General features: G+C 74.8%; 43 protein-coding genes and 1 other RNA gene. 27 read left to right on the top strand and 17 right to left on the bottom strand.

Annotated features, from left to right (window positions below):
- Positions 1-188 (top strand): hypothetical protein (locus tag ACWD4P_RS26260; protein ID WP_449781267.1); only part of this gene is annotated, 188 nt, incomplete at its 5' end.
- A gap of 4 nt (positions 189-192) precedes the next feature.
- Here the strand turns inward: ACWD4P_RS26260 and ACWD4P_RS26255 are convergent.
- Positions 193-915 carry a GntR family transcriptional regulator gene (locus ACWD4P_RS26255; protein WP_359827927.1) on the bottom strand — a complete coding sequence of 241 codons (723 nt, stop codon included), beginning with the start codon at positions 913-915 and terminating at the stop codon, positions 193-195.
- Positions 916-1,043: 128 nt separating this feature from the next.
- Between ACWD4P_RS26255 and ACWD4P_RS26250 the strand changes: the two genes are divergently transcribed.
- Genes ACWD4P_RS26250 through cyaB form a run of 4 tightly spaced genes read left to right on the top strand, consistent with a single transcriptional unit; the run spans position 1,044 to position 3,503 of the window.
- Positions 1,044-1,301: a hypothetical protein gene (locus ACWD4P_RS26250; protein WP_449781264.1), complete on the top strand. Its 258-nt coding sequence runs from the start codon at positions 1,044-1,046 to the stop codon at positions 1,299-1,301.
- On the top strand, positions 1,298-1,501 hold the full coding sequence (locus ACWD4P_RS26245; protein ID WP_359827923.1) for a hypothetical protein: 204 nt from the start codon (positions 1,298-1,300) through the stop codon (positions 1,499-1,501). The genes ACWD4P_RS26250 and ACWD4P_RS26245 overlap by 4 nt, the downstream gene beginning before the upstream one ends.
- Positions 1,502-1,539: 38 nt before the next feature.
- On the top strand, positions 1,540-2,922 hold the full coding sequence (locus ACWD4P_RS26240; protein WP_449781263.1) for a hypothetical protein: 1,383 nt from the start codon (positions 1,540-1,542) through the stop codon (positions 2,920-2,922).
- Between the two features lie 5 nt (positions 2,923-2,927).
- Positions 2,928-3,503, top strand: coding sequence for a class IV adenylate cyclase (gene cyaB, locus ACWD4P_RS26235; protein WP_449781262.1), 576 nt, complete (start codon positions 2,928-2,930; stop codon positions 3,501-3,503).
- A gap of 159 nt (positions 3,504-3,662) precedes the next feature.
- Here cyaB and rnpB read toward each other — a convergent pair.
- An RNA gene (gene rnpB, locus ACWD4P_RS26230) (RNase P RNA component class A) lies at positions 3,663-4,060 on the bottom strand.
- Positions 4,061-4,073: 13 nt separating this feature from the next.
- A complete protein-coding gene (locus ACWD4P_RS26225; RefSeq protein ID WP_449781266.1) occupies positions 4,074-5,543 on the bottom strand; it encodes an MFS transporter in 1,470 nt (489 codons plus the stop codon).
- A 207-nt stretch (positions 5,544-5,750) separates the two neighbouring features.
- Between ACWD4P_RS26225 and ACWD4P_RS26220 the strand changes: the two genes are divergently transcribed.
- Positions 5,751-6,200, top strand: a complete 450-nt coding sequence (locus tag ACWD4P_RS26220; RefSeq protein ID WP_449781261.1) for a DUF3995 domain-containing protein — start codon at positions 5,751-5,753, stop codon at positions 6,198-6,200.
- A gap of 10 nt (positions 6,201-6,210) precedes the next feature.
- Positions 6,211-6,996 (top strand): peroxide stress protein YaaA, encoded by a 786-nt coding sequence (gene yaaA / locus ACWD4P_RS26215; RefSeq protein ID WP_449781260.1) that lies wholly within the window; start codon positions 6,211-6,213, stop codon positions 6,994-6,996.
- Between the two features lie 18 nt (positions 6,997-7,014).
- Here the strand turns inward: yaaA and ACWD4P_RS26210 are convergent, their stop codons facing one another.
- The 3 genes from ACWD4P_RS26210 to ACWD4P_RS26200 are packed head-to-tail and all read right to left on the bottom strand — an operon-like array spanning position 7,015 to position 9,774.
- Complete coding sequence (locus ACWD4P_RS26210; RefSeq protein ID WP_449781259.1) at positions 7,015-8,166, bottom strand: bifunctional RNase H/acid phosphatase; 1,152 nt, start codon at positions 8,164-8,166, stop codon at positions 7,015-7,017.
- A 4-nt stretch (positions 8,167-8,170) separates the two neighbouring features.
- Positions 8,171-8,914, bottom strand: a complete 744-nt coding sequence (locus ACWD4P_RS26205) for a zinc ribbon domain-containing protein (RefSeq protein ID WP_359831392.1) — start codon at positions 8,912-8,914, stop codon at positions 8,171-8,173.
- A 23-nt stretch (positions 8,915-8,937) separates the two neighbouring features.
- A complete protein-coding gene (locus ACWD4P_RS26200) occupies positions 8,938-9,774 on the bottom strand; it encodes a Nif3-like dinuclear metal center hexameric protein (protein ID WP_359831394.1) in 837 nt (278 codons plus the stop codon).
- Between the two features lie 557 nt (positions 9,775-10,331).
- Between ACWD4P_RS26200 and ACWD4P_RS26195 the strand changes: the two genes are divergently transcribed.
- The 3 genes from ACWD4P_RS26195 (at position 10,332) to ACWD4P_RS26185 (ending at position 14,769) form a co-directional block, all read left to right on the top strand.
- Positions 10,332-12,125: a class III lanthionine synthetase LanKC N-terminal domain-containing protein gene (locus ACWD4P_RS26195; protein ID WP_449781265.1), complete on the top strand. Its 1,794-nt coding sequence runs from the start codon at positions 10,332-10,334 to the stop codon at positions 12,123-12,125.
- Complete coding sequence (locus tag ACWD4P_RS26190) at positions 12,122-14,113, top strand: alpha/beta hydrolase family protein (protein ID WP_449781258.1); 1,992 nt, start codon at positions 12,122-12,124, stop codon at positions 14,111-14,113. Before ACWD4P_RS26195 ends, ACWD4P_RS26190 begins: the two co-directional genes overlap by 4 nt.
- Positions 14,114-14,595: 482 nt before the next feature.
- Positions 14,596-14,769 carry a hypothetical protein gene (locus tag ACWD4P_RS26185; RefSeq protein ID WP_359830663.1) on the top strand — a complete coding sequence of 58 codons (174 nt, stop codon included), beginning with the start codon at positions 14,596-14,598 and terminating at the stop codon, positions 14,767-14,769.
- Between the two features lie 91 nt (positions 14,770-14,860).
- Here ACWD4P_RS26185 and ACWD4P_RS26180 read toward each other — a convergent pair whose 3' ends face one another.
- Positions 14,861-15,943 carry an alcohol dehydrogenase catalytic domain-containing protein gene (locus ACWD4P_RS26180; protein WP_449781257.1) on the bottom strand — a complete coding sequence of 361 codons (1,083 nt, stop codon included), beginning with the start codon at positions 15,941-15,943 and terminating at the stop codon, positions 14,861-14,863.
- 272 nt (positions 15,944-16,215) lie between these two features.
- Here ACWD4P_RS26180 and ACWD4P_RS26175 point away from each other — a divergent pair, with 272 nt between their 5' ends.
- The 4 genes from ACWD4P_RS26175 to ACWD4P_RS26160 all read left to right on the top strand — a co-directional run bounded on the left by ACWD4P_RS26175 (position 16,216) and on the right by ACWD4P_RS26160 (position 20,402).
- Entirely contained in the window at positions 16,216-16,869 is a 654-nt protein-coding gene (locus tag ACWD4P_RS26175; protein WP_359830658.1) for a class I SAM-dependent methyltransferase, read from the top strand.
- A gap of 201 nt (positions 16,870-17,070) precedes the next feature.
- On the top strand, positions 17,071-18,285 hold the full coding sequence (locus tag ACWD4P_RS26170; protein ID WP_449781256.1) for a hypothetical protein: 1,215 nt from the start codon (positions 17,071-17,073) through the stop codon (positions 18,283-18,285).
- A gap of 7 nt (positions 18,286-18,292) precedes the next feature.
- Entirely contained in the window at positions 18,293-19,300 is a 1,008-nt protein-coding gene (locus ACWD4P_RS26165; RefSeq protein ID WP_449781255.1) for an N-acetylmuramoyl-L-alanine amidase, read from the top strand.
- A 196-nt stretch (positions 19,301-19,496) separates the two neighbouring features.
- Positions 19,497-20,402, top strand: a complete 906-nt coding sequence (locus tag ACWD4P_RS26160; RefSeq protein ID WP_359830160.1) for a hypothetical protein — start codon at positions 19,497-19,499, stop codon at positions 20,400-20,402.
- Positions 20,403-20,519: 117 nt separating this feature from the next.
- Here ACWD4P_RS26160 and ACWD4P_RS26155 read toward each other — a convergent pair whose 3' ends face one another.
- The 3 genes from ACWD4P_RS26155 to ACWD4P_RS26145 all read right to left on the bottom strand — a co-directional run bounded on the left by ACWD4P_RS26155 (position 20,520) and on the right by ACWD4P_RS26145 (position 23,894).
- Positions 20,520-21,581, bottom strand: coding sequence for a prenyltransferase/squalene oxidase repeat-containing protein (locus tag ACWD4P_RS26155; RefSeq protein ID WP_359830158.1), 1,062 nt, complete (start codon positions 21,579-21,581; stop codon positions 20,520-20,522).
- A complete protein-coding gene (locus ACWD4P_RS26150; RefSeq protein ID WP_449781254.1) occupies positions 21,578-22,405 on the bottom strand; it encodes a class I SAM-dependent methyltransferase in 828 nt (275 codons plus the stop codon). Before ACWD4P_RS26150 ends, ACWD4P_RS26155 begins: the two co-directional genes overlap by 4 nt.
- A gap of 178 nt (positions 22,406-22,583) precedes the next feature.
- A complete protein-coding gene (locus ACWD4P_RS26145) occupies positions 22,584-23,894 on the bottom strand; it encodes a glycosyltransferase family 4 protein (RefSeq protein ID WP_449781253.1) in 1,311 nt (436 codons plus the stop codon).
- 277 nt (positions 23,895-24,171) lie between these two features.
- Between ACWD4P_RS26145 and ACWD4P_RS26140 the strand changes: the two genes are divergently transcribed.
- From ACWD4P_RS26140 to ACWD4P_RS26095, 10 genes are all read left to right on the top strand, one after another.
- A complete protein-coding gene (locus ACWD4P_RS26140) occupies positions 24,172-24,774 on the top strand; it encodes a TetR family transcriptional regulator (RefSeq protein WP_449781252.1) in 603 nt (200 codons plus the stop codon).
- 351 nt (positions 24,775-25,125) lie between these two features.
- A complete protein-coding gene (locus ACWD4P_RS26135) occupies positions 25,126-26,379 on the top strand; it encodes a prenyltransferase/squalene oxidase repeat-containing protein (protein WP_449781251.1) in 1,254 nt (417 codons plus the stop codon).
- Positions 26,379-27,185 carry an SCO2322 family protein gene (locus tag ACWD4P_RS26130; protein ID WP_449781250.1) on the top strand — a complete coding sequence of 269 codons (807 nt, stop codon included), beginning with the start codon at positions 26,379-26,381 and terminating at the stop codon, positions 27,183-27,185. Before ACWD4P_RS26135 ends, ACWD4P_RS26130 begins: the two co-directional genes overlap by 1 nt.
- A 21-nt stretch (positions 27,186-27,206) precedes the next feature.
- The gene (locus tag ACWD4P_RS26125; protein WP_449781249.1) at positions 27,207-28,316 is read left to right on the top strand and encodes a CbiQ family ECF transporter T component; all 1,110 of its coding nucleotides are present in this window, start codon (positions 27,207-27,209) and stop codon (positions 28,314-28,316) included.
- Positions 28,313-30,049 carry an ABC transporter ATP-binding protein gene (locus ACWD4P_RS26120; protein WP_449781248.1) on the top strand — a complete coding sequence of 579 codons (1,737 nt, stop codon included), beginning with the start codon at positions 28,313-28,315 and terminating at the stop codon, positions 30,047-30,049. The genes ACWD4P_RS26125 and ACWD4P_RS26120 overlap by 4 nt, the downstream gene beginning before the upstream one ends.
- Positions 30,046-30,882 carry an ECF transporter S component gene (locus tag ACWD4P_RS26115; RefSeq protein WP_359828111.1) on the top strand — a complete coding sequence of 279 codons (837 nt, stop codon included), beginning with the start codon at positions 30,046-30,048 and terminating at the stop codon, positions 30,880-30,882. The genes ACWD4P_RS26120 and ACWD4P_RS26115 overlap by 4 nt, the downstream gene beginning before the upstream one ends.
- 233 nt (positions 30,883-31,115) lie before the next feature.
- Positions 31,116-31,856, top strand: coding sequence for a hypothetical protein (locus tag ACWD4P_RS26110; protein ID WP_449781247.1), 741 nt, complete (start codon positions 31,116-31,118; stop codon positions 31,854-31,856).
- A gap of 233 nt (positions 31,857-32,089) precedes the next feature.
- Positions 32,090-32,506 carry an NUDIX hydrolase gene (locus ACWD4P_RS26105; RefSeq protein WP_449781246.1) on the top strand — a complete coding sequence of 139 codons (417 nt, stop codon included), beginning with the start codon at positions 32,090-32,092 and terminating at the stop codon, positions 32,504-32,506.
- Positions 32,507-32,581: 75 nt separating this feature from the next.
- Positions 32,582-34,876: an excinuclease ABC subunit UvrA gene (locus ACWD4P_RS26100; protein ID WP_359828108.1), complete on the top strand. Its 2,295-nt coding sequence runs from the start codon at positions 32,582-32,584 to the stop codon at positions 34,874-34,876.
- A 148-nt stretch (positions 34,877-35,024) separates the two neighbouring features.
- On the top strand, positions 35,025-35,879 hold the full coding sequence (locus ACWD4P_RS26095) for a LysR family transcriptional regulator (protein WP_449781245.1): 855 nt from the start codon (positions 35,025-35,027) through the stop codon (positions 35,877-35,879).
- Positions 35,880-35,955: 76 nt separating this feature from the next.
- Here ACWD4P_RS26095 and ACWD4P_RS26090 read toward each other — a convergent pair whose 3' ends face one another.
- A complete protein-coding gene (locus tag ACWD4P_RS26090; protein WP_449781244.1) occupies positions 35,956-36,285 on the bottom strand; it encodes an antibiotic biosynthesis monooxygenase family protein in 330 nt (109 codons plus the stop codon).
- Positions 36,286-36,459: 174 nt separating this feature from the next.
- On the opposite strand from ACWD4P_RS26090, the gene ACWD4P_RS26085 reads away from it, so the two are divergent.
- Positions 36,460-36,654, top strand: a complete 195-nt coding sequence (locus ACWD4P_RS26085) for a hypothetical protein (protein WP_449781243.1) — start codon at positions 36,460-36,462, stop codon at positions 36,652-36,654.
- A 63-nt stretch (positions 36,655-36,717) separates the two neighbouring features.
- Here ACWD4P_RS26085 and ACWD4P_RS26080 read toward each other — a convergent pair whose 3' ends face one another.
- Entirely contained in the window at positions 36,718-37,128 is a 411-nt protein-coding gene (locus ACWD4P_RS26080; protein ID WP_449781242.1) for a cupin domain-containing protein, read from the bottom strand.
- 62 nt (positions 37,129-37,190) lie between these two features.
- Here ACWD4P_RS26080 and ACWD4P_RS26075 point away from each other — a divergent pair, with 62 nt between their 5' ends.
- Positions 37,191-37,667 carry a MarR family winged helix-turn-helix transcriptional regulator gene (locus tag ACWD4P_RS26075; protein WP_449781241.1) on the top strand — a complete coding sequence of 159 codons (477 nt, stop codon included), beginning with the start codon at positions 37,191-37,193 and terminating at the stop codon, positions 37,665-37,667.
- 94 nt (positions 37,668-37,761) lie between these two features.
- Here ACWD4P_RS26075 and ACWD4P_RS26070 read toward each other — a convergent pair whose 3' ends face one another.
- Together ACWD4P_RS26070 and ACWD4P_RS26065 are read right to left on the bottom strand one after the other, a co-directional pair.
- Positions 37,762-38,241: a CYTH domain-containing protein gene (locus ACWD4P_RS26070; RefSeq protein WP_449781240.1), complete on the bottom strand. Its 480-nt coding sequence runs from the start codon at positions 38,239-38,241 to the stop codon at positions 37,762-37,764.
- A 42-nt stretch (positions 38,242-38,283) separates the two neighbouring features.
- Positions 38,284-40,356 carry an MFS transporter gene (locus ACWD4P_RS26065; RefSeq protein ID WP_449781239.1) on the bottom strand — a complete coding sequence of 691 codons (2,073 nt, stop codon included), beginning with the start codon at positions 40,354-40,356 and terminating at the stop codon, positions 38,284-38,286.
- 369 nt (positions 40,357-40,725) lie between these two features.
- Between ACWD4P_RS26065 and ACWD4P_RS26060 the strand changes: the two genes are divergently transcribed.
- Positions 40,726-41,940, top strand: coding sequence for a hypothetical protein (locus ACWD4P_RS26060; RefSeq protein WP_449781238.1), 1,215 nt, complete (start codon positions 40,726-40,728; stop codon positions 41,938-41,940).
- 43 nt (positions 41,941-41,983) lie between these two features.
- Here the strand turns inward: ACWD4P_RS26060 and ACWD4P_RS26055 are convergent, their stop codons facing one another.
- The 3 genes from ACWD4P_RS26055 to ACWD4P_RS26045 all read right to left on the bottom strand — a co-directional run bounded on the left by ACWD4P_RS26055 (position 41,984) and on the right by ACWD4P_RS26045 (position 45,129).
- Positions 41,984-42,571, bottom strand: coding sequence for a TMEM165/GDT1 family protein (locus ACWD4P_RS26055; RefSeq protein ID WP_359831368.1), 588 nt, complete (start codon positions 42,569-42,571; stop codon positions 41,984-41,986).
- 285 nt (positions 42,572-42,856) lie between these two features.
- Positions 42,857-43,660, bottom strand: a complete 804-nt coding sequence (locus ACWD4P_RS26050; protein ID WP_449781237.1) for an ABC transporter permease — start codon at positions 43,658-43,660, stop codon at positions 42,857-42,859.
- The gene (locus tag ACWD4P_RS26045) at positions 43,660-45,129 is read right to left on the bottom strand and encodes a dolichyl-phosphate-mannose--protein mannosyltransferase (protein ID WP_449781236.1); all 1,470 of its coding nucleotides are present in this window, start codon (positions 45,127-45,129) and stop codon (positions 43,660-43,662) included. Before ACWD4P_RS26045 ends, ACWD4P_RS26050 begins: the two co-directional genes overlap by 1 nt.
- Positions 45,130-45,205: the final 76 nt, after the last annotated feature.

Below are 45,205 nucleotides of genomic sequence, written 5' to 3'. Positions count from 1 at the left end.
CTCCGCTGGTCGGTACCGGCATGGAGTACCGCTGCGCCGTCGACGCCGCGGACGTCATCACCGCCGAGAAGGCCGGTGTCGTCCAGGAGGTCTCGCCAGGTCCCGCAGGTGTACTGGATCGCCGGAGCTACATGCCGATAGCAAACCGCCCCGGCCTTCCAAGCCGGGGCGGTTCTTTCGTTCGGTAGTGGCTCAGGAGCCGTACTCGTAGCCGATCGTGACGCGTGTCGGCACGACCCATAGGCCGAACTCGATCACACCTTCGTCATCCGACCAGCGGTGGACGCCGCCCAGTACCGGCGATCCCACACGGAGCCCCAGTGCCGATGCCTCCCGGGCATCGCACTCCCGGGCGTGCATGTCGTCCCGGGCATGCGTGATCGTCCGGCCGGACGCATCGAGCACCTTCGCGGTCAGCCCCGCGTTCTTGCTGGGGGCCGTCGAGAGCAAGTCAGGAACCAGGGCCGCGAAGTGCGCCGGATACCAGACCACTGCCAGCATCGTCCTGGTCTTGCCCCGGCCCGCGACGTACTCACGTCGAACAAGCTGGTCGCCGGGGTCGAGATTGAAGATGTCCTGCACGTACAACGGCGGGACAACCAACTCGGCAGCCGTCACCCGGCTGGTCTCCCCTTCCATCAGGCTGGACCTCAGCCGCTGGACCATCGACAGCCGGTCCCGTCCTGTTGCGGTTGCTGTCGCTTCGTCCGCCACGAAGGTTCCACGGGGGCTGGTCCTGATGAGTCCTTCAACCAGCAGCTGGTTCAAGGCCCTACTGACGGTTGCTGTCGCCACGTTCCACCGCTGGCACATCTCCCTGTTCGTGGGGAGCTTCTCACCGGACACGAGTTCGCCCGTGAGGATCGCCTGCCGGTAGTGGTCAGCGATCGCGGTGAACGTCTTGGGGCTGGCCATGCGCTACTCCTCAGTCGAGGTGATAGTCACTCAGGAGCACACTAGTGCGCCGACATTCGAGCCGAAAGCACTTCTCACTGCTCTACCTTCTGACCTAGGACACGAAGCAGGTGCTCTAGGGAGCTGTAGTGGCGGTTCGCAAGCGGTCTCACGCGGGGATCTACCAGCCGCAGATCGGCGAGGTCGTCAAGGACCGCGCCAATCGTGGTGGCGAGGGCGTCTACATGGAGACGAGGGGAGGCCTGGCCTACCTTCGCCCGCGCCGAGGCGGCATCGAGTGGACCACCTTGCCCAGCGAGATCGAGCAGACCGGGAGGACGCCGGAGCTGGTTCCCGTCTACGGCCCCGACCGTCCGCGTCGGACCCAGGAGGGGCCCACCTCGTGAGGCCCACACGCACGGTCGTCATCGGCCGCACCCTTCGCTCGCTGGTCACGGAACCGCGCAACACGCTCGCCTGGCTGTGGGGCGTGCACCTCCAGTTCACCTGGCCCGTGACGATGTTCAGCCCTCATCGGCGTCAGCTCGCACGGCGGTTCCGGCTGCGGCGGAAGCTCGATGCCGCCCGAGCGAAGACCTCCGAGTAAGCGATCCAGCAAACCAACTCAACTTCTGGGGTGGACAGTTGAACGGATCGAAGTTCGCCACCGAGACGAAGACGAATGCCGGCTACCTCGACGTGGCCGCGAACGCGCACGGGGAGGAGAAGGGCTTCCTGGCCTACCAGGCCCTCCAGCGGGTTCAGAGCGACCGCCCCAAGGCGGTCGAGATCGGGCCGGGCGGAGGCTCGGCGGTCACCTTCCTTGCTTCGCAGCTGGCCACGAACGGCAGCACGCACCGAGACGTGGACCTCACGCTCGTGGAGGTTCCCGGGGTGGTGTCCGCTTCGCTCAGCGAGGCGATGACCGAGTTCCGCAAGGTGGGCACGGTCGAACTGGTCAGTGGGTTCGCGCAGGACATCGCTACGCTGCTGCCGGAACCCGTCGACGTGATCAGCGCGTCCGCACTGCTGCACGAGGTCTACAGCTACGGCGGCGGGTACAACGGGCTGCACTCGATGATCCGCACCATCCCGACCGTGCTCCGGCCGGGCGGACTCTTCGCCTATCGCGACGTGTACGCCGTCGACGGTGCGTCGCTGCACGAACGCTCGGTGCAGACCTATGCCGCGAGGTCCTGGATCCAGTTCCTCCGGATGTTCCTGCCGCAGTACCTCCGGGAGGGGACGCACCCGTACCACGGCGCCCACGACGAGGTGGTCACCCGCCAGGACTCCCGCATCGTCCCGGTCGGTGAGCTCGCGACCGGGACTGCCGTGTTCGTCTCCGCGCCGGTCGGGATCTTCCGCGAGGTGCAGCGGCACTACATCACCTTCCGGGATCACGTCTGGCGGTCCGGGGCTCTCGGCTTCGTGCCGTTCCTCGACGGGCAGATGGCTGCGGACTGGATCGACGCCCGGACGGGGCGCAAGCGGGTGCACTACCGCCTGACGGACGCCGAGTGGCTGCCCGAGTCACAGAAGCGCATGATGCTCGCCCTGAGCGAGCGCTACGGCGACCACTTCACGGTGGACGGGGACATCTTCGACGAGTGCACGGACATCGCGCTCTCTCAGTTCCTCGCCACGGCGGAGCGTGGCGGCGGGGAGTGCCGGGTGATCTGGGAACACTGGACCACCCGGGAGGGTCGTGAGACCTACGCCTACATGACGCTCGACACACTGCTCGCCGCGTTCGCGGTCAGCTCCACCGAGGCGAGCCGGCCGGACCGGACCGTCCTGATGCCCGTGCAGGTGTCGGACGTGACCCAGCGGGATCGGGGCTACTACAACCGGTACCTGCGGCGGGCTCTGCCGAACCCGCTGCGGGACGCCAAGCAACTGGTGCTCTTCTCGAACGTTCCCCTCGCCGATTCGGACACCTTGGGAAAGGCGATGGACTCGGTCCAGCGATGGTGCAGTCACGCGAGCCTGGCCCGGATGTACGCGGCAGTGAACTCGGGAGAATGACCGGCATGACAGAAACCACTGAGGTGGAGCGCAAGCGGGAGCTTCCCGACGACGGCAGCGGCGTCACGCGGCTGCTCGCCGAACTCGGCTACCTGACGGAAGCGCCCGTGACCGAGGAGGACACCTACTACAGTCGGCCGGACGTCGACTTCATGCAGACAGTCGAGTGCCTGCGGGTCCGGCGACGGGGCGACTTCGCCGAGATCACCTACAAGCCCGCTTCCAACGACACCACGCACCGCGAGGACGACATGGTGTCCAAGGCCGAGACGAACGCGGTCCTCGCCGGGGCCGCGCAGGCGATCAGTGCCGAGCGGCTTCTTCAGAACATCGGCATGCGGGAGCTGGTCCGGGTGGTGAAGACCCGCGTCACCCACCGCCACCCGGAGATTCCCGGTGCCTCCGTCAGCATCGACACCGTGGCCGGGGCAGGTGTCTTCGTGGAGACGGAAGTGATCCGGGCCACCCCGGACGGCGCCGCCGAACTGGTCGAGGAGATCGAGAAGGCCCTGGGCATCGTCGGCCACCCGACGGTTTCCCTCCCGTACCGGGACCTGGTCCTTGGGCAGACGGAGCGGTAGACCCGGCCGCCACCGGCGCCACATCATCGCCACAGAGCGCTGAGAAACGGGCCTGAACAGGCAGAACCACCCCTGGAATGACAACGTGGGGTGGGCAATAGAAAAAGGCCCCCTGACCTGCTGTTTTGCAGGTCAGGGGGCCTCATTCAAGCTAGGCGACGGAAGAGTCGGCCTGTACGCCGGGTTCTGTCTCCCGGGGTGCTTGCGCGGCCCGGGGAGGCGGCCATCCATCTAGGGCTGCCGTTGCCGACAGCCTCGTGCGGTCCACCCGCGGACTCGGGCGAGCAGCCTTCAAACGTCCGCGCACGGTGCCCGAGGGCACCGATCTTGACCTTGCTCCGAGTGGGGTTTACCTAGCCGGCCGGGTCACCCCGGTCGCTGGTGGTCTCTTACACCACCGTTTCACCCTTACCCACCGCGCGAAGCGGTGGGCGGTCTGTTTTCTGTGGCACTGTCCCGCGGGTCACCCCGGGTGGGCGTTACCCACCACCCTGCTCTGTGGAGCCCGGACGTTCCTCGGCGGGTCTGGGACCCGTCGCGACCGCCCGGCCGGCTCTTCCGCCGTAGTGGTCATCGTAGCCGCTCGGGCGGCGCCTCCCGTACACCGGACCGGACGGCCGGTGCCTCGGAGCCGAGGCGGGCGGCCACCCGGGCCGCCGTCGCGCTCGCCCGGGCCGTGGTGGAGACCAGGCCGAGGGCGAGGACGGCGCCGCCGAGGCCGACCAGGATCCACCAGCCGACGTGGCTGGCCGGGGCGAAACCCGTCGCGACCGGGCCGACCACGGCCGCGGTGACGACCGTGCCGATCACCGCCACGCCCAGCGACTGGCCGACCTGACGGCTGGTCGAGGCGACCGCGGCCGCGACGCCCGCCTGGGCGCGCGGCATGCCGGAGACGGCGGAGTTGGTGATCGGCGCGTTCACCAGGCCGAAGCCGAAGCCGAACAGCCCGTACGCGGCCAGCAGCAGGGCCGGCGGGGAGTCGGCGGCCAGGCGGGTGAGCAGCAGTCCGCTCGCGGCGATCCCGAGCCCGGCCGTGACCAGCGGCAGGCGCGGGCCCCGGCTCGCGACGATCCGTCCGGACAGCGGAGCGCAGACCAGCATCATCCCGGCCATCGGCAGCGTCCACAGGCCGGCCTCGACCGGGCTGTAGTGACGGACGTTCTGGAGGTAGAGGGTGTTGAGGAAGAGGAAGCCGCCGAGCGCCGCGAAGGCGCAGACCGCGGTGACGGTGGCGGCGGTGAACGGCACACTGGCGAAGAACCGCGGGTCCACCAGCGGCTCGGCGACCCGCCGCTCCCAGAGCGGGAAGGCGATCAGCGCGGCCGCGGCGGTGGCGGCGAGCGCCAGGATCAGCGGGGAGGTCCAGCCGTTGGCCGGGCCCTCGATGATCGCGGCGGTGCCGCAGCCGAGCAGCACGATCATCAGCAGCTGCCCCACCGGGTCCAGCCGGCGCGGCCGGGGCGCGCGGGACTCCGGGACGTAGCGGGCGGTCAGCGCGATGGCGGCGAGCGCCACCGGGACGTTGATCAGGAAGATCGACGGCCAGCCGGCGCCGTCCACCAGGAAGCCGCCGAGCAGCGGGCCGAGCGCCATCGAGATGCCGACCACGCCGCCCCAGACGCCGATCGCCCGGGCCCGCTCCTTGGGGTCGGTGAAGGTGTTGGTGATGATCGACATCGCCACCGGGTTGAGCATCGAGCCGCCCACCGCCTGGAGCGCCCGGAACACCACCAGCCAGCCCAGGCTCGGCGCGAGGCTGCACAGCAGCGAGCCGAGCGCGAAGCAGACCAGGCCGGTCTGGAACACCCGGCGGCGGCCGAAGCGGTCGGCCACCGAGCCGAACAGCATCAGCAGCGAGGCCAGTACCAGGGTGTAGGCATCGATGATCCACTGCAGCCCGGACGCCGGGGCGTCCAGGTCCCGCTGGATCACCGGCAGTGCGATGTTCACCACGGTGTTGTCGAGGCCGACGATGAACAGGCTCAGGCAGCAGATCGCCAGGACGAGCAGACGGCGGCGGCGCCCGGGCGCGGGCACAGGCGCGGGCGCGGGCGCGGCGGCGGCACGGGACTGGGGGTCGGGCACGGGTCGATCCTCCCACCGCGGGGCGGCCCGGGGCGGCTGTTCGGCGCGTACGGGTGGCGGGTCGTGACGCCCCGGCGGCGGGGGTGGGCGCGGCGGACCGGGGCGGCGTAAGCACTCGTACGGTGGGGGGACCGACCGGGTACGAAGGGGGTTCGGACGATGGGTGTGGTGAAGCCGGCCGGGGCCGCGGTGGCCGCGGCGCTGGGGGTGACCGGGGTGCTGCACGCGGTGTGGGCGGTGACGCCGTGGCCGCTGGGGTCCCCTGAGGAGTTCGCGGACACCGTGGTGGGGAAGGGCGAGGGGGTGCCGCCGGCGGCCGCGTGCCTGGCGGTGGCGGGGGCGCTGGGCGCGGGGGCGTACCTGGTGGGGGCGGAGGCCGGGGTGCTGCCCCGGGTGGGCCCGCGGCGGCTGCGCCGGGCCGGGGTGCGGACGGTGGCGGGGGTGCTGCTGGCGCGCGGGGTGGCCGGGCCGGTGGTGTTCGGGCGGGCCGGCGAGCGCTCGGAGCGGTTCCGGCGGCTGAACGTGCGGTACTACTCGCCGCTCTGCGTGGCACTGGGGGCCGGGGCGGCCGCAGTAGGGTTGCGGGGTTCGTCCGCCGCAGATCGTTGAGGAGTCCGCTGTGCTGGTGCTGTTGCCGCCCTCGGAGGGCAAGGCCGTTTCCGGGGACGGCGGGCCGGTGGCGCTGGAGCGGCTGTCGCTGCCCGGGCTGACGGCGGCGCGCGGCGCGGTGCTGGACGCGCTGGTGGGCCTGTGCCGGGGCGACGAGGACACCGCGGCCGGGGTGCTCGGCCTCTCCCCGGGCCTGCGCGGCGAGATCGCCAAGAACGCCGGGCTGCCGACGGCCGGTGCCCGCCCGGCGGGCGAGGTGTACACCGGGGTGCTGTTCGACAACCTGGGCCTGGCCACCCTGGACGCCGCCGCGTACGACCGGGCCGCGCGTTCGCTGCTCGTGTTCTCCGGTCTCTGGGGCGCCGTGCGGATCTCCGACCCGATCCCGTCCTACCGCTGCTCGATGGGCGTCAAGCTTCCCGGGCTGGGGGCGCTCGGAGCGTACTGGCGGAGCGCGATGGCCCCCGTGCTCCCCGAGGTCGCGGACGGGCTGGTGCTGGACCTGCGCAGCTCCGCGTACGCCGCCGCCTGGAAGCCCGCCGGCGAGGTGGCCTCCCGGACCGCGACCGTCCGGGTGCTCCAGGAGCGCGACGGCAGGCGCACGGTGGTCAGCCACTTCAACAAGGCGACCAAGGGCCGGATCGTCCGGGACCTGCTGCTCGCCGGCGCCGAGCCGAAGACCCCCGCCGAGCTGATGGACGCGCTGCGGGAGCTGGGCCACCGGGTGGAACTGGCGGCGGAGGGCACGGCCCGCAAGCCGTGGCAGCTGGACGTGGTCGTCACCGAGGTGCACTGACCCGCCGGGGCGGGCGGGTCAGCGCAGGTGCGAGGTGTCGTTGAGCAGCCGCACCGAGGCGTTGCCGTCCGCGTAGTACTGGACGGCGCAGATCGAGGCGGCGGACAGCTCCATCCGGTACATCGAGTCCGGCGGGGCGCCGAGCGCCAGCCGGACCAGGGTCTTGATCGGGCTGACGTGCGAGACCACCAGCACGGTCTTCCCCGCGTACCTGGCGATGATCCTGTCCCGGGCGACACCGGCCCGGTGGGTGAGCGTGGTGAAGCTCTCGCCGGAGCCGGTCGGCCTGGCCTTGGCCGAGCCGAGCCAGGCCGTCAGGTCGTCCGGGTACCGCTCCCGCACCTCGGCGAAGGTCAGGCCCTCCCAGTCGCCGAAGTCGACCTCGCGCAGCCCGTCCTCGTACCGGACCTCCAGGCCGAGCCTGGCGGCGACGGTCTCGGCGGTCTGCCGGGTGCGGCGCATCGGAGAGGCGACGACCGCCTGGACGCTGCCGCGCGCGGCCAGCGCCTCGGCGGCCCGCTCGGCCTGCCAGCGGCCCTTGTCGGAGAGCTCCGGGTCACTGCCGCCGCTGCCGGAGAACCGCTTCTCCGGGGTGAGCGGGGTCTCGCCGTGGCGCAGCAGGACGAAGGTGGTGGGGGTGCCGAGGTCGGCCGGGGCGACCCAACCGGCCCTGGGGGCGGCGGTCTCCAGCGGCGGCTCCTCGACGGCGGGCGCGCCGGCGGCGACGGCGGCCGGCTTGCGGGGCTCCCACTGGCGCCCGGCCTTGCCCGCGTCCATCGCCTCGTTGGCCAGCCGGTCCGCGTCCTTGTTCCGCTCGCGCGGGATCCAGGTGTACGTGACCCTGGCGCGCGGGAGGACGGTGCGGGCCTCGGCGGCGAGCGGCTGCATGTCGGGGTGCTTGATCTTCCAGCGCCCGGACATCTGCTCGACGACCAGCTTGGAGTCCATCCGGACGTCCACCGTGGCGTCCGGGTCCAGCTCGCGGGCCGCCTTGAGCCCGGCGATCAGGCCCCGGTACTCGGCCACGTTGTTGGTGGCGTGGCCGATGAACTCGGCGGCCTCGGCGACGATCTGCCCGGTGTCCCCGTCGCGGACCACCGCGCCGTAGCCGGCCGGTCCCGGGTTGCCCCGGGACCCGCCGTCAGCCTCGACGATGAAGCGCGCCGCCACCTGCTCAGACGCCCGAGTCGGCGGTGCGGACCAGGATCCGCGAGCAGTTCTCGCAGCGGACCACCTTGTCGGCCGGCTCGGCCTTGATGGCGTTCAGCTCGGTGATCGAGAACTCGGTGCGGCAGCCCTCGCAGCGGCGCTGGTAGAGGCGGGCCGCGCCGACGCCGCCCTGGGTCTCGCGCAGCTTGCTGTAGACCTTCAGCAGGTCGGCCGGGATGACGGCGGCGACGGTCTCGCGGTCGCGCTTGACCTTGTCGGCCTCCGCGTCGATCTCGGCGAAGGAGGCGTCGCGGCGGCCCTCGGCCTCCTTGAGCACGACGGTGGAGTGCTCCAGGCGGGCGGACAGCTCCTCGACCCGGGTGGTGGCGCTCTCCTGGCGCTCCATGATCTCCAGCACGACCTCCTCCAGGTCGCCCTGGCGCTTGGCGAGCGAGCCGATCTCGTGCTGGAGGTTCTCCAGGTCCTTCGGCGAGGTGATCGCGCCGGAGTCCAGGCGCTGCTGGTTGCGGGCGGCACGGGAGCGGACCTGCTCGACGTCCTGCTCGGCCTTGGTCAGCTCGCGGGCGGTGTCGCCCTTCTGGGCCTCGGCGGCGACGACGAGGTCCTTGAGCGCGGTGTGGTCGGCGGTGGCCTTGTCGATCTCGGCGTGCTCGGGCAGGCTCCGGCGCCGGTGGGCCAGCTGGTCGAGCTTCGAGTCGATGGCCTGGAGGTCGAGCAGGCGGATCTGGTCGGCGGGCGCGGCGTTCAAGCGGAGAGCTCCTGTGAATCGGGTCAGGCGGTGAAGGACATGGGGGCGTGTGCGGTCCACGGGTCGGTGACCCGGTGGGAGACCTTGGTCTCCACGGTCCAGCCGCGCTTGTCGGCGGCGGCCAGCAGGGCCCGCTCGGCCAGGGTGAGCCAGGGCCACTCGGTGGCCCAGTGGGCGGCGTCGAGCAGCGCGACGGGCGCCGCCTCGGCCGCCTCGGAGGCGGGGTGGTGACGGAGGTCGGCGGTCAGGTAGGCGTCCACGCCGGCCGACCGGACGTCCGCGAAGAAACTGTCGCCCGAGCCGCCGCACACCGCGACCCGGCTGATCAGCCGGTTCGGGTCGCCGGAGACGCGGACGCCGGCGGCCGTGGCGGGCAGGCCCGCCGCCACCCGCGCGGCGAAGGCGGAGAGGGGCAGCGGGGGCTCCAGCAGGCCGATCCGGCCGGTGCCGCGGCGGCCGAGCGGGTCGGTCGGGTCCGCCACCAGCGGGCCGGTCACCCGAAGGCCCACCGCCTCGGCCAGCGCGTCCGAGACGCCGGGGTCGGCGTGGTCGGCGTTGGTGTGGGCGACGTGCAGGGCGATGCCGTTGGTGATCAGCGTGTGCACCACCCGGCCCTTGAAGGTGGTGGCGGCGACGCTCGTGGTGCCGCGCAGGTAGAGGGGGTGGTGGGTGACCACGAGGTCGGCGCCCCACTCCACGGCCTCGTCGACGACCGCCTGGACGGGGTCGACGGCGAAGAGCACGCGGTTGACCTCGGCCTGAGGGTCTCCGCAGACCAGGCCGACGGCGTCCCAGGACTCCGCCCACTGCGGGGGGTAGACCTCTTCGAGCGCGGTGATGACGTCGGACAGTTTCGGCACCTGTCGAGACTACCGTGCGCGCGGGGGCGGTCGGGCCTCGGCCGTTCGGCGGGCGGCCGGGGGGCGGCCGGGGGGCGGCCGGGGGGGCGCCGCCGTGGCCGTTCGGACGTGGGTGTCGCGGGCGTACGGATGCGCGTCAATCCGCGACGGGAGGCGCCCGACGGGCCCCGCGCGCTCCGCACGCGGCCGCGCGCCGGGCGCCCGTTACTCACAGCGGGCTTCTCGCACGAATTCGAAACCAGGCGTTGATCACCCTTACGAGTGAAGTGACCGGCTCTGCGTTGAGGCCGCGGATGGCTCGAAAGTAACTTCACTCCTGCGAACGGGAGTTGCCCCGGCGGCAGTCACGACCGGGGGTCGGGCGGAGGCCGCGCCGGGCCGGACGGGATCCGGACGAGCACTCCCGCGCCGGGGCGGCGGGCCGCCCCGCGGCGGGACGGCGACACCGTCCCGTCACGGGGCGGCGCCGCCGCTCCTTCCGGGAAACCGATCGGGCCGGGCCGCGCTCCCGGGTGCCACGAGCAGTGGGCACCCGGGGCGACGGCCGTGACGAAGGGATGTGGTGGCGGGTGAAGGCGGGCACATCACTGCGTACGGCCGGGGACCGGGGGCCGGTGGGCCACGGGCCGGGTGCGGCCGGCTCGTGGCCGGAGGCGACGCGGGCGGCGCTGGCCGGCCCCGGAGGCCGGGGAGGCGGTGGCGACTGGGACGTCACGGTCGGCGGCTTCTGGTGCACGGCCAGGCCGTCCGCGGCCCCTCCGCCGCCTTCGTCGCCGCCTTCACCGCCGCCGGAGCAGGGGTGGAAGCTCCAGGTGAGCGCGGCCTCGGCGGCGGGCGAGGCGGTGCTCTCGGCGGTGGTCCGGGTGCTCGCCGGGGATCCGTGCTGCTTCCGGTTCGCCGCCTCGCAGGAGCACCTGCGCGAGCTGAACTCCCGCGACGGGGAGAGCTGTTCGGCGGGAGAGTTCATCACCGTCCACCCGGCCGACGAGGAGCAGTTCCAGCGGCTCGCGGCCGAGCTGGACCGGGCCACCGCCGGGCTGCCGGGGCCCGCGGTGCGCTCCGACCGCCCGTACCGGGTGGGGAGCCGGGTGCACTACCGGTACGGCGCGTTCGCGCCGCCGACGGTACCGGGCGAGGACACGGAGTGCCGCCCGGTACCGCGCGGGCCGGGCCGGGAGCGGACCGAAGAGGTGCGCGGCACGGCGCACCGGGCGCCGGAGCGGGCACGGGACCCGTTCGACGGGGCTCGCACGGGAGCCCGTACGGGCCGGGCGTGGGGCCGGCGCCGGGGCGGGGTGCTGCCGGTCGGCCGGTACGCGGTGACCGCCGTTGTGCGGCAGAGCGCGAGGGGCGGGGTGTTCCTCGGCCAGGAGGCGTCGAGCGGCGCCGAGGTCGTGGTCAAGCAGGCCCGGGCGTACGGAGGACCGGGCCCGGCCGGCACCGACGCCCGCGACGCGCTGCGGCACGAGGCCGCGCTGCTCGCCCGGCTGGACGGGCAGGGGCTGGCGCCGCGCGCCGTCGAACTGATCGAGCGGGAGGACTCCGTCTTCCTGGTGCAGGAACGAATCGCCGGACAGCCCCTGCGCGGCTGGGTGGCCGCCCGGCTGCGGCGCGACGGCAAGCCGGACGTCGACTGGGCCGAGGCCGGGCCGGTGGCGCACGGCCTGCTCGACCTGATCGAGCGGGTGCATGCCCGGGGGGTGGTGCTGCGCGACCTCTCCCCCGGCAGCGTCGCGGTCCGCCCGGACGGCACGCTGCGGCTGGTCGACCTCGGGCTCGCCACCGAAGCCGGACGGCTCGCGGGGCCCGCCGGCGCCCCCGGCTACCGCGCCCCCGAGCACGGGCCCGGCCGGCTCGCCCCCGCCCGCGGCCGCGTCGCCGACCCGGCCGTCGACCTGTACGCCCTCGGCGGGCTGCTCTTCCTGCTGGCCACCGGCCACGACCCGCTGCTGCCCGAGGGCCTCCCGGGGGCCCGGCCGGTCGCCGACCGCCTCGGCCGCTGGCTCGCCCTCGCGGCCAGGACGAGCGAGGCGAGCGAGGCGAGCGGGACAGGCGGTACGGGCGGGACCGCACGGCGGCTGGCGCCGGCGGTTCTCGGGCTGCGGGACGAGGAGCCGCGGCAGCGCTGGGGGGTGGCCCGGGCGCGGGCGGCGCTGCGCGAGGACCTCCCGGGTGCGGACGCCACCGCCCGACCCCCGGCCGGCACACCGCCGCGGCACGCGCCCGGTCGGCGGGGCGGGGCCGAGGGCACCGCCCCGCCCGGGAACACCGCGAGACCGTCCGAGAACACCGGCGGTCCCTCCGAGGGCACCGCGGGACCGACCGGCACCACCGGGGTGAGCGGAGCATGAACGTGGCCACCCGGACCCTGGCCCAGGCGCTGCGCCGGCTGAACTTCACCTTCACCGCCGACGGCAGCCACGCCGCCTGCCTCGCCTCCACCGCCGACAGCGGCTGGTACGTGGAGAGCTGGCGACTTCCGCAGGACGGCGAACCGGCCGCGCCGACCGCGCTCCCGCTGCCCGGCAACCGCGCGGAGAGCCCGCGCTCGCAGGTGGTCCCGCTGTCCGACGGCTCGGTGCTGGCCTGCCGGCACGACGCCGACCGGCACGACCTGGTCCACCTCTCCCACGGCGAAAACGGCACCCTGGAAGAGCAGTTGGGCGCACTGCGGATGGCCGGACTGCGGGTACTGCCGCTCCCGGTGCACCCCGGGGCCGGCCCGCGGACGCCGGTGGCGGTCGCGCTCGGCAGCGACACCCGCCCGGCGACCACCGTCTGGCTGGTGCGCACGGACGGCAGCGAGCCCGAACCGGTCGCCGAGATCCCGGGGTTGCACGGCGGCGGCACCTGGCTGGACCGCACCGGCACGCTGCTCGCGCTGGACCGGGTGAGCGCGGGCCTGGTCCGCAGCGTGGTGCTCGACCTGCGCGACGGAACCACCGGCCCGCTGCTGGAGATCGGCCCGCGGAGCAACGACCGCCTGGTGCTCTTCGACCCGGACAGCCGCTTCGCGATGGTGCGCAGCGACGCGCCCGGCACCGACCGGCTCGGCTGGGGCGTCCTCGGCGCCGGGGAGCCGCTGCGGTTCCCGGAGTGCCTGCACGTCGCGGGCACGCTCCTGCGGCCGGTCGCGCTGCGGGTGGCCGCGGACGGGCCCCGGGTCGCGGTGCAGATCGACCACGGCGCGGGTTCGGCGCTGGCCCTGTGGCGGCCCTCCGCCGGGCGGCTGGACCCGCTGCCGGTGCCACCCGGCCGGCTCGGCGCGGTCGGGCACTGGGGCGCGGCGGGGCTGCGGTTGCCGTACTCCTCGCCCGACCACCCGACCGCGCTGGCCACCCTCGATGTCGACGCGCTGCTGGCGCACGGCCCGCTCCCGGCCGCCTCGGCGCCGGCTCCGCTGCCCCTGCAACTCGCCCCGCTGGCCTCGGGGTTGCCCGGACCGGGGCGGGACGCCGCCCCGCCCTGGCAGCCCGGCGGAGTCCGCCCGGTGCGGACCGTGCCGCCCGGCTGGCGGCTCGACGGCAGCACCCCGCCCGGGGACGGCGGTCGCTGGCAGCCCGCGCAGAGCCTCGAACTCGCCGGCCCGGCGGGCCCGTTGGAGGCCGTGGTGTACGGCGGGGACGCCTGGCTGAGCAGCCCGCACCTGGTGCTGGCGCTGCACGGCGGCCCGGCGGACGCCTGGCGGCTGGAGTTCGACCCGGCGCTGCAGCGGATGGCCGCCGAGGGCCTGGCGGTCGTCGCCCCGAACCAGCGCGGCTCCACCGGCTACGGCGTGCCGCACGCGCTGGCCATCCGGGGCGCCTGGGGCGGTCCCGACCTGGAGGACGTCCTGCACCTGCTGGACGGCATCGCGGGCCAGCGCGCCGCCCTCGGCCTGGAGCCGCCGGCCCTCTTCGGGGTCAGCTACGGCGCCTTCCTGGCGCTGCTCGCGGCCGCGCACGCCCCGGCCGAACAGGTGTCCCGCTGCGCGGTGGTCGCGCCGTTCCTCTCCGGCGCCCGGCTGCTGGCCGAGGCGGCGTCCCCCGTGGCGGCGCTGACCGCCCGGCTGGGCGGCGGCGAGCCGATCGCCGACCCCCGCGGACCGCGCGACGTGCTGCAACTGGCGCACCGGCTGAGCGCGCCGCTGCTGGTGGTGCACGGCAACCGGGACGAGGTCGTGCCGGTGAGCCAGTCCCGGTCGCTGCGGCACGAACTGCTGCGGATCGGCCGGGTCGAGGGCGAGGACTTCCGGTACGTCGAGGCGGCCGGCTCCGGGCACGAGGTGCTCGCCGACGAGGGCGCCGCCGTGCTGCACGAGCTGCTGGCCACGTTCCTGCGGACCGGCCGTCCGGGCTGATCCGACCAGATCCACACGTCGCGCCCTGGGCGATCCGGGTGAACTCACCGCGGGTGGGCGCCAGTTGCCGACCTTGGTACGGACCAATCCGCCGCCCTCCCCGGCCGCGGTGCCCCAGGGGCGACCCGCCGTCCGGGCACCGCCGCCGAGGAGCGGATCGAACGGGCCCCCTCCGCCCGCCCGGCGCACCGGTGTTCGTCCCGCACCGCATCGGCTCCGCGCCGCGGGCGGACCGGGCGCCGCCGCCGCACCGCCGCGAGCCGGTCGGCCGCCGGCCCGGTTCCGGGCCCCGGACCGGCCCGGACTCGCGTCACGATCTCGATAGGATCTCGTCCGTCCCGGCCGTTATGGTGGCCGGGGCACGGGCCGCGATCACCGGCTACGGGCGCGTACCGAGCGCCCGATCGGGGACCCGACCGTGCGCCACCGGCGCCGGCCGGGCGCCGATGACCCGCACCCTCCGCACGGAAAAGACGATTCTCATGTCCGACACCCTCACCGACACCACCGGACCCGCGGTTACCGGGACCGACGCCGACGAGAAGACGGCCAAGGACACCGCGGCACACGGCCGTCACCGCGGTGGCTCCGCCTCCGACGACAGCCCGGAGACCGACGCACACGGCCGCCACCGCGCGGCCGGCGCGCTGGGCTGACCGCACCGGCACCCGCACGCGGGACGCCGACGCACCGCGCGGCGGCACCGCACCCGAGGGCTCGCAGGGGAAACACTCCCCCTGCGGGCCCTCAGTCCATCGCGACGACCGTCCGCAGCGCCTCGCCGCTCCGCATCTGCGCGATCGCCTCGTTGACCTCCCCGAGCCCCACCCGGTGGGTGACCATGCCGTCGAGGTCGATCCGCCCGGCCCGCCAGAGGTCCACGACCAGCCCGATGGTGCGCGAGACGGTGGCCCCTCCGTACAGCGAGGGCAGCAGCCGCTTCTCGTTGAAGAACAGCTCTCCCATGGTGAACTGCGCCAGGTCGTCCTGCGCGCCCGCCCCGATGACGACCACCGCGCCGCCGCGCCGGGCGGCCTCGTAGCCGGCCCGGACGGTGGCCGCGCGCCCGACCGCCTCGAAGACGTGATCGAAGCCGCCACCGGGCAGCTTCTTGGCCACCGCCTTGAGCTCCTCGGGCGCGATCGCCTCGGTGGCGCCGAACTCCAAGGCGCGCTCGCGGCGCGAGGCCACCGGGTCGACGACGGTGATCCGGCCGGCGCCGCAGACCCGGGCGCCCTGCACGGTGGCCACCCCGACCCCGCCCGCCCCGATCACCGCGACGGAGGCGCCGGGTTCGACCCGGGCGGTGTTCACCGCGGCGCCGACGCCCGTGGTCACTCCGCAGCCGATCAGCGCGGCGGCCTCGTAGGGGAGGTCGTCGGGCACCTTGATGACGGCGTTCGCCGCGACCACGACCTCCTCGGCGAAGGCCCCGGTGCCGTAGAAGCCGGAGGCGCTCAGCCCGCCCTCGGCGATCCGGAAGCCCGGGGCGCCGAGGCTGCGCAGGCTGGCGACGCACAGGTGACCGCGGTCCCGGCGGCAGTGCTCGCAGTGGCCGCACGGGGCCATCCAGCAGAGCACCACGCGGTCGCCGGCGGCGAGTCCGGTGACGCCCTCGCCGACCTCCAGCACGTCCCCGGCGCCCTCGTGCCCGGGGACGAACGGCGCGGGCTGCGGCAGGACGCCGCTCATCGCGGAGAGGTCCGAGTGGCAGAGGCTGGCGGCCCGCATCCGGACCCGTACTGTCCCCGGCCCGAAGCCCACGGCCGTCACGTCCGAGCGGACGTCGAGGGTCTCCTGGCCGGTCTTGTGCAGGACGGCTGCGCGCATGGTGCTGCTCCCGGGGTGCCTGGTGTGCCTGGTGTGCCTCGGATCGGCGGTCGCGCCGATTCTGGCACGGGCGCCGGGGCGCGACTAGAACGCGTTCCACAACAACGGGGCGGAAGAACCAGCAGAACCGCCGGATGACCGCCCGCCGCCGCCCGGCGGTCGGACGCCCCGGCCCCGCCGCCCCCGCTACCGTCGAGTAGGGTCCCTGCACGTCCGCCCGCGTCCCGACCCCCGACGTCCCGACCGGCCCGCCCCACCCCGAGGAGCACCGCATGTCCGACCTGCTGCCGATCGCCGAGCCGGCGCCCGAGGTGCTGGCGGCGTTCGAGGGCGCCACCGGGTTCATGCCGGTGGACGAGGGGCTCGCGCTGTACGCGGCCGCGGTGGCCGCGGCGCGCGGCACCGGGCTGCCGGTGCTGGAGATCGGAACCTACTGCGGCCGCTCGGCGATCCTGCTCGCGGCGGCGGCCCGGGAGGCCGGGACGGTCGCCCTGACCGTCGACCACCACCGCGGCTCGGAGGAGCAGCAGCCCGGCTGGGAGTACCACGACCCGACGCTGGTCGACCCCGAGGTCGGGCAGATGGACACCCTTCCCCTGTTCCGCCGCACGCTGCACGCCGCCGGGCTGGAGGAGCACGTGGTGGCACTGGTCGGCCGCTCCCCGCGGATCGCCGCGCTGTGGGGACGCCCGCTGGGCCTGGTGTTCATCGACGGCGGGCACACCGACGAGCACGCGACCGGCGACTACGAGGGCTGGGTGCCGCACCTGGCACCGGAGGGCCTGCTGGTGGTGCACGACGTCTTCCCGGACCCGGCGGACGGCGGCCAGGCCCCGTACCGGGTGTACCTGCGGGCCCTGGCCGAGGGCTTCGAGGAGGTCTCGGTGACCGGCTCCCTGCGGGTGCTGCGCCGCGCCGCCCGGTAGCCCGCTCCTCCCCCCGCGCCCCGGCACCCGCCGGCTCCCGCCGCCCGCCCGGCGGCCCCCGCGCACCGTTCGCACCCACCGCCCCGCACCGATGCTCTAACGTCGTGCCGGGGCTGTCGGGCGGGGGTTCGAACGGTACGGTGGCCGCGCAGCACCAGGCAGAACGCAGGGCATCGGCGGACGGTGGGGGCCAGCAGCGACATGACGGACCAGCAGAACAGCGCTCCGGCGGTCTGGGACCCCACCGCGCGCGGCGGAGCCGGCGGCTGGGTGCGCGGCCCGCAGCCCCCGTCCGACACCCGGTCCGCCCCCGAGGCGCCCGTCACCCCAACGCCCCAGCCGCCCGCCACGGCCCAGCCGCCCGCGCCCGGCGCCGTCGGCGACCAGGGCCCGCCGCTGGGCGCCCGCCCGTACCTGGCCTCCTCGCCCGGCTACGACCCGCCGACCGCCCCGCTGTTCCCCGGCGCCACCCCGCCGCCTCCGGCCGCCCCGCCGGCGCCGTTCCCCTCTCCCGGGGGCCCGCAGGCCCGGGCGCCGCAGCCGGCCCCCGGCCAGGACTACCTCCTGAAGCCGCCCGCCGCCCCGCCGCAGCCCCCGTACGCCGCCCAGCCCTCCTTCGGCGCCCAGCCCCCGTACGGCACCCCGGGCCCGTACGGCGCCCAGCCCGACCGTCCGGCCGGCTACGAGGAGGACGAGGACCGGCCGACCAACCGCAAGGCCCCGCTGCTGATCGGCTTCGCCGTGCTGCTGGTGCTGGCGATCGGCGGCGGCCTGCTGTTCGCCGTCCAGGGGGGCGACGACAAGGACGGCCAGGCCGCGCCCGCCCCGGCCTCCGCCCCGGCGACCGGCGCGGACAACCCGCCGCCCGCCCCCGCGCCCACGGGTGCGGACGGCGCGCCGAGCGCCGCCGCGAGCGCGTCCGGCGCACCGTCCCCGACCGCGACCGGCCCCGGTCCGACGGCCAGGACCCAGGCCCAGGCGCTGGACGGCCTGCTCAGCGAGGGCGAGAACGCCAAGGCCCCGATCGGCAACGCCGTCGCCAAGGTGACCAGCTGCCCGCCGAAGGCCGACATCGAGGCGGCCGCACAGGTCTTCGACAGCGGCGCCAGCCAGCGGGCCGGCCTGCTGGCCAAGCTCTCCCAGCTGAGCGTTACGGACGTGCCGGGCGGTGCGGACGCGGTGAACTCGCTGAAGTCCGCCTGGCAGCTGTCCGCCGACATCGACAAGGCGTACGCGAGTTGGGCCCGCGCCGTCGCCACCCAGGGCTGCACCGGCCGGGCCCCGGCCACCCCGGACAAGAAGCACGCGGACGAGCTCAACCCGCAGGCCACCCAGGCGAAGACGGACTTCATGAACAAGTGGAACCCGATCGCGAAGAACTACGGTCTGACTCCGCGCACCCAGGACAGGATCTGACCGACCAGTGACCGGTTCCGCCTCCCGAACGCCCCGCCGCTCCGCCCTGCTGCGCGCCACCACGGCCGCCGCCGTGGCCGTTCCGCTCTGCACGGCCGGCTGGTTCGGCTGGCGGGCCCTCGACCACGCCGACCCGGCGAGCGCCGCGGCGGCCCCGGCGGCCCCGGCCACGACGAACGCGGCCGCGCCCGAACCCGCGACCACGCCGGCGGCCCCGGCCGGGACCGCGTCCGCCACGCCCCTCACCCCTCCCCTCGCACCGGCGCCCACCGACAGCACAGCGGGGACCCCGCCCGCCGACCCCACCACCGCCACCGCTGCCACCGCCCTCGCCGGCCGCACCGTCCTGCTCGACCCCGGCCACAACCCCGGCAACTCCGCCCACACCGCCGAGATCAACCGCCAGGTGGACATCGGCAACAGCCGCAAGGAGTGCGACACCACCGGGACGGAGACCAACGCCGGCTACACCGAGGCCGAGTACACCCTGGACGTCTCCCGCCGGGCCCGCGCCCTCCTGGCCGCCCGGGGCGCCACCGTGGTGCTGGTGCAGGACGGCGACCGCCCCTGGGGCCCGTGCGTCGACGAACGCGCCCGCGCGGGCGCCGAGGCGCACGCCGACGTCGCGGTCTCGGTGCACGGCGACGGCGGCCCGGCGAGCGGCAGCGGGTTCCACGTGATCATGCCCGCCCGGGTGGTGGCCGGGAAGGCGGACAACGCCGCGATCGTCGCCCCCTCGCACCGGCTCGGCCTCCTGCTGCGCGACCGCTTCCACGCCGCGACCGGTGAACCGTATGCGGACTACATCGCCAAGGACGGCCTGGACACCCGCTCCGACCTGGGCGGCCTCAACCTCTCCGCGGTCCCCAAGGTGTTCATCGAGTGCGGTAACATGCGCAACTCGACGGACGCGAAGCGCATGACGGATCCTCAGTGGCGCCAGCAGGCGGCCCAGGGGATCGCCGACGCGCTGACCGCGTTCCTGACGACCCAAGAGAAGACCGAAGAGCGGTAAGGGAGTTGGGCCGCGCTCCGACGGTGGACGGAACTCCGTCCGGACCGCACGGTTTGCAACGACTTCGCCCCATTCCCGGTCCCGCCGTGCACCGGCAGGACGGTTGGGCCTAGGCTTCTGGTCCGTTCGGGAGTTTCGGCCGGTCATCCCGACCGCACGAACCACCGTCCACGACACGTCAACGAGGGGAACGTTAGTGAATCTGCGCGCTCTCACCAGGGGAGACGCCGCCGTCGCGGGCGCGGCCGTCCTGCTCTTCATCGCCTCCTTCCTGCCCTACTGGACCGTGGACTGCGGTGGCAGCCGGTACTGCCCCTCGTCGCAGAACGCGTGGAGCACGGACCTGTTCCCGATCCTGCCGTCGATCTACCTCCTCGGCATCGCCGCCGCGGTGCTGATCCTGGTGCAGCGCTTCCAGGGCGCGGCCGCGGCCACCCGCCAGGTGCTCGGCCTGCGGCTGGACCAGTGGGGCATCGCCCTCTCCGTCGCGGCGCTGTGGACCTCGGTCTGGGCGCTCGGCGGCGGCACCTCCAGCAGCGTCGTCAGCCACGGCTTCGGCGCCTGGCTCGGCTTCATCGCGCTGCTCGTGCTCGCCGGCGCGGCCGCCGCGGGCCCCCTGGTGCCCGCGCTGAAGGCCCCGCTGGTCGCCGACCGTCCGGCGGCCGTCCCCGGCGGGCAGTACGGCTACCCGGGCCAGCCCGGCCAGCAGGGTGCGGCCGGCCAGTACGGCTACCCGGCCCAGGGCCAGGACCCGGCGTTCGGCGGCCAGGGCGGCTACGGATACCCGGGCGCCGGCCAGCCGCAGGCCGGTCAGCCGGTCCCGGCCGCCCAGCCGCACGACGCCGGCGCCCCGGCCCCGCAGCCGGCCCCGGCCGCCCAGCAGGCGGCCGCCCCGGCGGCGGACTTCCAGCCGTTCTGGTTCGCCGTCCCGGCCCCGCGCCAGCTGGCCCCGAAGGACAACCCGGCCGGCGCCCCGGTCGGCGAGGTCGTGCCGGGCACCTGGTACCTGGCCGTCGAGCAGCGCGGCGCCGCGCTGGTCGCGCAGCTGCCGGACGGCAGCCAGGGCCTGCTGGCCGACACCACGGGCATCCAGCGCGGCTGACCTCCCGAGGCACGCGACGCGAGAGGGGCGGGACCGGAGAACCGGTCCCGCCCCTCTCGCATGCGCGCTCGGCGCCTGCCCCGCGTCCGCTCGGCGTCCGCCCCGCGGACGCCCGGCTCAGCAGCAGTCCTGGACCACCAGCCCGGCGGGCAGCTGCTCCCCGCCGAAGACCGCGACCGTCGCCGGATCCCCGCCGAGCGCGGCCACCGCGAGCAGCAGCGCCCCGGCCGTCCAGGTGGTGCGCTCCTCCGGCCAGATCGCGTCGTCCTCGAAGACGTACCCGGTCCAGTACGAGCCGTCCTCGTGGCGCAGGTGCCGCTGGATCCAGCGCAGGATCTCCACCGCGCGGTCGGACTCGCCGATCGCCCAGAGCGCGAGCGCCAGCTCGGCGCTCTCCCCGCCGGTCACCCACGGGCGGTCGCTGACGCAGCGCACGCCGAGGCCGGGGACGACGAAGCGCTCCCAGTCCCGCTCGATCCGGGCCAGCGCCGCGTCGCCGCGCAGTCCGGTGCCGAGCACCGGGTAGTACCAGTCCATCGAGTAGCGGTCCTTGTCCAGGAACCGCTCGGTGTGGTGCGAGACGGCGTGCCCCAGCCGCCCGGCCGCGAGCTCCCAGTCGGGCTGCGGCTCCTCCAGGTACTCGGCGATGGCCAGCCCGCAGCGCAGCGCGTGCAGGATGCTGGACGAGCCGGTGAGCAGCGCCTCGTCGGTGGCCGCGCCGTCCTCGTCGACCCGCCAGGCGATCGGGCCGCCGGGCAGCCGCAGCCCGACGATGAAGTCCAGGGCGCGCCGGACGGCCGGCCAGATCCACTCCAGGAAGGCGTCGTCGCCGGTGCTGAGGTGGTGGTGCCAGACCCCGACCGCGATGTACGCGCAGAAGTTGCTCTCCTTGGCCCGGTCGGTGACCACGCCGTCGGTGTAGGCGGCGTACCAGGATCCGTCCGGGTTCTGGGCGGCGGCGAGCCAGCGGTAGGCGGCCTCGGCGGCGGCGTGCTCGCCGGCCGTGTCGAGGGCCATCGCGGCCTCGGTGTGGTCCCAGGGGTCGAGGTGGTGGCCGGCGAACCAGGGTATGGCGCCGTCGGGGCGCTGCTCGGCCAGGATGCTGCGCACGGTGTCGGCGGCCTGCTCGGCGTCGAGCACCCCGTCGAGCAGCAGCACCTCGGGGACCGCGGCGGTCATGCCGTTCCGCCCGGCGCGCCGGCCGCGGCCGTGGGCTCGGTGCGGCCGGCGCCACCCCGGCCGGCCTCGCCCCGGCCGGCCTCGCCCCGGCCGGGCTCGACCCGGTTGGGCTTGGAGGCGTACGCGACGAAGCTCTTGCCGATCACCGGGTTGAGCGCCCGCTCGGCGGCCTTGGTGAGGCTGCTGATCACCGGGGTGCCGACGATGTCCCAGACCAGCAGCTGGTGGTACGCCTTGACCGGCAGCGCCTTGTCGTTGTCGACGCCGACGGCGCACTTGATCCACCAGTACGGCGAGTGCAGCGCGTGCGCGTGGTGGGTGCCGTACGGCTCCAGGCCGGCGTCCTTGAGCTTGCCGAGCAGCTCGTCGCCCCGGTAGATCCGGATGTGGCCGCCCTCGTTCGCGTGGTACTCGTCGGACAGCGCCCAGCAGATCTTCTCCGGCAGCCAGCGGGGCACGGTGACGGCGAGCAGGCCGCCCGGCTTGAGGACCCGGAACATCTCGTCGAGCACGCCCTTGTCGTCCGGGATGTGCTCCATCACCTCGGAGATGATGATCTTGTCGAAGTACTCGTCCTCGAACGGCAGCGCCAGCGCGTTGCCCTCGATCGCGGCCGCCGACGCGCCCTCGGGGGCCTCACCGGCCTGCTCCATCGCCGCGAACCACTTCCTGACCTCGGCGATCTCCTCGGCGTTCTGGTCGAGGGCGATCACGTTGGCGCCGCGGCGGTAGCACTCGAACGCGTGCCGGCCCCCGCCGCAGCCCAGGTCGAGCACCCGGTCGCCGGGGGCGAGCGGGAAGCGCGAGAAATCGACGGTCAGCACTGCTGGACTCCCATTCCTATTGCTGCCAAGCATTCCTGACGCTCCGTCAGGCTTTCGTTCGGCACGGCGCTCGTGCGCCGCCACGCTTCGTCGCGCGCCGCCCGACGGGCCCCCGACCCGCCGTCACCGGCCCGCCGTCACCGGGCGGGCGCCCGGGCCCGCCCCGCGCCGCGCACCGCTAGGCCACGTACCGCCAGCCCGGCCCCGAGCGGGCCCGGGCGCCGGCACCGGAGGCGATCGCCGCGCGGTACGCCTCGGCGGTCAGCTCGGCGGCCCGCTCCCAGGTGAACCGGGCCAGGACCCGCTCGCGGCCGGCCGCGCCGAGTCCGGCCCGCAGCTCCGGGTCGTCCAGCAGCCGGCCGAGCGCGGCGGCCAGCGCACCCGCGTCGCCCGGCGGCACCGCCAGGCAGGTCTCCCCGTCCGCCCCGGCCACCTCGGGGATCGCCCCGCCGGTGGTGGCGACCAGCGGGGTGCCGGTGGCCATCGCCTCGGCGGCGGGCAGCGAGAAGCCCTCGTACAGCGAGGGGACGCAGGCCGCCTCGGCCGAGCGGTAGAGGTCAACCAGCTCCCGGTCGGTCAGCCCGCTGCGGAACTCGATGTGCCCGGCCAGCCCGAAGCGGCGCACCGCCTCGGCCACCGGCCCGTCCTCCTTCTGCGGCTTGCCGACCACCACCAGGTGGGCGTCCCGCTCGGTGCGGACCTTGGCGAGCGCCTCGACCAGGTGGACCAGGCCCTTCAGCGGGACGTCCGCGCTGGAGGTGGTGACGATCCGGCCGGGGACGCGGGCGATCTCCGCCGAGGGGGACCACAGCCGGGTGTCGGCGCCGATCGGCACCACCGAGATCGCGCCCGGCGCGACGCCCAGGTGCTCGGCGATCTCGCGCCGCGAGGTGCCGGAAACGGTGATCACGCGGTCCAGCCGGGCGGCGACCCGGCGCTGCATCCGGGTGAAGGCGTACCAGCGGCGCAGCGAGAGCCGCTTGAGCCGGGTGGCGGCGGCGTCCAGCTCCAGCTGCCGGTCCACGGTGATCGGGTGGTGGATCGTGGTGACCAGCGGGAAGCCGTGCCGGGCCAGGCCCAGCAGGCCGTAGCCGAGGGTCTGGTTGTCGTGCACCACGTCGTAGCGGCCCTTGTGGGCGGCCAGGTGGCGGCGGGCGCGCAGCGAGAAGGTGAGCGGCTCGGGGAAGCCGCCGGTGCGCATGGTGGCGAACTCCAGCACGTCCACCGGGCCGCGGAACTCGTCGCGGGCCGGGGTGCGGAAGGGGTCGTCGGCGCGGTAGAGGTCCAGGCTGGGCAGCTCGACCAGGCGCACCGAGCCGGGGCCGTCGACCTCGTCCAGCACCGGGAAGGGCTGGGCGCCGATCACGTCCACGTGGTGGCCCAGCCGGGCCAGCTCCCGGGAGAGGTGTCGTACGTACACGCCCTGACCGCCGCAGAAGGGGTCCCCGCGGTACGACAGCAGGGCAATCCGCAGCGGCTGCGCGGTCATCCTGGGCCCTCTTCTCTAGCTGCTATCGGTGCTGCCGGTCGTGCTTCCGGTCGCTAAAGTAGATCAGGTTTCAGTGGCTGGGGAACTCGTCGTCGACCACGTGAACAATGAGAGACCTCGAAGATACCGGCCCGTAGCTTTCCCTCAGGAGCCAGGGCTGGTGATTCCCGCCACGCCGAATCCTGCCGACCATGTGGAGCACACCGCCACTCTCGCCCGACCGGGAGCACCCTTGCCGCCACCCCCTCCTCCGACGTCGCCGCCGGTCTCGCCGTCCGTGCCGCCCCCGGGCGCACAGCCCCCGGGCGAGCCGCCGCTGACCGCGCGCCAGGCCGAGCGGCGCCGGCGCATCCTGCGGGCCGCCACCGCCCTGGCGGTCCGGGGCGGGTACGAGGCGGTGCAGATGCGGGAGGTCGCGGAGAGCGCCCAGGTCGCCCTCGGCACGCTCTACCGGTACTTCCCGTCCAAGGTGCACCTGCTGGTGGCGGTGATGCTCGAACAGCTCCAGGGCCTGCGCGAACACATCCGGCGGCACCCGCCGGCCGACCTCGAACCGGCGCCCCGGGTGGCCGACACCCTCACCCGGGCCTTCCACGCGCTGCAGCGCGAACCGCTGCTGGCCGAGGCGATGGTCCGGGCGCTGTCCTTCGCGGACCGCTCGGTCGGAGCCGAGGTGGACCAGGTCAGCGTCGCCACCGGACAGCTCATCCTGGACGCGATCGGCCAGTCCGGACCACCCACCGAGAGCCAGCGCGCGGCTGTCCGGGTGATCGAGCACACCTGGCACTCGGCGCTGGTCGCCTGGCTCTCCGGGCGCGCCTCCATCGCCGAGGTCCGGGCCGACCTGCACACCGCGGCCCGGCTGCTCACCCTGCCGTGAGACGGCCGCCCGCCGCCCCGTGAAGCCGGCTCCCCCGGCGCCGCGGACCGGCCCGACCCCGACCGCCGACTGGAACCTGTTCCTGCCCGGGCCGGGCCGCTCCGCGCGCTCCGGCGGCTAGAGTCGACAGGGCAGCACAACTCCATCCCGCTCCTCCCCCGGGGAAAGCCGGTGCAAGTCCGGCGCTGGCCCCGCAGCCGTGAGTCCGGCGCCGCACCAGGCCACCCGGACGAGTCGGAGAGCCCGGGGAGGGGCGAGCGGCCAGTCCGGACGCACGCGCCCGGCACCGTCGAGGACTACGGAACGGCCCCGCCCGGGCCACCACCGCTCACCGAAAGGCACACCCGCACCATGCTGACCGCCGCCCGCCTGGGCGCCGCCGCCCTGTCCGCCGCGATGCTCACCGGCCTCGCCGCCGGCCCGGCCCTCGCCGACAGCCCCGCGCCGACCTCCGCCGCCGGCCCCGACGGGCTGTACGGCACGAGCGACCCGACGTACGACGGCGTCTGGCGGCAGTCGCTGGCGCTCACCGCGCTCACGGCGGCCAAGGTCACCCCGGCCGACTCGGCCGTCGGCTGGCTCACCGGGCAGCAGTGCGAGGACGGCGGCTGGCCCTCCTACCGGGCCGCCGGCGCGGCCTGCGACCCCACGACCGAGGACAGCAACGCCACCGCCGTCGCCATCCAGGCCCTGGTCGCCGTCGGCGGGCACCAGGAGGCCGTCGACAAGGGCGTCGCGTGGCTCAAGACCACCCAGAACGGCGACGGCAGCTGGGCCTACAACCCGGGCAGCCCGGGCGACGCCAACTCCACCGGACTCGCCGTCAACGCGCTGTTCGCCGCCAGGACCGACCCGGCGGGCGTCGCCAAGGCCGGCAAGTCCGCCTTCGACGGGCTCGCCCGCTTCCAGCTCGGCTGCGCCGCCCCCGCCGACCAGCGCGGCGCCTTCGCCTACCAGCCCGACCCGGCCGACGGCTCCCTGGCCCCGAACGCCCTGGCCAGCGGCCAGGCCGCGCTCGCCGCCGCCGGCGGCCACCTGCCGGTCGCCGGCACCGTGCACGCCGACGCCGCCCCCAAGGCCCTCGGCTGCCCCGCCGACGCCTCGGCCGCCGCGGCCCCCGTCCCGCACGCGGACTCCGGCGAGGCCGTCGGCGCCTACCTGAGCGCCCAGCTCGCGGCCGGTGGCGGCCACCTCAGCCTCACCACCCCGGGCGCCGAGCCGAAGCCCGACTACACCGCCACCGCCTGGGCCACCCTCGCCCTCACCCAGAGCGGCCACCCCCAGCAGGCCGCCGGCGCCGTCGACTGGCTCGCCAAGGAGGGCGCCGCCTGGACCAAGAACGGCACCGACGCCGGCGCCACCGCCACCCTGCTGCTGGTCTCCCAGGCCGCCCACCGCGACACCGCCGCCCTCACCGGGCAGCTCACCGCCCTCGGCCCGGCGCCCAAGGCCGCCGAGGCCACCACCGCGGCGACGGAAGCCCCGAAGCCGAAGAAGAAGGACGGCGGCATCGGGCAGTACTGGCTGATCGGCGTCGGCCTCCTGGTCGGCATCGGCGGCGGCCTCCTCCTCAGCCTCCAGCGCAAGCGCAACGCGCACCTCTGATGCGGCCCGCTCGCTCCATCCGGGCCGCTCGCTCCATCCGGGCCGCCGACGGCCCCGCGCCCGTCGGCACCGCGCCCGTCGGCACCGCCGCGGCCGCACCGTCCGCCCGCTCGGCCCGCCGTCCGCGGCGGGCCGTCGCCGCGCTCCTCCTCCCCCTCCTCGGGGCGGTCCCGCTGCTCGCGACCGCGGCCCCCGCGCAGGCCGCCGGGTACCGCTACTGGTCGTTCTGGCGCGGCGCCGAGGGCGGAGCCTGGACGTACCAGCAGCAGGGGCCCGCCGTCGCGGTGCCGCCGGACGGCGCCGTGGACGGGTGGCGGTTCGCGCTGAGCCCGGACGGCGGCCAGGACGCCGCGAAACCGCGGACGGTCGGGAGCTTCGCGGAGATCTGCGCGGACACGCCCGCACAGGAGGGCCGCAAGCGGGTGGCCGTCGTCCTGGACTTCGGGACCGCCGAGGACGCCGGCTCGTCCGCCGCTGCCGTGCCCGAGCAGCGCACCACCTGCGCCGCCGTCCCGCCCCGCGCCACCTCGGCCGAGGTGCTGGCGGCCGCCGCCCCGCCGCTGCGCTACGACTCCAACGGCCTGCTGTGCGCCATCGCCGGGTACCCGAAGGCGGGTTGCGGCGACCAGGTCGGCGCGGCCGGTGCCGCCCGGCCCGGCACCGACACCGGCTCCTCCGCCGGCACCGGTTCCTCCGCCGACCACAGCGGCAGCGGCCCCGACATCGGCCTGATCGCCGGTGGCGCGCTGGTCGCCGTCCTCGCCGGCGGCGCCGCCTGGCAGGCCCGCCGCCGCCGTCACTCCTAATCCCCCACCCAGGACAGCACCGTGAGCAGCAGCGCCCCCCGTAGCACCAGGCCGCCCACCGGACCCCGGCAACTGCACCCCGGGGCCTGGTGGTTGTGGGCGCTCGGGCTGGGCGCGGCGGCGACCCGCACCACCAACCCGGCGATCCTGCTGCTGCTCGCCGCGGTCGCCGGGTACGTGGTCGCGGCCCGCCGGGGCGATGCGCCGTGGTCGCGCTCGTACGGGGCGTTCCTGCGGCTGGGCCTGCTGGTGCTCGGCATCCGGCTGGTGTTCGCGGTCTTCCTCGGCTCGCCGGTCCCGGGCACCCACGTGCTGTTCACCCTGCCCGAACTCCCGCTGCCCGCCTGGGCGCAGGGCGTGCGGATCGGCGGCCGGGTCACCGTCGAGGGGCTGCTCGCCGCACTGTACGACGGGCTGCGGCTGGCCACCCTGCTGATCTGCGTCGGCGCCGCCAACTCGCTGGCCAGCCCGGCCCGCCTGCTGCGCGCCCTGCCCGGGGCGCTCTACGAGGCGGGTGTCGCCGTCGTGGTGGCGATGACCTTCGCGCCGAACCTGGTCGCGGACGTCCGCCGGCTGCGGGCCGCCCGCCGGCTGCGCGGCCGCTCTGACAGGGGCGTCGCGGCCGTGCTGAGCGTCGGACTCCCGGTACTGGAGGGCGCGTTGGAGCGGTCCATCGCGCTGGCCGCCGCGATGGACACCCGGGGCTTCGGCCGCACCGCCGACGTCCCGCGCCGGCTCGCCCGGGCGACGGCCGCACTCACCCTGGCCGGACTGCTCGGGGTCTGCCTGGCCGCGTACGGACTGCTGACGGCCGGCGGCGCGGGCTGGGCCCTGCCCGTCCTGCTGCTCGGCCTGGCCGCCGCCTTCGCCGGACTGCTGCTCGGCAGCCGACGGTCCGTCAGGAGCCGCTACCGGCCCGACCCCTGGGCCCTTCCCGAGTGGCTGACGGCCGGCTCCGGGACGGCCGTGGCGGCCCTCGTCACCTACCTGGCCGCGCAGGACCCGGCCGCGTTCGCCCCCACCGTCGTCCCGCCCACCGTCCCCGCGCTGCCGCTGACCGCCGTACTGGCCGTCCTGCTCGGCCTGGTACCGGCGTTCGCCGCCCCGACCCCGCCCCGGAGGGCATCGTGATCACCTTCGAGCAGGTCTCCGTCCGGTACGCGGACTCGGCCGCGCCCGTGCTGAACGGCGTCGACCTCACCGTCCCCGAGGGTGAACTCTGCCTGCTGGTGGGCCCGTCCGGCTCCGGCAAGTCCACCCTGCTGGGTACGGTCAGCGGCCTGGTGCCGCACTTCACCGGCGGGGTGCTGCACGGCCGGGTCACCGTCGGCGGCCGGGACACCCGCGAGCACCGGCCACGCGAACTCGCCGACCTGGTCGGCACGGTCGGGCAGGACCCGGCGGCGCACTTCGTCACCGACACGGTGGAGGACGAACTCGCCTACGGCATGGAGTCGCTGGGCCTGCCGGGCGACGTGATGCGCCGCCGGGTCGAGGAGACCCTCGACCTGCTCGGCCTCGCCGACCTGCGCGACCGCGCGCTGAACTCCCTCTCCGGGGGCCAGCAGCAGCGCGTCGCGATCGGCTCGGTGCTCACCGTGCACCCGCGCGTGCTGGTCCTGGACGAGCCCACCTCGGCGCTCGACCCGGGCGCGGCCGAGGAGGTGCTGTCCGTCCTCCAGCGCCTGGTGCACGACCTCGGCACCACCGTGCTGATGGCCGAGCACCGGCTGGAGCGGGTCGTCCAGTACGCCGACCAGGTGCTGCTGCTCACCCCGGACGCCGCGCCCGTCCTCGGCGAACCCGCCGAGGTGATGGCGCACTCCCCGGTGCACCCGCCGGTGGTCGGCCTCGGCCGGCTCGCGGGCTGGCGGCCACTGCCGCTCTCGGTCCGCGACGCGCGCCGCAAGGCCGCACCGCTGCGCGCCGAACTGGACGGCCGGACACCGCCCGCATCCGCTGCCGGGGCCGCCTCCCCGATCGCCGTCACCGACCGCCTCGCCGTGCGGCGCGGCCCGGTCCCCGCCCTTCGCGGCGTCGACCTCGCGCTCCACCCCGGCGAGATCACCGCCCTGATGGGCCGCAACGGCGCCGGCAAGTCCACTCTGCTCGGCAGCCTGGTCGGCCTGCACGCTCCCGCCTCCGGCAGCGTGAAGGTCGGCGGCCGCACCCCGCACCGCACCCGCCCCGCCGAGCTGATCCGCGAGGTCGGCCTCGTCCCGCAGGACCCGCGCGACCTGCTGTACGGCGAGTCGGTCGCCGCCGAGTGCGCCGCGGCGGACGGCGACGCGGGCGCCCCCGCCGGCACCTGCCGCGCGCTGGTCGGGCGCCTGCTGCCCGGCATCCCCGACGAGGCCCATCCGCGCGACCTCTCCGAGGGCCAGCGGCTCACCCTCGCGCTCGCCGTGGTGCTCACCGCCCGGCCCCCGCTGCTGCTCCTGGACGAGCCGACCCGCGGCCTCGACTACGCGGCCAAGGCCCGGCTGGTGGAGATCCTGCGCTCGCTGGCGGCCGAGGACCACGCCGTGCTGCTGGCCACCCACGACGTCGAACTGGCCGCCGAACTCGCCCACCGCACGGTGATCCTGGCCGAGGGGGAGATCGTCGCGGACGGCCCGACGGCGGAGGTGGTGGTCTCCTCACCGGCCTTCGCCCCGCAGGTCGCCAAGGTGCTCGCGCCCGGGCCGTGGCTCACGGTCGGGCAGGTCGCGGAGGCGCTGGGCATGGAGGCTCCGGGTGTGGAGGCTTCGGGCGTGGAGACGCCGGGCACGGAGGCTCCGGGTGCCGAGGCTCCGGGTGCCGAGGCTCCGGGCACCGAGGCGCCGGGCACCGAGGCTGCGGGCACGGAGGCGCCGGGCGCATGAGCACTCGTCCCGTCCCGCTCGGGCGCCGGTCCGTCACGGCGCTGCTGTCCGTCTCCTTCGTCGGCGTCGCCGCCTTCGGCTGGCCGCTGCTCGCCTCCACCGGGTCGGCGCTGGTCGGCCACTCGGCGGACGCCCCCTGGCTGTTCGCGCTGCTCCTCCCCCTGTTGCTCGCCGTCGTCATCGCCCAGATCTCCGAGGGCCGCACGGCGGGCGGCGGCGCGCCCGGCCTGGACGCCAAGTCCGTGGCGCTGCTGGGCGTGCTGGCCGCGGCCGGCGCGGCACTGCGGCCGCTCGGCGCGGGCACGGCAGGGCTGGAGCCGATGTTCTTCCTGATGGTGCTGTCCGGGCGGGTGCTCGGCCCGGGCTTCGGCTTCGTGCTCGGCTCGCTGTCGATGTTCGCCTCCGCGCTGCTCACCGGCGGGGTGGGGCCGTGGCTGCCGTTCCAGATGCTCGCCATGGGGTGGGTCTGCCTGGGGGCCGGACTGCTGCCGGGGGCCGCGTCCCTGCGCGGCCGCCGCGAGCTCTGGCTGCTGGCCGGGTACGGGGCCGTCGCGTCCCTGCTCTACGGCACGATCATGAACCTCCAGGGCTGGCCGTACATCGGCGGCCTGGCCGGTTCCATCTCCTTCGTGCCCGGCGACCCGCTGCCCGACAACCTGGTCCGCTTCGCCGCCTACTGCCTGACCACGTCCCTGGGCTGGGACCTGCCGAGGGCCGCCCTCACGGTCGTCCTGTGCCTCACCCTCGGCACCCCCGTCCTGCGCGCCCTGCGGCGTACGACCCGGCGCGCCGCCTTCGACGCCCCGGTCGCCTTCCGCCCGCCGGAGAGCTGACGGCGGCCCGCCCCGCGGGCGGATGCCTCCGCGGCGGCGCCGCCTCGACCGGCCCTCCGGCACAGCGGGTCGAGGCGGCCTCGGGATACTTCCGGCCAAATATTTGATGTGTCCATGCCGCATCTATTGGAGCGTTCCAAGTATCGCTACGCTCACACCAGCTCCACAACCCGACCCCCTTACGGCCTCAGTCGTTCGAGGTCGTACGGACCTTCCGATTGGACAGGTGTGAAGTGATCGAAAAGCACCACCGCCTCCTGGACCGTCCCCCCATCGCGGCCCTCCGGGGCCGGCTCGCCGCCCTGGTGGGGGTGGTCGCCCTGCTGGTGGCCGTCCTCACCGGCACCGCCACCGGCACCGCCGCCGCCACATCCACCGCCGCCGCCGCGGACGCCGCCGCCGGGCCGGCGGTCGGGTGGATCTGCAGCGGGACGCCCGTGCCGCCCGGCTGGGTCCTCGTCGCGCACAGGGCCGGGTGCGGCGGAATCGGCGAATGGCTCCAGACGCCCGTGAAGGACGGCATCTGGACCTGCGCCACCTCACCGATCCCGGACGGCTACGTGCTCTCCGGCCACACGCCCACCGGCTGCGACGGTTTCGACTCCTGGTACATGCAGCTGCCCAAGGACGGCCTGTGGACCTGCGGCACCTCGCCGCAGCCCCCCGGCTACGTGCTCACCCAGCACGTCGTCAGCGGCATGAACTGCGCCAACATCGACTCCTGGTACATGCAGAAGGTCCGGGACGGCATCTGGACCTGCGCGGGCTCGCCGTTCCAGCCCGGGTACGTCAACACCGCCCACGAGAACAATTTCGGCCCCTGCGCCGGCGGCATCGGCGCCTGGTTCACCCAGCTGGCCAAACCGGGCCTGTGGATCTGCCAGTACCAGCCCGTTCCGGCGGGCTTCCACACCACCACCTTCAACGGGACCGCCTGCAACGGCGTGGGAGCCTCGCTCCTCGTCCGCAACTGACGTCCCCGACTGATCCCGTCCGCGCCCCGGGGCTTCTCGCTCCGGGGCGCGCCGTCGCCCGCACGATCCGGGCGCCGTCGCACCTGGAGCGCCCGGGTCAGGACACCAGCGCGGCGCCGGGGGGAGAGGGGGCGAACCGACGGGGATCACCCGGCCGAGCCACCGCCGATGCCACCGGTGCCTCCCTCGCGCGAACTAGCCTGTCGGCATCCCCGCCTTCGAGGAGCAGAGCGATGACCGAGCAGAACCCCGAGCAGGACCTCCCCGCCGTCGCCGTCGCGATCGTCGTCAGGGACGGCCGGGTGCTGATGGTCCGGCGGCGGATCGCCGAGGGCGAGCTGTCCTGGCAGTTCCCGGCCGGGGAGGTCGAGCCGGACGAGTCCGCCGAGGCGGCGGCCGCCCGCGAGACGGCCGAGGAGACCGGCCTGCGCGTCGTCGCCGCCCGGCTGCTCGGCGAGCGCACGCATCCGCGGAACGGGCGGCGGATGGCGTACACGGCCTGCGAGGTGGTCGGCGGCACCGCCACTGTCGTGGACTCCGACGAGCTGGACCGGGTGGTGTGGGCGTCGCGCGCCGAGCTGGCCGAGTACGTGCCGTTCCCGCTGTTCCCTCCGGTGCGGGAGTACCTGGACGGACTGCTCGCCGGCTAGGGCCCCGGCCCCGGTCTCGCTCCCGGTCTCGGTCCCGACCCGAACGAATCGCCGAGCGTATCTATGCTGGTGGGCATGGGCGCTCAGAACTCCACCGACGAAGCCGTCATCCGGGTCGTGGGAGCGGCCGTCAACAACCTCCGGAACGTCAGCCTGGACCTGCCGAAGAAGGCCCTGACGGTCGTCACGGGAGTCTCCGGGTCCGGCAAGTCCTCGCTGGTGCTCGACACCGTCGCCGCCGAGGCGCAGCGCCTCGTGAACGACACGTACGCCTCCTTCGTGCGGAACCGGCTGCCGCACATGCCGGCCCCCGAGGTGCAGTCGATGAGCGGCCTCACCTTCACCGCCATCATCGACCAGCGCCGCTTCACCGGGAACTCGCGCTCGACCGTCTCCACGGCCTCCGACATCGCGCCGCTGCTCAGGCTCGTGTTCTCCCGGATCGGCGAGCCCTCCGCCGGGTTCTCGCCCGCGTACTCCTTCAACGACCCGGCGGGCATGTGCCCCGACTGCGAGGGCCTGGGCACCGTCGTCGACATCGACGTCGAGGAGCTGATCGACCCGGAGCGGACCATCGACGAGGGCCCGGTGCGGTTCAGTCAGTTCCGGCCCGGGGTCTACCGCTGGAAGCGCTTCGCGTACTGCGGCCTGTTCGACCGGAACAAGCCGCTGAAGGACTACTCGGAGGAGGAGATGCGGCTCTTCCTCTACGCGGACCAGCTCAAGCTGCCGAACCCCGATCCGCGCTTCCCCAAGACCGCCCGCTTCGACGGCGTCATCACCCGGATGCGCGACGTGTACGTGAAGAACCGTCCGACCAAGATGTCCCCGCAGGTGCACGAGGAACTGGAGCGCCTCACCACCCGCCGGGTCTGCCCCGCGTGCGGGGGAGCCCGGTTGAACGCCGCGGCCCGCGCCAGCCTCGTCGACGGGCGGTCGATCGTGGACTGGTCGGCCATGTCGGTCGCCGACCTCCGTGCCCTCCTGGAGACGGTGGACGATCCGCGGGTGGAGCCGGCGCTCGCCGGCATCCGCCACACCCTGGACGCACTGCTGTCGGTCGGGCTCGGCTACCTCTCGCTCGACCGCGAGTCCTCGACGCTCTCCGGCGGCGAGGCCCAGCGGGTGAAGATCGTCCGGCACCTCGGCAGTGCCCTCACCGACATCACGTACGTCTTCGACGAGCCCTCGACCGGCCTCCACCCCGCCGACGTACGACGGCTCAACCAGCTCCTGCTGAGACTGCGCGACGCGGGCAACACCGTCCTCGTCGTGGAGCACCACCCCCAGGTGATCCGGGTCGCCGACCACGTGGTCGACATGGGGCCGGGCGCGGGGAAGGACGGCGGCCTCGTGCGGTTCGAGGGGACACCGGAGGAACTGCGCGCGAGCGGCACCGCCACCGGGCGGCTACTCTCCACCCCGCTGGAGCCGCGGCGCACGGTCCGCGAGCCGCGCGACCGCGTCCGGGTCGTGGGCGCCTCGGCGCACAACCTCACCGGCTTCGACGTCGACATCCCGATCGGCGTCCTCACCGCCGTCACGGGCGTCGCGGGCTCCGGCAAGAGCTCCCTCGCCACCAACGAACTCCCGCGCCAGCACCCCGGGTTCACGGTCGTCGGACAGGACCCGCTGCGCGGCGGCGTACGGTCGATGTCGCTGAGCGTCCTCGGCGTCGCCGACGGCGTGCGCGAGGCGTTCGCCGCCGCGTCCGGACTCGAACCGGCCTGGTTCAGCTTCAACTCCAAGGGGGCCTGCCCCGCCTGCCGCGGCAAGGGCCACATCACCACCGAACTCGCCTTCCTGGACGACGTCGCCACGCCCTGCGACGCCTGCGGCGGCGAGCGCTTCAACCCCACGGCCCTGAAGGCGGAACTCGACGGGCACACCATCGCGGACGTCCTGCGGACGGCGGCGGGCCCGGTGGCCGAACTCTTCTCCGACCGCCCGGACATCGCGGAGCCGCTGCGGTGGCTGGAGCGCGTCGGGCTCGGCTACACCGCCGTCGGGCAGTCGCTCGACACCCTCTCCGGCGGCGAGAAGCAGCGCCTCCTGCTCGCCCGGCACCTCAGCGCCTCCGCCGGCTTCGCCGAGGAGCGGATCGTCCTCGACGAACCGACGACCGGCCTGCACCCCAGCGACGTGGAGCGGCTGGACGGACTCTTCGCCGAGCTCGTGGACGCGGGCGCGACCCTGGTCGTCGTCGAGCACAACCTCCGGGTCGTCGCCCAGGCCGACCACGTGATCGACATCGGGCCGGGCGCCGGGTCGGACGGCGGCCGGCTGCTGTTCACCGGCCCGCCGGCCGAGCTGGCCCGCCGGACGGACTCGCTCACGGGCAGGGCCCTGGCGGAGGCCGCGGCCGGCTAGCCCCTCGTACCGCCCCCCCCGGCCGCACCCCCGAAGGCGCCCCAGGCCCCCGAACCCGCCGGATTCCCCGTGCGCCCCGGTAGGCCACCCGTACGCTGTCCCGCAGCACGAGCACGGCACGAACCTTCGGGGGAACCGGGGAAAGCCAGTGGAACTACGTCAGTTGCGCGTCTTCGAGGCCGTCGCCGCCCACCGCACGGTCGCCGGCGCGGCGGTGGCCCTCGGGCTCGCCCCGGCCTCGGTCTCCGAGCAGGTCAGCACCCTCGAACGCAGCCTCGGCACCGAGCTGTTCGACCGGGCACCGCGCGGCATGACCCTCACCCCGGCCGGGGAGCGGCTGCTGCCCTGGTCCCACCGGCTCCTCGACCAGGCCGAGCAGGCCCGCCGCGAGGTCGTCGTCACCCGGACCCGGCTGCGCCTCGGCGTACTGGAGACCGTCGCCGCCGGCCACGTCCCGGCCGTCCTGGACCGCCTCGCCGCCCACCGGCCCGACCTGGACCCGTCCCTCCACACCAGCCCCTCCCGCGACGCCCTCCTCGACGGCGTCGCCGCCGGAGCCCTGGAGGCCGCCCTCGTCCTCGACTCCCCCGGGCCGCTCGGCTCCCTCGGCTTCCCCCTGCCGCCGGCACCGCTCGACCACCTCGACCTCCAGGACGTCCCCCTCGCCCTGGTCGCCTCCCCCGCACACCCGCTCGCCCGCGCCACCGCCCTCACCCCCGACCGGCTCCGCGGCCACCGCCTCCTCGTCGACTCCCCCACCTGCTGCTACCACCTCGCCGGCGAACGCCTCCTCGGCCGGCACGTCCGCCGCCTCCACACCGGCGGCGTCCCCACCACCCGCGCCTGCGCCGAGCAGGGCCTCGGCCTCGCCCTCCTCCCCGCCCACGCCGTGCACGACCACCTCACCGCCGGCACCCTCACCCGCCTCCCCCTCGACCCCCCGCCCCTCCACCTCCGCCTCCTCTGGCCCACCGGCCACGCCCCGCTCACCCCCCTCCCCTGACCGCCCCGCCCACCCCCGGAAAGCCGCGTGCCCCGGGGCCATAGGAGCCCCGGGGCACGCAACCGCCGTACGGACGTCAGGCCTTGGGGCCCGCGGACTGGACGACCTCGAAGGACCAGAGGGTGGAACCGGAGGCGGCGGGGCGCTTGGGCGCCTCGCCCTCGCCGGACGGGCCGTTCTGGTGGGCCGACTTCATCGGGCCCTCCATCCAGGCCTTGAAGTCCTCCTCACTGCGCCAGCGGGTGTAGACGAGGTACTGGTCCGCGCCCTCGACGGGGCGGAGGAGTTCGAACCACTCGAAGCCGTCCGAGTTCTCCACCGCGCCGGCGCGGGAGGCGAAGCGCTGCTCCAGCACCTCGCGCTGCTCGGCCGGCACTGTCAGGACGTTGATCTTGACGACGGACATGGTGCTCCTTCTGCTCGTGCGACTGCTGACGGCAGCAGTCTGCTACACCTCACGGGCGGGCCGTCGGCGGGCGGCGGCGGTCACGGTGGGTGGTGGGGCGCCGACGTGCAGGCACGGGAGCGCGGTGTCAGCCTGGTAGGAGAGCCCAGAACCCGAGGGACATGGGGAGTGGTCATGGGTATCGGCGACAAGTTCCAGGACAAGGCACAGCAGTTGGAGGACGAGGCCAAGTCGCGCCTGGGCGGGCAGCAGAAGCCGCAGCAGGGTGACGACGCCCAGCAGAAGGCCTCCGAGGCCCAGCAGCAGGCCCAGCAGCAGGCACGGCAACAGGGTCAGCAGAACCAGGACGACATCGAGGGCCGGCAGTAGCGGCAGGCGTCGACCGCGGGGACGGCCCGGGCGAGCCCGGGGCCGTCCCCGGTCGCGTCGGTCTCAGGCGATCCACGGCGGGAGGACGCGCCGGTCGTCGCGCGGGGCGAGGGCGCAGGCGTCGGCCGGGGTGCGGGCGTCGGGGTTGTAGGCGTGGGCGGGGGACGGGGAGGCGACGACGGCGGTGAAGCCGGTGTCGGTGGCGATCCGGCGGGCGGTGTCGGCGGGGAGGACGGCGGTGTCCCCGGCGGCGAGGGTGAGGAGCTCCCCCGCGAGGTCGATCGCGGCGGTGCCGGTGAGCAGCGTCCAGACCTGCTCGGTGTCCATGGCGTGCAGCGGGCCGCGGGCGCCGGCGGCCATGTCGACGTGCCAGACGGCGAGGGCCGTGGAGCCCTGGGTGGGCGAGGCGTGGGTGGTCATGACGGCGTTCGGGGTCTCGGTGCGGCGGGCGTCGGTCCGGCGGATGACGGGCATGGCGAGGGAACCCCCTAAGATGGACAATGAAGTTGTCTATATGGTCAATGAGGTTGTCTATCGTGTCAAGTGACCTTCCCCCGCCGGGATTCGAGCTGCCGCTGCGTCTGCTGCTCGCCTTCCGGACGATCATCGACGAGCTGCACGAGCGCATCGCCCGCGAGGGCCACCCCGACCTGCGCCCGATGCACGGCTTCGTCTTCCAGGCGATCGGCCCGCAGGGCACCACCGCCTCCGAACTCGGCCGCCGCCTCGGCGTCACCAAGCAGGCGGCGGGCAAGACCGTCGACAACCTGGAGCAGCTCGGCTACGTCGAGCGTGCCTCCGACCCGGCCGACACCCGGCGCAAGCTGGTCCGGCTCACCGAGCGCGGGACGGACTGCCTGCTCCGCTCGGCCCGGATCTTCGACGAGCTGCGCGAGGAGTGGTCGGCGGCCCTCGGCGAGGAGCAGCTGCGGCAGCTGGAGGACGGCCTGCGCCGGCTCGCCCCCGGAGACCCGTTCCGCCTCGACACCCCGCGCTGGTTCGGCACCCCGTAGGAACCGCGCACCCCACAGAAGCCGGGCAACCCGTAGGAACCGAGCACGCCACGCAGCCGGGCACCCCCCAGGAACCGAACGCCCCGACGGGCCCTCAGGACCCGGGCAGCCCCCGGGTCGCGAGGGTCTGGTTCCCGTACGCCTTCACCCCGGTGACCTCGGCGCCGAACCACTCCGGCGCCGAGAAGGCCGCCGCCTCCGCCTCGGAGCCGAACTCGACCTCGACGGTGCGCAGCCCCGCCAGCCCGCCCCGGTAGACGTCCGCGTGGACGGTGACGCCGGACGCCTCGAAGGTGTAGCGGTCCTTGACCAGGCGGGCGCCCTCGGTGGCCGGCCAGAGTTCGGTGAACTCCTGCTCGTCCAGCTCGCGTTCCACCTCGATCCGGACCGGCGCGCCGGCCGAGGAGGCCTTGCGCTTGACGCCGAGGACGCGGCTGCCGCCGATCCGCCGCAGCCGCACCTCCGTCCCGTCGTCCTTGATCGCGATGTACCCCTGCTCGATGCGCAGCCGCACCGCGGTGTCCGGCGGCTCGAAGTCACCCAGCAGGAACTTGCGCTCGATCTCCAGCGGCACGCCGCACCACCCTTCCGCACGTCCGGGACCACCGCCGGGCCGTCAGAACGACCGGCCCTCCCCACGGTACGGGCCCTGCGGCCCCGACGGGTCCGGACGGTCCCGCGGGTCCGCGCACAGCGAGGCGCTGAGCCGGTTCAGCACCCCGGCGAGTTCGGCGTACCGCTGCTCGTCCCAGTCCCCCAGCAGCTCGGCGAGCTGGGTGCGCCGGGCGGCGACCAGCCGCAGCGCCGCCTCCTCCCCCGGTTCGGTGAGCCGCAGCGGCAGCCGCCCGGCCCTGGCCGCCAGGCCCCGGCCCTCGACCTCCCGGACGGCCTCCTCGATGACGGCGGCCGGCACGATCCGCCGCTCGGCCAGTTCGGCCGGCTCGATCGACCCGTGCTGGTGCATCTGGAGGAGCAGCCAGCTGGAGGCGGGCCGCAGGTCCAGCCCGGCGGTCTCGGTGATCCGGCGGAAGAGGTCGCGCCGGGCCTCACGGCTGTTCAGCACCGAGAGCGCGCGGGCGATCTCGTCCAGCGAGGTGCGTTCGACCGGGTTGAACCCGATGGACTCGCTGAGGTCCGGCGCGGTGACGGTGGAGCGCAGCTTCTGCTCCCGCAGGAACAGCGACAGCACGAAGGCGACCAGCGCGACCGGCACCGCGTACAGGAAGACCCGGGTGATCGACTCGGCGTAGGCGTGGTAGACCCCGGGCTGGACGGCGGCCGGCAGCCGGGGGATGACGCGAGGGTCGGAGGTGATGACCTCCGGCCGGAAGCCGGGCGGCAGCGGCACCCCCGCCAGGGCGTCGGCGAGCCGGCTGCGCAGCCCGCTCGCGAAGACCGTCCCGAAGATGGAGACGCCGAAGGAGGCCCCGATCGAGCGGAAGAAGGTGGCGCCCGCGGTGGCCACGCCGAGGTCCTCGTAGCCGACCGAGTTCTGCACGATCAGCACCAGCACCTGCATCACCAGGCCCAGCCCGAGGCCGAAGACCAGGAAGTACGCGCTCATCTCGGCGGTGCTGCTGTGCTCGTCCAGCCGGGAGAGCAGCAGCAGCCCGACGGTGGTCACCGCCGTCCCGGCGATCGGGAAGATCCGGTAGTGGCCGGTGCGGGCGACGATCTGGCCGGAGCCGATCGAGGTGAGCAGCATGCCGAGCACCATCGGCAGCATGTGGATGCCGGACATGGTGGGCGAGACCTGCTGGACCACCTGGAGGAAGGTCGGCAGGTAGGTCAGCGCGCCGAACATCGCGAAGCCGACCACGAAGGAGATCACCGCGACCAGGCTGAACGTCCGCGAGCGGAACAGCCGCAGCGGCAGCACCGGTTCCGCCGCGGTCCGCTCGACCAGGACGAAGGCGAGCAGCAGCACCAGCCCGAGCACGCCGAGGCCGACGATCTGCCAGGAGGTCCAGCCCCAGGTGGTCCCGCCGAGCGAGGTCATCAGCACCAGGCAGGTGGCGACGGCGGCGATCAGGGCGGTGCCGAGGTAGTCGATCCGGTGCTCGCGCCGGACCTCCAGTCCGTGCAGCACCGCCGCGATCACCACCAGGGCGACGACGCCGATCGGCAGGTTGATGTAGAACACCCAGCGCCAGCTGAGGTGGTCGACGAACACCCCACCGAGCAGCGGCCCGAGCACGCTGGTGACGCCGAACACGGCCCCGAAGAGGCCCTGGTAGCGGCCGCGGTCCCGGGGGGCCACGAGGTCGCCGACGATCGCCTGGGAGAGCACCATCAGTCCGCCGCCGCCCAGGCCCTGGAGGGCGCGGAAGGCGATCAGCTCGCCCATGTTCTGGGCGATCCCGCACAGCACCGAGCCGAGCAGGAAGATCACGATGGAGGCCTGGAAGAAGCGCTTCCGGCCGTACATGTCGCCGAGCTTGCCCCACAGCGGGGTCGCGGCGGTGGACGCCAGCAGGTAGGCGGTGACCACCCAGGAGAGGTGGTCGAGGCCGCCGAGGTCGCTGACGATGGTCGGCAGCGCGGTGGAGACGATGGTCTGGTCGAGGGCGGCGAGCAGCATCGCCAGCAGCAGGGCGCCGATCGGCACCCAGAGGTTGTGGACGGTGACGGCCGGCGGGCCGGAGCGGCCCGCCGGGCCCGGGTCGGACGCGGCGCGCGGCTCCGTCACGACGTCTCCGTGGGCATGGCGTCTCCAGGGGGTCGCGGGCCCGTCGGCCGGGCCGTGCGGATGATCACTCCCAGCTCACCACGCCGGTCGGTTTCGTCCCGAAATGTGCTGCCGGGTTGAGCCGAGCGTAAGCGCCGGGGACGACCGCCGCGCCCCGGGCGTTCTCGGAGGAGCCAACCCGCACCAACCGGCACAACACCCCCGCCCGGAGACGGACGCCCCTGTCCACCCCTCGGGCGGTCCTGCATAATCAGGCGCGTTCGTGCGCCGGGCCCGCCCGGAACGTGCGCCGAACGACCGAACCACCGAACGGCCGCACGGCCGGACAACCGACCGCGAGATCGACGCGAACCCGAGGAGGGCCGGCCGATGCCGGACCAGCACTGCCCGACGTGCGGCGCCGCACGCTCCACCGGGTGCGGCTGCGTCCCGGACCCGAGCCTCACCGAGACCACCGTCCTGCCCCACATCGAGGGCCCGCCGCTGGTCCGCCCGTACGTCCCGCAGACCGCCGACCAGGTGGCCGACGAACCCCACCCGAACGCGCCGGTCGTGGACCCGTTCGCGACCACGGTGCTGCCGCCCGTCCCCCCGGGACGGCCCGGGCCGCCGACCGCTCCCCCGCTCGGGCCGGACGCGGACGCGTACGCCACCACCGTGCTGCCGCCCGTCGGGGCGGACCAGGACCCGTTCGCCGCGGACCAGGACCCGTTCGCCGCTGGGCATGACCCGTTCGCCGCGGGACACCCCTTCGGGGCGGACGCCGGCGCGTACGCCCGTCCGGGTGGCCACCCGGACGCCCACGCCACCACCGTGCTGCCGCCCGTCCCGCCCGCCGGGCCGGAGGCGAACGAGATCGGCCTCTTCCCGTTCGGGCAGGCCCCGGGCCACGGTCCGGCCCCGGACGCGCCCGGGCCGGAGGCAGGCGGCGGCCGGGCCGCCAGACGGGCGGCCGAACAGGCCGAACGGCGGCCGTTGGCCCAGCGCAAGGGACTGCTCGCCGGGATCGGTGCCGCCCTGGTCGCGCTCACCATCGGTGTCGCCTACGCGGTGACGCCCTCCGGCGAGCCGTCCGCCAAGCGGGCGCAGCCGCTGCCGACGAGCACCCTGGCGCCCGCGCCGGTGGACCCGCCCACCCTGGCGACGCCTGTCCCGAGCGCGGCCGCGCCGACCAGCGAGGCGCCGAGCCCGACGCCCACCCCCACCCGCAAGCCGAGCCCGACGAAGACGGTCGCGCCGACGCCGACCGCCGCGCCGCCCGCCGAGCCCACGCCGGCTCCCCCCGCCCCGGCCCCCACGCCGACCGCGACCGCGCCGACGTCCTCCGCTCCGGCCCCGTCGCCCACCGCCACCTCGGCCCCGCGCGTCCTGCAGTACGGGATGAGCGGCCCCGACGTCACGGCCCTGCAGCAGAAGCTCTCGGTCGTCGTCTGCTGGGCGAGCGTTCCGGTGACCGGGCTGTACGACGACACCACGGTGAACACCGTCGGCTACGTCCAGTGGATCTGGGACGTCAAGGGCGACAAGCGGGGCGTCTTCGGGCCCAACACCCGTGCCGCCCTGGAGAAGCACAGCGCCTGCTGACCGCCGGGCTCCGGCCGCCGCCCCGCCCGCCCCCGCCCGACGGTCAGCCGGTGATCGCCCCGAAGATGCTGATGCCCGCCAGCACCACCATGATCGCCGCCGCCACCCGGATGATCAGCTTCATCGGCACGTGCTTGAGCAGCTTCTGCCCGCCGACGATGGCGATCCCGCCGACCGCGCACAGCGCCAGCCAGGAGCCGAGGCCGACGGCCAGCGGGTCGGCGTACTTGGCGGCCAGGTTGGCGGTCATGATCTGGGTCAGGTCGCCGAACTCGGCGATCGCGACGACCACGAAGCTCGCCCCGGCCACCTTCCAGAAGCTGTTCGAGGACGGCTCCTTGGCCCCGTGCTCGTCCTCGTCCTCGCCGCCGTGGAACAGCAGCATCGCCGCGCCGACCAGGAACAGCAGGCCGGTGACGCCCTCCACCCAGCGGTGCGGCAGCAGCGAGAGCAGCTGTCCGGCGACGAGCGCGAGCCCCACCTGCAGGGCGAAGGCGGCGGCGATGCCCGCGAAGACGTAGCTCGCGCGGTACTTGGTGCCGAGCACCAGGCTGGCCAGCGCGGTCTTGTCCGGCAGTTCTGCCAGGAAGATGATGCCGAAGGTCAACGCGGCAACGGTGATACTCATCAGGAGTCCTCGGTCGGGCTGCCCGGCCTCCGCGGACCCGCCAGGGGACGCTTCGGCCCGACAGCACTGGTCATGGTCACAGCACTGCGGCCGAAGGTCTCGCCGGCAACGCCCATCGGGCGGTGCCCCGGGCGCCGGGCCCCTGGGGGCCAGTATGTCGACGGTCCGGTGGAGGGCTACTCCCCTTCAACGGCCCCAAGCGTACCCGACGCCGTCCACAGCCCCGCCCCGCCGCGGACGAGCGGCCGGACCGCCGGCCGACCGGACGACCACCCGCCGGAGGGCCGGCTACCGGACGGCCCCCACCGGCTCGGCCACGACCAGCCCGCGCCCGACCAGTTCCAGCACCACCACGATCGCCACCGACTCCACCGCCAGCAACCCGACCAGCACGAACAGCTGCACCGCGCCCGCCTGGACCGGCGAGGCCCCGCCCAGCAGCATCCCGACGAACGCCCCCGGCAGGGTGACCAGGCCGACCGTCCGGGTCTGGTCCAGCGCCGGGACGAGCGAGGTCGCCGCCGCCGTCCGGCAGATCTCCAGCCGGGCCTCGCGCTCCTCGAAGCCGAGCGCCAGTGCGGCCTCCACCTCGCCGCGCCGCAGCCGCAGTTCGTCCAGCGCGCGCCGCCCGGCCAGCGAGGTCGCGCTGAGCGCGCCGCCGATCAGGATGCCCGCGACCGGGATGACGGACAGGCCCTGGGCCGGCAGCAGCCCGACGCCCAGCAGCAGGGCGAGCACCGGCAGCACCCCGGCGCCGATCGGGGCGGCCGCCCACACCCAGTCCGGGCCCCGGGTCATCCGCCGCCCGGCGGTGCGCACCGCGACCGAGAACATCAGCACCACGAACAGCGCCGACCACCAGAGCGAACCGACCACCCAGGTGATCACCGCGGCGACCGCGGCCAGCTGCACCACCGCGCGCAGCCCGGCCCGCAGCACCGCGTGGCCGTGGCCGAGCAGGCCCCACCCGGCCACCGCGACGGCGGCCAGCAGCAGCACGGCGGTGACCACCCCGAGTACCGGGGTGACCGGCAGCAGCTGACCGCCAGACGCCGCCAGGGCCGCGGCGGCCGTCGGGCCCGCAGGAGCCATCAGATCCAGCTGGTGAACCACATCCGGTCCTGCCAGGACGACATCGGGATCACCTCCGCCGTGTACAGCGGGTAGAAGAAGGCGAAGCAGCCGACGATCGCGAGCACGATCACCCCGGCCCCGATCGCACCGATCCGGCGGCGCTCCGGGCCGCACCCGGGCGGGCCGAGCATCGCCCCGAGCATCTGGGCGACGGCCAGGCAGAGGAACGGCACCAGCACGACCATGTAGAAGGAGAAGATCGTCCGCTCCTGGTACTGGAACCAGGGCAGGTAGATCCCGGCCACCGCGCACAGGACCGCGCCCGAGCGCCAGTCCCGCCGAAAGAACCAGCGCCACAGCAGGTAGACCAGCGCGAAGCAGGCCGTCCACCACAGGAACGGCGTGCCGAGGCCGAGGATCTGCGCCGCGCAGCCGCCCGAGGAGGTGCAGCCGTGCTGCCCGTACGGGACCTGTTCCCAGTACATCGAGACCGGGCGGCCGTCGACCAGCCAGGCGAAGGGGTTGGACTGGTAGGTGTGCGGGGTGCTCAGGCCGGTGTTGAAGTCGTACATCTGCGCGTGGTAGTGCCACAGGCTGCGCAGCGGCGCGGGCACCCAGCCCATCGGGACCTGCGGCAGCGGGATGCCGAGGACGCTGTCCGGGGAGAGCCCCGCGCGCCCGTCGGCCCAGTGCCGGTCGTAGCCGCCCCGGCCGTTGCCGCCGGTGGCCAGCCAGCCGCTCCAGGAGCCGACGTACACCACCACGGCGGAGCCGACCATGGCGAGGAAGGCCGGGACGGCGTCCAGGCGCAGCATGGAGCGCCAGGGGCGGCGGGCGCCGGCCCCGCGACGGCCGGCCTGGTCCCACAGGACGGTCAGGACGCCGAAGGCCGCGAGGATCGGGGCGCCGTTCCACTTGACCGCGCAGGCGGCGCCGATGAGCACCCCGGCGGCGATCCGCCAGGGGCGCCACCCGAGCCGGACGGCGTCGGCGTCCTCGCCCGCGTCCGCCCCGCGGGCGAGCCGGGCGCGGACGTGGTCGCGGTCGATCAGCAGGCTGCCGAAGGAGGCGAGCACGAAGAACATCTGGATGCCGTCGAGCAGGCCGACCCGGCTCATCACCAGCTGGAGGCCGTCCACCGACATCAGCAGCGCGGCGGTGCAGCCGATCAGGGTGGAGCCGAAGAGGCGGCGCCCGATCCGGGCCAGCATCAGCACGGCGAGGGTGCCGAGCAGGGCGGTCATGAACCGCCAGCCGAAGGGGTTCAGTCCGAACAGCTGCTCGCCGATCGCCATCACCCATTTGCCGAGCGGCGGGTGCGCGATGAACTCGGGCGCGGAACCCAGCGGGATCGACTGCGGGACGGACAGGATGTCGGCGTTGGCGTGGTCCGGCCAGGTGCCCTCGTACCCCTGCTGGAGCAGTGACCAGGCGTCCTTCGGGTAGTACGTCTCGTCGAAGACGAAGGCGTGACGGCCCCACGTCACCGGCGCCGAGCAGCAGGCTCGCCAGTACGGCGAGCAGCAGTATCGCGCCGGCGGGCAACAGTCCGCGCAAGAGGAG

The sequence above is a fragment of the Kitasatospora sp. NPDC002543 genome (genome assembly GCF_053594915.1).
The sequence above is the reverse complement of the archived record's forward strand: the minus strand, read 5'-3'. Positions and strand labels throughout refer to the sequence as shown.

Bases quoted from the DNA above. Each gene is read 5' to 3' on its own strand.
- ACWD4P_RS26185 (WP_359830663.1), top strand. From the start codon at position 14,596: ATGTCCGACACCCTCACCGACACCACCGGACCCGCGGTTACCGGGACC.
- ACWD4P_RS26115 (WP_359828111.1), top strand. From the start codon at position 30,046: ATGAGCACTCGTCCCGTCCCGCTCGGGCGCCGGTCCGTCACGGCGCTG.
- ACWD4P_RS26135 (WP_449781251.1), top strand. From the start codon at position 25,126: ATGCTGACCGCCGCCCGCCTGGGCGCCGCCGCCCTGTCCGCCGCGATG.
- ACWD4P_RS26175 (WP_359830658.1), top strand. From the start codon at position 16,216: ATGTCCGACCTGCTGCCGATCGCCGAGCCGGCGCCCGAGGTGCTGGCG.
- ACWD4P_RS26100 (WP_359828108.1), top strand. From the start codon at position 32,582: ATGGGCGCTCAGAACTCCACCGACGAAGCCGTCATCCGGGTCGTGGGA.
- ACWD4P_RS26080 (WP_449781242.1), bottom strand. From the start codon at position 37,128: ATGCCCGTCATCCGCCGGACCGACGCCCGCCGCACCGAGACCCCGAAC.
- ACWD4P_RS26220 (WP_449781261.1), top strand. From the start codon at position 5,751: ATGGGTGTGGTGAAGCCGGCCGGGGCCGCGGTGGCCGCGGCGCTGGGG.
- ACWD4P_RS26050 (WP_449781237.1), bottom strand. From the start codon at position 43,660: ATGGCTCCTGCGGGCCCGACGGCCGCCGCGGCCCTGGCGGCGTCTGGC.
- cyaB (WP_449781262.1), top strand. From the start codon at position 2,928: ATGACAGAAACCACTGAGGTGGAGCGCAAGCGGGAGCTTCCCGACGAC.
- ACWD4P_RS26180 (WP_449781257.1), bottom strand. From the start codon at position 15,943: ATGCGCGCAGCCGTCCTGCACAAGACCGGCCAGGAGACCCTCGACGTC.
- ACWD4P_RS26085 (WP_449781243.1), top strand. From the start codon at position 36,460: ATGGGTATCGGCGACAAGTTCCAGGACAAGGCACAGCAGTTGGAGGAC.
- ACWD4P_RS26190 (WP_449781258.1), top strand. From the start codon at position 12,122: ATGAACGTGGCCACCCGGACCCTGGCCCAGGCGCTGCGCCGGCTGAAC.
- ACWD4P_RS26155 (WP_359830158.1), bottom strand. From the start codon at position 21,581: ATGACCGCCGCGGTCCCCGAGGTGCTGCTGCTCGACGGGGTGCTCGAC.
- ACWD4P_RS26170 (WP_449781256.1), top strand. From the start codon at position 17,071: ATGACGGACCAGCAGAACAGCGCTCCGGCGGTCTGGGACCCCACCGCG.
- ACWD4P_RS26105 (WP_449781246.1), top strand. From the start codon at position 32,090: ATGACCGAGCAGAACCCCGAGCAGGACCTCCCCGCCGTCGCCGTCGCG.
- ACWD4P_RS26060 (WP_449781238.1), top strand. From the start codon at position 40,726: ATGCCGGACCAGCACTGCCCGACGTGCGGCGCCGCACGCTCCACCGGG.
- ACWD4P_RS26145 (WP_449781253.1), bottom strand. From the start codon at position 23,894: ATGACCGCGCAGCCGCTGCGGATTGCCCTGCTGTCGTACCGCGGGGAC.
- ACWD4P_RS26255 (WP_359827927.1), bottom strand. From the start codon at position 915: ATGGCCAGCCCCAAGACGTTCACCGCGATCGCTGACCACTACCGGCAG.
- ACWD4P_RS26090 (WP_449781244.1), bottom strand. From the start codon at position 36,285: ATGTCCGTCGTCAAGATCAACGTCCTGACAGTGCCGGCCGAGCAGCGC.
- ACWD4P_RS26195 (WP_449781265.1), top strand. From the start codon at position 10,332: ATGTGGTGGCGGGTGAAGGCGGGCACATCACTGCGTACGGCCGGGGAC.
- ACWD4P_RS26130 (WP_449781250.1), top strand. From the start codon at position 26,379: ATGCGGCCCGCTCGCTCCATCCGGGCCGCTCGCTCCATCCGGGCCGCC.